Source organism: Burkholderia sp. 9779_493 (genome assembly GCF_015712215.1).
GTDB lineage: Bacteria > Pseudomonadota > Gammaproteobacteria > Burkholderiales > Burkholderiaceae > Burkholderia > Burkholderia cenocepacia.
The window spans coordinates 57,672-112,522 of record NZ_JACCQA010000004.1; the positions used below are offsets into that span (position 1 = coordinate 57,672).

Sequence of the window (54,851 nt, forward strand, 5' to 3'; positions counted from 1 at the left end):
TGCCGGGCGCGGTGCGGCGCTTCCTGCGTGCATGGCGGCCGACGCTCGGCCTCGTGATGGAAACCGAGGTGTGGCCGACGCTGATCGACGAGTGTCGCCGCGCGGACGTGCCGCTGGTGTTGACCAATGCGCGGATGTCCGCGCGTTCGTTCCGGCGCGCGGCGAAGTTCGGCGCGGCGACGCGCGACGTGTTCGGCGGCTTCTCGCGCGTGCTCGCGCAGAGCCCGGCCGATGCGGAGCGGCTGACGTCGCTCGGCGCCCGCAACGTGACCGTGCTCGGCAACCTGAAGTTCGACATGACGACGCCGCCGGAACTCGCGGCACGCGGCCATGCGTGGCGCGACGCGATCGGCGCGCGGCCGGTGTGGGTCGCCGCCAGCACGCGCGAGAACGAAGAAGCGCTGGTGTTGCAGGCGTTCGCGGAAATGCGTACGCCCGGCGCGCTGCTGGTGCTCGTGCCGCGTCATCCGCAGCGCTTCGCCGAGGTCGAGGCGCTCGTCGCGCGCAGCGGGCTCAAGTGCGTGCGGCGCTCGGTGTGGGCGGCCGATGCGGCCGCGCTCGCAGCGGGCCGGCCGGCGGCCGACCCGCTGCCGGACGACGTCACGGTGTTGCTCGGCGATTCGATGGGCGAGCTCGGTGCGTACTACGCGGCGGCCGACATCGCGTTCATCGGCGGCAGCCTGCTGCCGCTCGGCGGGCAGAACCTGATCGAAGCGTGCGCGGTCGGCGTGCCGGTGCTGATCGGGCCGCACGTGTTCAACTTCACGCAGGCGACCGCCGATGCGGTCGCGGCCGGTGCGGCGATGCAGGTCGAGGATCCGCTCGATCTCGCACACGTGCTCGACGCGCTGTTCGCCGACAACGCGCGGCGCATCGCGATGGGCGCGGCCGGCGCGGCCTTCGCATCGCGTCACCGCGGCGCGACCGCGCGCACGGTCGACGTGCTCGCCGCGCTGTTGCCGCCTGCCGCAACCGGCGCGCGCGCGCTGCCGGACGTGCAGGACGCTCCGGACGACGACGCATAGACGGCGCGGGCGGCGCGATGCCGCCCGGACTCGCGTGGCGGCGTCGCTGGGCGCCGCCGCGCCGCTCACACCGTCAGCAAACCCTTCTTCTCGATGAACGCGATCACGTCCGCGACGCCGTCGAGCGCCTTCAGGTTCGTCATCACGTAAGGCCGCTCGCCGCGCATCTTCCGCGTGTCGGACGCCATCACGTCGAGGTTCGCGCCGACCAGCGGCGCGAGGTCGGTCTTGTTGATCACGAGCAGGTCGGACTTCGTGATGCCGGGGCCGCCCTTGCGTGGAATCTTCTCGCCGCCGGCGACGTCGATCACGTAGATCGTCAAGTCCGACAGCTCGGGGCTGAAGGTCGCCGCGAGATTGTCGCCGCCGGACTCGATGAACACGATGTCGGCATCGGGAAAGCGCGCGAGCATCCGGTCGACGGCTTCGAGGTTGATCGATGCATCTTCCCGGATCGCCGTGTGCGGGCAGCCGCCCGTCTCGACGCCCATGATGCGTTCCTCGGGCAGTGCGCCCGCGACCGTCAGCAGTCGCTGGTCTTCCTTCGTATAGATGTCGTTCGTGATCGCGACGAGGTCGTAGCGGTCGCGCATCGCCTTGCACAGCATTTCGAGCAGCGTGGTCTTGCCGGAGCCGACGGGGCCGCCGATGCCGACGCGCAGCGGCGGCAGTTTCTTCGTGCGGCGGGCGGGGGAGGGAGCGGGTGCGTTCATGGTCGGGCGAAGAGGTTCAGGAGCGGAACAACCGCGAATACTGGGTTTCGTGCCGCGCGGACAGGATGCCGAGCTGCGGTGCGAACGTGTTGACGGCGTCGGGCGGTGTCGCGAGCGCGCGGCGCACGGCCGCGTCGATCGCGCCGCGCAGCGCGACGATGATGCGTTGCCCGGCGAGCTGGCCGAGCGGTACGGCCTTCAGCGCGGCGGACGTCTGGTTCTCGACCCAGCCGAACGCATACGCGGCGAGCGTCGCGTCGGCGCTGGCATCGTGTGCGGCGGCCGCGTACGCGAATGCGGTCGGCAGCGCGATCGGCGACAGCGACGCGAGCGTCGCGCGGCGTGCGGCGTCGCCCCATTCGAGCGACGCGCACAGCTGCGCGAGCGACCAGCCCATCTGTTCGGTTTCGCGGCGCAGCTCGGCCGATTCCCGGCTCGCGACGAACCACGCGTTTTCGGCGGTGAGCGCGCGCGTGTCGTGGGTCTGCCAGCGCGCGAGCTGGTGTGCGAGGAACGGCAGTTCGCCGTGCGCGAGCACATCGGTCAGGCCGCTGGCAATCCAGTCGCGCGCGGAATCGGCATCGCGGATCAGGTTCGCGTCGAGCGCGGCTTCGAGGCCCTGCGAATAGCTGTATGCGCCGATCGGCAGCGCCGGCGACGCGAGGTGCAGCAGCGCGACGAGTTCAGTGGTGGTCATGACCGTGGTGACCGTGCGTGCAGCCGGGACCATGCTGATGATCGTGATCGTGATCGTGATCGTGATCGTGATCGTGCGAATGCGCATGCCCGTGATGTTCGCCGAACACCTGCTGCGCGAGCGCGTAATCCTCGGCGAACGTCGCGTCGTGCCCGTGCTTGTGGCCGCCGCCGTACGCACCGGCTTCCGGCTGGAACGGCGCGCGTGCCTCTTCGACCCGCGTGCCGAGCCGGCGCAGCATGTCCGCGAGCACCGGATCGGCTTCGAGCTTCAGGTAGCCGTCGCCGATCTCGACCGGCGTGTGACGGTTGCCGAGATGGTACGCGGCGCGCATCAGCGTGAGCGGGTCGGTCGCGCGCACGAGCAGCACGGTTTCGGGCGCCGCGGCGATGCGCACGAGCGCGCCGTCGTCGGCGACGAGCACGTCGCCGTCGCGCAGCACGGTGCCGCGCGGCAGCAGGACCGCGACGTCCTCGCCGGTATCGAGCGTCGCCGCGAGGCGGCTCTTGCAGCGGGCGTCATAGGCGAGCGTGAGCGTCGGCGCGCGCGCGACGAGCGACGCGGCGAGTTTCACGTTCGGGGCAATACGTTTGTCGAGGGTGCGCATGAAACCGAGGATCTCGAATCAGAACAGGAAATAGCGCTGCGCCATCGGCAGCACAGTCGCCGGCTCGCAGGTGAGCAACTGGCCGTCGGCGATCACGTCGTAGGTTTCCGGGTCGACGCTGATCGACGGACGCCAGGCGTTGTGAATCATGTCGGCCTTCGTCACGTTGCGGCAGTTGCGCACCGGCACGATCCGCTTCGCGAGGCCATAGCGCTCCGCGATGCCCGCATCGGCCGCCATCTGCGACACGAAGGTCAGCGACGTGCGCGCGAGCGCCCCGCCGCGCGTCGCGAACATCTCGCGATAGTGAACCGGCTGCGGCGTCGGGATCGACGCGTTCGGGTCGCCCATCTGCGCGAGCGCGATCATGCCGCCCTTGAGGATCATCGACGGCTTGATCCCGAAGAACGCGGGTTCCCACAGCACGAGGTCTGCCCATTTGCCCGGTTCGATCGAACCGACTTCGTGCGCGATGCCGTGCGTGAGCGCCGGGTTGATCGTGTACTTCGCGACGTAGCGCTTCGCGCGGAAGTTGTCGTTGCGCGCGGTGTCCTCCGGCAGCGCACCGCGCTGCACCTTCATCTTGTGCGCGGTCTGCCAGGTGCGGATGATCACTTCGCCGACGCGGCCCATCGCCTGCGAATCGGACGACAGCATCGACAGCGCGCCGAGATCGTGCAGGATGTCCTCGGCCGCGATCGTCTCGCGACGAATGCGCGATTCGGCGAATGCGAGATCCTCGGCGATCGACGGATCGAGGTGATGGCACACCATCAGCATGTCGAGATGCTCGTCGAGCGTGTTGATCGTGTACGGGCGCGTCGGATTGGTCGACGACGGCAGCACGTTCATCTCGCCGCACACCTTCAGGATGTCGGGCGCATGGCCGCCGCCCGCACCTTCGGTGTGGTACGTGTGGATCGTGCGGCCCTTGAACGCGGCGACCGTCGATTCGACGAACCCGGCCTCGTTCAGCGTGTCGGTGTGGATCGCGACCTGCGTGTCGGTGTCGTCGGCCACCGACAGGCAGTTGTCGATCGCGGCGGGCGTCGTGCCCCAGTCCTCGTGCAGTTTCAAACCGATCGCGCCGGCCGCGATCTGCTCGACGAGCGGCTGCGGCAGGCTCGCGTTGCCCTTGCCGAGAAAGCCGAGATTGATCGGCCAGCCGTCGGCGGCCTGCAGCATCCGCTCCATGTGCCACGGGCCCGGCGTGCAGGTCGTCGCGTTGGTGCCGGTGGCCGGCCCCGTGCCGCCGCCGAGCATCGTCGTGACGCCAGACGCGAGCGCCTCGTCGATCTGCTGCGGGCTGATGAAGTGAATGTGCGTGTCGATGCCGCCCGCGGTCACGATCAGCCCTTCGCCGGCGATGACTTCGGTCGCGGCGCCGATCGCGATCGTCACGCCCGGCTGGATGTCGGGGTTGCCGGCCTTGCCGATCGCGGCGATGCGGCCGTGCTTGATCGCGATGTCGGCCTTCACGATGCCCCAGTGATCGAGGATCACCGCGTTCGTGATGACGGTGTCGGGCACGTCGGCGGCCACGCGCTGCGACTGGCCCATCCCGTCGCGGATCACTTTTCCGCCGCCGAATTTCACTTCCTCGCCGTACGTGGTGAAGTCGCGTTCGATCTCGATCAGCAGTTCGGTATCGGCGAGCCGGACGCGGTCGCCCGTCGTCGGCCCGAACATTTCCGCGTACGCGCGGCGGCTCAAGCGTAGTGTCATGTTGCTGTTCCTGAAGAGCGGGGCGCGGCTTACAGCGGCCCCATCACCTTGCCCTGAAAACCGTAGACGGCGCGCTCGCCCGCGAGCGCGACGAGCTCGACGGTGCGCGTCTGGCCGGGCTCGAAGCGTACGGCCGTGCCGGCCGCGATGTTGAGCCGGAAGCCGCGCGCGGCCGCGCGGTCGAACGACAACGCGTCGTTGACTTCGAAGAAGTGATAGTGCGAGCCGACCTGCACCGGGCGATCGCCGGTGTTCGCGACGACGAGCGAGCGCGTCGCACGGCCCGCATTCAGTTCGTGTTCGCCGTCGTCGGTGAGGATTTCGCCGGGGATCATGCGGGGCCTCACGGAATCGGGTGGTGGACGGTCACGAGCTTCGTGCCGTCGGGGAAGGTCGCTTCGACCTGGATGTCGGGAATCATTTCCGGCACGCCGTCCATCACGTCGTCGCGCGTGAGCAGCGTCGTGCCGTAGTGCATCACCTCGGCCACCGTCCTGCCGTCGCGCGCGGCTTCCATCAGCGCCGCGGTGATGAAGGCGACCGCCTCCGGATAGTTGAGCTTCAGGCCGCGCGCACGGCGGCGTTCGGCGAGCAGCGCCGCCGTGAAGATCAGCAGCTTGTCCTTTTCGCGGGGAGTCAGTTTCATGAAGGCAGACGTTCAGGAAAACGTAATTTTTATCGGTGCGCACGCAACGGGCGGGCGCGCGGTTCATCGTAGCACCGCGCTGTTTTGCGTGCGTCGTGTATCGCTTATGTAAGGAGCAAGGTGCGTGCCATGTGCATCGCACGCGGTGCGATGCGCGTTCGTGGTGCGCGATGCATGGAGAGGGTGCGGCGCGTGTCGCGCGTTGCGCCGAAACGGTGCGTGATGCGCGCGTTCAGGTTTGCCAGAGACGCAGCGGCCGCGCGTCGACGCCGTGCACGACCGGCCGCAACTGCAGCCAGCAGTCGGTGAAGTGGCGCTGCAGCGCTTCCATCGACGTCGCGAGCGCACGCACGAGCACGACGCCGGGCGTCACGCAGGTGGCGCCCGCGCGCAGCGTGTCGTCGAACGGCATGCGCGCGGCGAGCGCTTCGGCGAGCGTGGCGTCGCACGCGGCGCCGGCGGCCCACAGCGTGCCGTAGACGGGAAAGCCGGCGAGGCCCTGCAGCGCGCCGCGCAGCGGGTCGCGCGCGTCGAGCAGCGCGCGCTCGGTCCACAGCGGCCGGCCGTCGGCATCGACGAGCGCCGAGGTCGACGCGATGCGTCCCGCCGACCAGGTTTCGCCGGCCGCCTGCCGGCCGAGCTGCGTCGCGTCCCAGCCGATCGCGCTCGCGCCTGCGCCGAGCGTCACCGTGAAGTCGAGCGCCGCGTGCGCCGCGTCGAAGAACAGGTTGTTCTGCGGTAGCCAGTCGAGCTTCGCATGCGCGCCGACCGCGATGCCGATACGCTGTGTCGCGTCGAGGCCGTTCGACTTGTACCACTTGGTCGCGCCGGGCGTCGTCAGCACCGCGTGCGTGCCGTCGCCGAGCGCGATGTCGATGTCGAGCCGGTCGCCGCCCGCGACGCCGCCCGGCGGATGCACGATCACCGCGTGGCAGATCGCGTCGCTTTCCGGGTACAGCGGCCGCTGCACGCGCAGCGGGCCGTCGTGCAGCCGGTGCGCGAGCATCGTGCGCGCACCATGCCGCTCGAAGCCGAGTTCGAGGCGGCCGCGCCACGACTTGGCGACGGCGGGGCGGGACAGCGAGGCGTGGGAGTCAGGGGCGGACATCTTTGAACGTGGGGGGCTCGAGCAGGGATGCTACAAGAACATTAACCAAGGCGCGCGCTACTGCTGCGCATTCGAATAGCGTTGAGATGGGTCCGTGAGCGGTTGCATGTTGTCTCCGGTTACCGTCGCAACCCGAGCTCATGCAGCAGTGCGTCGACTTGTCCGAACGCATCCTGCTGCCATTGGTCCGGCGTTCGATCTCCGAGTATGCGTGTGTCCTCGACGAAGCGTCGCACTGAAGTAGGGCCGAAGCCATCTGGCGTGTCGAACTTTTCCGCAATGTAGCGGAATCCGGTGGCGCCGCTGTCGAAATCGAGCAACGGACGGCAGGCCTGCGCAAGGCCGTCGATGCCGTTGGTGTAGTTTCGAATGCAGAAATATACGTCGTACGCGTCCTTCTGCTTGAGTCGACCATTCAGTGCATAGCCTTTCATCGCAAGCAGCGCCGGAATCGAGCAAACGGCAACTTCGACCGTATTCATGCCGCCGTTCGGCATTGGTCCCGAGATTGCCGTCATCTGGTAGAAGCGAGTCGCGAGATCTGCACCGTCTGCGCGTTGGACCGCGAAGTTGCCGAGCAGCGGTGGAATGCGCTTTTCGATTTCGGCATGTCGAGGCATCAGAAAATCGACGATGACGTCGATCGACGGACCACCGTCAGTTGTTGTCACGTTCCGTACAAGCTGAAAGCGCCGCAGCGTTTCGCGTTGCTCGTAGCCGTTGCCCATCAGCGCGTCGATTAGGGCGACATACGCGGTGTCCGCGAGTGCTTCCGCATCCAGACTCAGATCAATGTCGATCGTGCCCACGTGATGCATTTCATCGTTATCGAGCAGCAGCCAGGGCACGGCTCCGCCAATCACCGCAAATTTCCCTTTGAAACTGCCAAGAATCTGACCGATTTCGATCAGCACGGATTTGACCGCGGCAGTCGTTCGATCATCATAATGCGCCGCAGATTGCGGCTCCTGCGGGGTCATTGCGGCCATGTCATCGTCGCTTCACGTAAATGGTGGGCGGCTTCTTCGCCACGCTCGCCAGTGAGGGTAAGGTCGAGATAGGTCTGAACGGGGCTTGTGCAAATGGCGCCGGTAGCCGGCTCGATCGTGTCAGCAAGCAGCCCTTCATCCTTGACGAGCGTGATGACGACGTTTTCGCCGCGCGGCACGGGCTTTAGTTTCAGCGCGGCCGTCAGCCGGCCGAGGCCGGCCTGCGTTGCATAGAAGTACTGGATGGACGAGCGAGCGTAGGGCGCGATCCAGTTTGCGGCTGAGAACGATGCAAACGCTGCTGCACCAGGTATTTCCTTGTTGACCATACCGAGCGTTTCGCGCGCGTCATTTTCGAGTGCGGCACCATGCAGTGTCGTGTAGAGCGCGTGACGCTCGCCTGCCGGCGCTTCGTAGCTGTCGCGCCATGCATCGATCACGGCATCAGGTCGCGACAGATAGATTCCATCACGCGTCGTCGCAGCCCATTCTCGATTGATCAGGGCCGTGCGCACGTTGCTGACTTGCCCGATGCTCACACCGGTGACATCGGCCAGTTCCGCGACTTTCCAGGCACGGTGCGGGTCGCGCAGCATCGCCCGAAGTATCTGTGCCGCCTTTGGCTTGAAAAGGGATTTGAGTTCACGACGTTCGATGACGGGGCGTTCGGTCATCTGACGCTCGATGAACACGCCGCCAAAGGCGATCTGCGCGTTTCCTTCCATGTCCAGGTACCCGACCTGATATTGCTGGCACAGCGCACGCGTACCTGGTGAAAAATAAGGGGCGATGAGGATCGGCACTGCGTCTAGTGCGCCGTATGCCGCATGTTCACGGATTTGCAGCAGTGCGTTGTTGACGTAGCGGGGTTGTCCGTTCGGTAATATTTCACAGAGCAGCTGATAGGGCGTACCGTCCGCCCGGACGTGGGCGACGAGATCGACCGGGCGACTGCTCGTCGGCAGGTCCGAGCGGATGTTGTCGATGACGACGATCGGCACACGCGACAGCACCTGTTCCAGCACGCTGCGCGCCTGGATTTCGATCCTGTTCATTGATTGGATGGATTTCAACATTCGCTGAAGAATAGCATTTCAGTGAAATCGGTCAAGTTTTCACTGGAATCCGAAGCTTCAGCGGTTGTTGAAATGGCCTATTTTAATGAAATCGTTATCGTCTCTCGACATTCGTCTAAGCCTTCACTACACCGCGATCAGCTCCCGCACGCCGTTCGTCTCCATGTCCTGTGCCTCCCCGCCCGCGACGATCTCGCCACGGCTCATCACCCAGTAGCGATCGGCGATCGATTGCGCGAAATCGTAATACTGTTCGACGAGCAGCACGGTCATCCGCGATTCGTCGACGAGCTGGCGCAGCGTGCGGCCGATGTCCTGGATGATCGACGGCTGGATGCCTTCGGTCGGCTCGTCGAGGATCAGCAACTGCGGCTCGCTCATCAGCGCGCGGCCGATCGCGAGCTGCTGCTGCTGGCCGCCCGACAGGTCGCCGCCGCGCCGTGCGCGCATGTCCTTGAGCACCGGGAACAGGTCGTAGATGCGATCGGGCACTTTCGACGGCGCCTTGCGGCTCGCCGCGCCGACGAGCAGGTTTTCCTCGACGGTGAGCCGCGGAAAGATGTCGCGGCCCTGCGGCACGTACGCGAGCCCCGCCGCGACGCGCGCATACGGCGGCAGTGCGCCGAGCGCGGTGCCGCGCCACGACACGCTGCCGCTTTTCGCGGCGACGACGCCCATCAGGCAGCGCAGCAGCGTGCTCTTGCCGACGCCGTTGCGGCCGAGCAGCACGGTGAGCTTGCCGTCGTCGGCGACGAGGTTCACGTTGCGCAGGATATGGCTGCCGCCGTAGTACTGGTTCAGCGCTTCGATTTTCAGCATCGCATCATCGTCCGAGGTAAGACTCGATCACCGCGTCGTCGCGTTTGACCTGGTCGAGCGTGCCGTGCGCGAGCACCGCGCCTTCGGCCATCACCGTCACGCGTCCCGTGTCGCCCGCGAGCGCCGCGACGAATTCCATGTCGTGCTCGACGACCATCATCGAGCAGGTGCCGCGCAGCGTGTTCAGCAGCTCGGCGAGTTCCATCGTCTCGTGGTCGGTCATCCCGGCCGCCGGCTCGTCGAGCAGCAGCAGCGCGGGGCGCTGCATCAGCAGCATGCCGATTTCGAGCCGCTGCTTCTGGCCGTGCGACAGTTCGCCGGCCGCGCGATACGCATGGCTTTCGAGGCCGATCAGTGCGAGCGTCTCCTCGATCTTCGCCTGCGCGGTGCGGTCGAGCCGCGCGCGCAGCGACGCGAGCCAGCCCTTGTCGGTCTGCATTGCGAGTTCGAGGTTTTCCCATACCGGATGCTGTTCGAACACGGTCGGCTTCTGGAACTTGCGGCCGATGCCCGCCCGCGCGATCTCGGGTTCGTTCATCCGCGCGAGGTCGATCGTCTGGCCCAGAAACACCTTGCCCGCATCGGGCCGCGTCTTGCCGGTGATGACGTCCATCATCGTCGTCTTGCCCGCGCCGTTCGGGCCGATCACGCAGCGCAGCTCGCCCGCGTCGATCGAGAGCGACAGCTTCTTCAGCGCACGAAACCCGTCGAAGCTCACCTCGATGTCCTCGAGATAGAGAATCGTGCCGTGCGACGTATCGATGCCGGGCGGCACGACGCGCCCCATCGACGCGCTGCCGCTGACGGTCAGCTCGTCCTCGGGGGGCGGCGTGAACTGGTAGAGCGCCGTTCCATTCATGCGCGTTTCCCCTTCGCGAGCACGGTTTCGACGAGGCCCATGATCCCGCGCGGCAGCAAGAGCGGCACGAGCACGAAGATCAGACCGAGGAAGAACAGCCAGTATTCGGCGAAGTACGCGGTGAAGACGCTCTTCGCGCCGTTTACCGCGAACGCGCCGACGATCGGCCCGATCAGCGTGCCGCGTCCGCCCACCGCGACCCAGATCGCCATTTCGATCGAGTTGCCGGGCGACATCTCGCCGGGATTGATGATGCCGACCTGCGGCACGTACAGCGCGCCGGCGATGCCGCACAGCACGGCCGACACGGTCCACACGAACAGCTTGTACGCGAGCGGGCTGTAGCCGAGGAACATCAGCCGCGTCTCGCCGTCGCGCACCGCGGTCACCACGCGCCCGAGCTTGCTCGTGACGATCGCGCGCGCGGCGATGAACGCGAGCACGAGGGTCGCGAACGTCAGCAGCAACAGCACCGTGCGCGTGCCCGGCGACGTGATCGCGAAGCCGGCGATGCGCTTGAAGTCGGTGAAGCCGTTGTTGCCGCCGAAGCCCGTCTCGTTGCGATAGAACAGCAGCATCGCGGCGAACGTCAGCGCCTGCGTGATGATCGACAGGTACACGCCCTTCACGCGCGAGCGGAACGTGAAGAAGCCGAACACCCACGCGAGCACGGCCGGCACCAGCACGACCAGCGCGAGCGCCCACGCGAGATGTTGCGTGCCGCTCCAGTACCACGGCAACTGGTGCCAGTCGAGGAACACCATGAAGTCGGGCAGGTCGCTGCCGTACTTGCCGTCGCGGCCGATCTCGCGCATCAGGTACATGCCGATCGCATAGCCGCCGAGCGCGAAGAACAGGCCGTGGCCGAGGCTCAGGATGCCGCAGTAGCCCCACACGAGGTCGAGCGCGAGCGCGGCGATCGCGTAGCACATCAGCTTGCCCGCGAGCGTCATCGCGTACGCGGACAGGTGGAACGCGCTGGCTTCGGGCGCGACGAGTGCGGCGAGCGGCACGCCGATGCCGATCGCCACGCACAGCGCGACGAGCGCGAGCCATGCGCGGCGCGACAGCAGCGCGGGGCGGAGCGGCAGGCCGAGCGCGAAGCCGTCCGCCGCGCGTCCGGCGGCAGCGGGCTTCGACGTGTCGGCGACCGGGTTCGATATCGAATCGGTGAATGAAGTCACGTCAAGCCTCCGCGCTGCGGCCCTTCGGGGCGAACATGCCCTGCGGGCGTTTCTGGATGAACAGCACGATCATCACGAGCACCGCGATCTTCGCGAGCACGGCACCCCAGAACGGTTCGATCGCCTTGCTCGCGAGGCCGAGTCCGAAGCCGCCGAGCACGGTGCCGGCGATCTGCCCGACACCGCCGAGCACGACGGCCATGAACGAGTCGATGATGTAGTTCTGGCCGAGATCGGGGCCCACGTTGCCGATCTGCGACAGCGCGCAGCCGCCGAGGCCGGCGATGCCCGCCCCGAACGCGAACGCATACGCGTCGACCCGCGCGGTCTTCACGCCGACGCAGGCGGCCATCCGGCGGTTCTGCGTGACCGCGCGCACGAACAGGCCGAGCCGCGTCTTCGTCAGCACGGCCCACGCGACGACCACCACCGCGAGCGCGAACGCGAGGATCGCGAGCCGGTTGTACGGCAGGATCAGGTTCTGCATCACCGTCACGCCGCCACTCATCCACGACGGGTTCACGACCTGCACGTTCTGCGCGCCGAACAGCATGCGCGTCGCCTGGATCAGGATCAGGCTCACGCCGAAGGTCGCGAGCAGCGTTTCGAGCGGGCGGCCGTACAGGTGCCGCAGCACGAGCCGTTCGAGCACGATGCCGACGAGCGCGGCCACCGCGAACGACACCGGCACGGCGACGAGCGGATACCAGTCGAATGCGCCGGGCGCGTAGCGCTGGATCAGCGTCTGCACGACATAGGTTGCGTACGCACCGATCATCAGGAATTCGCCGTGCGCCATGTTGATCACGCCGATCAGCCCGTACGTGATCGCGAGGCCGAGCGCGGCGAGCAGCAGCACGCTGCCGAGCGACAGGCCGGCGAACACCGTGCCGACGATTTCGCCGCGGCGCTGCAGCGCGTGCAACGTATCGAGACCGTGTTGCGCGGCGTCGCGCACGCGCGCGTCGGGCTCTGCGTAGCTGCCGTCCGCGTTTTTCGCGACGAGCGGGCGCAGTTGTTCGATCATGTCGAGATCGCTGCGCGCGGCTACCACCTGCACGGCTTCGAGGCGCTTCGCCGGATCGGGATCGTGCAGCGCGGCGATCGCCCACAGCGCATCGAGGCGGCGTTTCAGCGCCGGATCGGTTTCCTTCGCGCGGGCGCGGTCGATCATCGGCTTGAGCGCCGGGTCGGGCGACTTCAGCAGCGCGTCGATCGCGTCGCGGCGCGCGGCGATGTCCGGCGACGCGAGCGCGAGACCCGACAGTGCGCCGGCGATCTTCGTGCGCAGCAGGTTGTTCAGCATCACCGGCTGCGCGTCGCCGGCCGGCGTCGCGGCTTGCGTGAGCGCGTCGTGTGCGGAGTCGCCGGCCTGGATCAGCAGGCGGCCGTCGCCGGTCGCGAGCGCATCGCCGCTCGACAGTGCGTTGAGCACCGCAACGGCGCGCGGATCGGTGTCGGCGGCGAGCCGTTCGATCGCGGCCGTCTTCGCGTCGAAGTCGTCGCCGGCGAGCGCGGCGGTATCGGCCGCCGTCAGCGCGAACGCGGCGTGCGGCAGCAGGCCCGCGAGGGCGGCGCATGCCGCGATCGCGCGGGCGGCTCGGCGAAAGCGTGTTGGCATCGGGAAATCCTGTCGGGCGTGGGAAGCGGAGTGGGGCGGCGCTGCGCCGTTGCCGACGGTCCGTCACGGCAAGCGTGGCCGGCGCATCGGCAGCGGGCGGGCGGCACGTCGCACACGAAGCGCGACGCGCCGCTCGACGTCAGGCCAGCGCGGCGCGCTGCCGGCGCAGGAACGCCGGAATCGAGCTGACGACGTCCGGCTTGCCCTGGTTGCCCGCGATGAACGGGCTCCACGGTTGCGCGCGCACGGCCGTCTTCGTCTTCCACACGACGTTGAACTGCCCGTCGCCACGGATCTCGCCGATCATCACCGGCTTGTGCAGGTGATGGTTGCCGTCCATCGCGAGCGTGAAGCCCGACGGCGCGGCGACCGTCTGGCCGATCATCGCGACGCGCACCTTGTCGACGTCGGTGCTCTTCGCCTTCTCGACGGCCTGCTTCCACATATGGATGCCGACGTAGGTCGCTTCCATCGGATCGTTGGTCACGCGCTTCGCGCCGCCCGGCAGGTTGTTCGCCTTCACCCATGCGGCGAACTGGTCCTTGAATTTCGTGTTGGTCGGGTTCTTCACCGACATGAAGTAGTTCCACGCGGCGAGGTGGCCGACCAGCGGCTTCGTATCGATCCCGCGCAGCTCTTCCTCGCCGACCGAGAACGCGACCACCGGCACGTCGGTCGCCTTGATCCCCTGGTTGCCCAGCTCCTTGTAGAACGGCACGTTCGAGTCGCCGTTGATCGTCGAGACCACGGTCGTCTTGCCGCCCTGCGCGAAGGTCTTGATGTTCGCGACGATGGTCTGGTAATCGCTGTGGCCGAACGGCGTGTAGACCTCCTGAATGTCGGCGTCCTTCACGCCCTTCGATTTCAGGAACGCGCGCAGGATCTTGTTGGTCGTGCGCGGATACACGTAGTCGGTGCCGAGCAGGAAGAAGCGCTTCGCGCCGCCGCCTTCCGCGCTCATCAGGTACTCGACGGCGGGAATCGCCTGCTGGTTCGGCGCGGCGCCCGTGTAGAACACGTTGCGCGACATTTCCTCGCCTTCATACTGCACCGGGTAGTAGAGCAGCCCGTTCAGCTCCTCGAACACCGGCAGCACCGACTTGCGCGACACCGACGTCCAGCAGCCGAACACGCACGCGACCTTGTCCTGCGTGAGCAGCTGGCGCGCCTTTTCGGCGAACAGCGGCCAGTTCGACGCCGGGTCGACCACCACCGGTTCGAGCTTGCGGCCCATCACGCCGCCGCTCTTGTTGATGTCGGCGATCGTCATCAGCGCGGTGTCCTTCAGCGACGTCTCCGAGATCGCCATCGTGCCCGACAGCGAATGCAGGATGCCGACCTTGATCGGGCCGGTGCCCGCATCGGCCGCGTGCGCGAACGGGCTCTTGCCCGCCAGCGCGAGCGCGCCGGCCATCGAACCGAACTTCAACAGACTGCGACGTTTCATCGGGATCCCCTTGTCGTGTTGGATGTGCGTGCGCCGTGGCGGCGCCGGCCATCGTGTAACGCAAGGCATGTGCCAGTCGCGCGGATGCACGTCCGGCGTGCCTGCGCGGGGCATCGGCGGGCATCGGGGCGGTGCGGATGACGCGTCGTGCAGCATGCGCGGTCCGTTGCGGTGCAGACGCGCGGGCGCAAATGGTGCACGGCGGTGCCGCGGCGCCGCGACGCGGGAAACGACGGAACGGCGCGCGGAAAAGAGAAACGGGCGCGCAATGCGCGCCCGTTCGGCGGATCGGTGCGGCCGGCGGCGGGGGCCGGGCGGCGCGGCCGCGCGTGATGCGCGTGATGCGCGTGATGCGCGGCCGGAAGGATCGGTCAGTAGCGCGGCACGGACGGATCGACGTCGCGCGACCACGCGTCGATCCCGCCTTGCAGGTTGTACAGCTTGGTGAAGCCGCGCGATTCGAGGAACATCGCGACTTGCGCGCTGCGCATCCCGTGATGGCACACGCAGACGATTTCCGCTTCGTCGTCGAGCTCTTCGCTGCGCGCGGGAATCTGCTGCATCGGAATCGACACGCTGCCGGCGATCTGCGCGGTCGCGATTTCCCACGGCTCGCGCACGTCGAGCACGACCGGCGCGGGGCGCGCCGTGTCGCCGAGCCATTCCGCGAGCATCGCGGGCGTCAGGATCTGCATGGAGGCTCCGCCGCTCAGAACTTGAAGCGCGACGGCTCGATCGCGTTGACGAGGTGGTCGATGTACGTTTCAAACACGTCGGCCACGCGGTACTGCTTGTCGTCGATGCGCGTGATGATCTGCGCCTTCATCACCGGACGGCCGCCGACGAACGCCGACAGGCGGCCGCCGACCTTGAGCTGTTCGAGCATTTCCTGCGGCACGACCGGCAGGCCGCCCGCGACGCAGATCACGTCGTACGGCGCCTTCGCGGCCCAGCCGCGCGAACCGTCGCCGAGCACGACTTCGGCGTTGGTCACGCCGTCGTTGCGCAGGTTGTCTTCCGCGAATTTCGCGATCGCCGGATCGATCTCGACGGCCGTCACGTGCTGCGCGCGATGCGCGAACAGCGCGGCGAGGTAACCCGAGCCCGCGCCGATCACCAGCACGTTCTCGTGCTTCTTGACGCCCAGCTCCTGCAGCACGCGCGCTTCGACGCGCGGGAACAGCATCTTGCTGGCGCCGCCGGGCAGCGGCAGTTCGAGATCGGCGAATGCGAGATCGCGGTATTGGGCCGGAACGTAGTTTTCACGCTTGACGATCGACAGCAGGCCCAGGACATCCAGATCCAGCACGTCCCACGGACGGATCTGCTGTTCGATCATGTTGAAACGCGCGTTTTCGATATTCATGGTGTGGTCACGCAGCCAGGTCGGCCATCAGCGGGGATAGAGAAACTTCGTGATTGTACCAAAGGGCACGGCCGCGAAGCCTTCAGGCGGCCTGCAACAGACCTTTACCCCTTGCTCTTCTTGATCTGCGCCTCGAACGCGAGGTCGAGCTTGCTCGCCTTGCGCGGTTTTTTGGGGCCGAATTCGTCGACGAACTTGACGAATTCGTCGAGCGGCAGCGGCTCGCAGCGCTTCTCGGCGGTGCCGCCCGAGCGGTCGACGAGATAGAACAGGCCGCCCGCCATCGCGACGGCCGCGAATTGCGGGTTGCCGGAGCGGGTCTTCAGGCGTTCGACCGCGTGGGTCGCTTTGGTGGTGCGCATCTTGGGGGCTGGCGAAGCGGGTGTAAGCCTCACACTGTATCAAACCGGCCGCCTGCTTGCGGCCGGCGGCCCGCCCGTGGCCGGCGCGAACCGGCCCTAAACCGTGCGCGAGTAGCGCTGCCGCGGCGTCTGGCCGAGGTACGCATCGAACGCCATCGCGATGTTGCGTACGACCATCCGGCCGGCCGGGTGGATCGTCAGGCGGTCGCGCGCGATCGTCAGCAGCCCGTCGCGCTCGAACGGGCGCAGCGCGTCGAGCTCGCGTGCGAAATGATCGGCGAAGCGGATGCCGTGCGCGGCCTCCACATGCGAGAACGGCAGTTCCAGGTTGCACATCAGTTGCGTGATCACGTCGCGGCGCAGCCGGTCGTCCGGCGTGAGCCGCACGCCGCGCGCGATCGGCAGCCGGCCCGCGTCGAGCGCGGCGCCGTACGCGGGCAGGTCCTTCGCGTTCTGCGCGTAGACGTCGCCGACCTTGCCGATCGACGACACGCCGAAGCCGATCAGGTCGGTATCCGCACGCGTGCTGTAGCCCTGGAAATTGCGCTGCAGCGTGCCGTTGCGCTGCGCGCGCACCAGCTCGTCGGACGGCCGCGCGAAGTGGTCCATCCCGATGTACACGTAGCCGGCCGACGTCAGCATGTCGATCGCGAGGCCGAGCAGCGCGATGCGCGTTTCGGGCGGCGGCAGCGTCGTGTCGTCGATCTGCCGCTGCATCTTGAACAGGTGCGGCATGTGCGCGTAGCCGAACACCGACAGCCGATCGGGCGCGAGTTCGATGATCGTCTCGAGCGTGCGCGCGAACACCGCGACCGTCTGGTGCGGCAGCCCGTAGATCAGGTCGACGCTGACCGAATGAAAGCCCGTCGCGCGCGCGGCGCCGAGCAGGTCGGCGGTCATCGCGAGCGGCTGGATGCGGTTGATCGCCTGCTGCACGACCGGGTCGAAATCCTGCACGCCGAGGCTCAACCGGTTGAAGCCGATCGTGCGCAGGTGCACGAGCGTGGCCGGCGTGACCGTGCGCGGGTCGATCTCGATCGAGAACTCGGCGTCGGTATCCGGCGCGAGCGAGAAATGCTCGCGCGTGGCCGCCATCAGCTCGGCCGTTTCGTCGTCGGACAGGAAGGTCGGCGTGCCGCCGCCCCAGTGCAGTTGCGTGACGGGGCGGGACGGATCGAACAGCGCGGCCTGCAGCGCCATTTCGCGCTTGAGCTGGTCGAGATACGGGCGCGCGCGGCGGCGGTTGTTGGTCGCGATCTTGTTGCAGCCGCAGTAGAAGCACGCGGTGTTGCAGAACGGGATGTGGAAGTACAGCGACAGGTCGCTCGACGATGCGCCGGGGTCGCGCGCCGCGCGACCGTAGTCGGCCGGGTCGAAATCGTCGCGGAACTGCAGCGCGGTGGGGTACGACGTATAGCGCGGCCCGTTCGCGCCGTATTTCGCGACTAAATCGGGACGGAACATCGTGTCGGCAGAACCAGAACGCATGGCGGTCTCGCGCTTTTTGGGATGCTTCCGAGTATATGAACGCGCGATCGGGCTGCATTGTGTAATAACGTCGCAGCGGGCGATGGCACAATGCGGGGTGGGGCTGCCGGACGCCGCGTCCGGTTGCCGCACCGTTTTTCGTTGTTCGTCGAGAGAGCCGAGTGTCCGTCGAAATGCCTGTCCGCCTGGCGCCCGCCGAAGTCCCGCCGCCGCATGCGTGCCGCGAGGGCTGCGGCGCGTGCTGCATCGCGCCGTCGATTTCCAGCCCGATTCCGGGCATGCCCGACGGCAAGCCGGCCGGCGTGCGCTGCGTGCAGCTCGGCGACGACTTGCGCTGCATGATCTTCGGCCGGCCCGAGCGCCCCGCGTGCTGTTCCGGGCTGCAGCCGTCCGCCGACATGTGCGGCGCGTCGCGCGACGACGCGCTCGCGTGGCTCACGCGCCTCGAGGCCGCGACGCGGCCGGCGCATCCAGGAGAGAGTTCAGCATGACCGTTGCTCGCGCGCCCGGCCGGCGCCGTTTTCTCGCTGCCGCCATCGGCGCCGTCGGCGTGTGCGTATCGCTTGCCGCCTGCGCGTCGACGTTCCCGTTCATTCCCGATCACTACACGTTCTCGCGCGGCGACGTGCAGAAGGCCGTCGCGCGCAAGTTTCCTTACCAGAAGACGGTCGCGCAGGTGGTCGACGTGTCGCTCGCGAACCCGGCCGTCAACCTGCTGCCCGACCAGAACCGCGTCGCCGTGCAGCTCGACGCCCATTTCGCGAGCCCGTTCCTGCGCGGGCCCGTCAGCGGCAAGTTCACCGTCTCGGGCCAGCTCGCGTACGACGCGCCGAGCCGCTCGGTCGTGCTGAAGGCGCCGGCCGTCGACAACCTCGTGCTCGACGGCGATGCGCAGATGTACGCGCAGCAGGTCGGCGCAGCCGCCGGCCTGCTGGCGACGCAGCTGCTGACCAACTATCCGATCTACACGTTCAAGCCCGAACAGCTGCAATTTGCCGGGGTGAACTACGAACCCGGTACAATTACGATTCTTACAAACGGCATACGCGTGGCGATCGTCGAAAAGTGACGACGGCGCGCGCACGGCCGGGCGGGCCGCGCGCGCAAGAGTGGCCTTTTCTTTCGACCATTTCGGAGTTGGGCCACGGATGGACTGGATCCTGATCTGCAAGGCATTGATCCTCGGCGTCGTCGAGGGGCTGACGGAATTCCTGCCGGTGTCGAGCACCGGTCATCTGATCGTCGCGGGCAGCTTCCTGAATTTCAACGATTCGCACGCGAAGACGTTCGACGTCGTGATCCAGTTCGGCGCGATCCTCGCGGTCTGCTGGGAATACCGGCAGCGGATCGTGTCCGTCGTGTCGGGGCTGCCGAGCCGGCCGGATGCGCAGCGCTTCACGCTGAACGTCGTGATCGCGACGATTCCCGCGATCGCGCTCGGTCTCCTGTTCGAGAAGAAGATCAAGGCCGTGCTGTTCTCGCCGGTGCCCGTCGCGTTCGCGCTCGTCGTGGGCGGCGCGATCATCCTGTGGGCCGAGGCGCGGCAGCGCGAACGCAGCGAGCCGCCGCGCGTGCTGTCGGTCGATGCGCTGACGCCGCTCGACGCGTTCAAGGTCGGGATCGCGCAGTGCTTCGCGCTGGTGCCCGGCATGTCGCGCTCGGGCTCGACGATCATCGGCGGGATGTTGTTCGGGCTCGACCGCCGCGTGGCCACCGAATTCTCGTTCTTTCTCGCGATCCCGATCATCTTCGGGGCGACGCTGTACGAAACCGTCAAGGACTGGCAGGCGTTCACCGTCGATTCGCTCGGGCTGTTCGCGCTCGGGCTCGTCGCCGCGTTCGTCAGCGCGTTCGTGTGCGTGCGCTGGTTGCTGCGCTACGTCGCGACGCACGATTTCACGGTATTTGCGTGGTACCGGATCGCGTTCGGGTTGTTCGTGCTGCTGGTCGGTTACAGCGGCTGGCTGAACTGGGCGTGATGCCGAGCATGGGCCGACGCGCGGGCCCATGAAAAAGCCCGACCGGCGCGAGATGCCGGTCGGGCTTTTTTATTTTGCGCGGGGCGAAGCCGCTCAGTCGGCGCGCTTGCGGAACACCAGGTCCCACACGCCGTGGCCGAGCCGCAGTCCGCGCCGTTCGAACTTCGTCACCGGGCGGTAGTCGGGGCGCGGCGCGTAATCGGCGGCGGTGTTTTCGAGCGTCGGTTCCGCGCCGAGTACTTCAAGCATCTGCTCCGCGTAGTTCTGCCAGTCGGTCGCGCAGTGCAGGTACGCGCCGGGTTTCAGGCGCGATGCGAGATGCGCGACGAGCGGCGGCTGGATCAGCCGGCGCTTGTGGTGACGCGCCTTGTGCCACGGATCCGGGAAGAAGATGTGCACGCCGTCGAGGCTTGCCGGCGCGATCATGTGCTCGAGCACCTCGACCGCGTCGTGCTGGATGATGCGGATGTTCGACAGATCCTGCTCGCCGATCAGCTTCAGCAGCGCGCCGACGCCCGGCTCGTGCACCTCGACGCCGAGGAAGTCGTCGCCCGGGCGGTGCGCGGCGATTTCCGCGGTCGACGCGCCCATCCCGAAACCGATCTCGAGGATACGCGGTGCGCTACGGCCGAAGATCGCGTCCCAGTCGGGCATCTCCGGCGCATACGGGACCACGAAGCGCGGGCCGAATTCGTCGAGCGCGCGGCGCTGGCCGGTCGATACGCGGCCGGCACGCGTCACGAAGCTGCGGATGCGGCGGTGGTGCAGCGGGTTGACTTCGTCGGCGCCTTCGGTGGCTTGGTCGGCTTCGTCGGGAATGGCGTCGTCGTGCGGCGGCAGGCCGGCTTCGTTCGGATCGTCGTGCATCATCGGTACAGAGAAAGGCTCGGTTCGGGCGAGGACCCGTTGCGCAGCAGTGCTGCCGGGCGATTCGGCGCGTGGTACAAAAAAGCCGCCTTCGACGAGGCGGCTCATGCGCAGGCTGTTGTGCAGCCGGAAAGTGGAGCGGGCGATGGGAATCGAACCCACGTCATCAGCTTGGGAAGCTGAGGTAATGGCCATTATACGACGCCCGCAGAACGCGTGATTGTACAGGGTTTGGCGTGGGGATGGCAAGCGGGGCGGTTTTGGGCGCGGCATCGCTGGATCACCTGACGGTGGCAGTGCTGGTCGCGACCCGAGCTTGGCCCGCAGCGACACTGTGCCGGGCAGCCGTTTTCCTTCGCCGAAGCGAACAGGTGCTTATCTCGAGCATGTCCCCGAAAGTAGAGGCTGCGGGTTGCCGGAGGGGTTAAGCGGCAATGGCGCGACCATTCTCTACCAGGCCGAGTTCGTCCAGGCGGATGGCCATCGCTGTCGGTGACATACCAAATAACTCGCTGAGCGGCTTGAAACAGTTGCCCGGGCCGAACGCCTTTGCCGTTGCCACCGCACGGGCGAATTCCAGTGAACCCGTCGATGACCGGAGAAGGTCCTGCATCTCGCGGCAACCAACCAAATAGAAGGCAGTCGTGTCGTCGAGGTGCAGAGTCGAGGTGTGGAAACGTGCTTCGAAAGCTTGTCGAACCAGCTTTTCGGGAGCAAGGAAACACGCCGCAAAATGATTCGCTTCGCGCTCGCGTTTGTCAGATGACGACCATTCTCCTGTCAGAGGGCGGTCGCGGTGCAATGACATGCCCGGATGCAGGACCATATGACCGAGTTCGTGTGCAGCAGTAAAGCGCTGCACTTCATACGTTAGGTTGCCGGCGATTTTGATGATGTTGTTCGCCGGGTCGACGAGGCCGGCCACTTGGTATCGGTCCTTGCCAACGCCGTGAATGCCCAGCGAACCCTCAGCAATCTCATATTCATAGCCGTGGACGTAAGCGGCATGGTCCGGCCGAAACAATTGCAGGAAGTGCGGCACGGTGTTGTGAGTCATGCCAGCGCGTTGCCAGATTTCGTATTGAAAGCGCTTCACCTCTTTGGCAATCGCCTTCTTGTCGATCTCTTCCATGCGGGATCCTCCCCAAGCTATGTGGGAAAGAATAGGCACAATTTATGGTGCGTGCAAGCTGGGTTTGTACTACATGTTGTGTGCGCTGCAACGAGCATCGCTCAAGATGGAGGGTGGTGGCGGTTGCAAGCGAGGCGCTTTTGGCCGCTGGCAAACGGTTTCGCGTTCTCCGATGGCGCCTCATCCGGCTGGCCGGCTCCGCGAACGGATGATCGGCCGAAACGTGGGGCGGTACCATGACGCCCAAGCCGAACGAAGCGCGCCGGGAGGGGCCTGCACGCTAACCGCTGGCGAAAATAGACGAGTCGGTGTCGGAAGCATGCAAGCCCGGCTAAAGCTTTCGAACTAACGTGACAGACCTCTCACACGATCGTCAGTCTGGAGCCGACATGTCCGATTTCATCACCGTTCTGCGCAAAACCTGCCCGACGCCTGTCCTCGATGCGACCAAGTGGAAGCGCATTGGCGGCGATCCGCATACCGTCAACCTCAACGCGTACGTCTCGAAGGACGGCAGCAAGATCATGGGCACCTGGATCAGCACGCCGGGCAAGTTCGAGGTGAACTACGAAAAATGGGAGTACTGCCACTTCCTCGATGGTTACTGCATCATCACGCCGGAAGGCGAGGAGCCGCAGCACCTGAAAACCGGTGACGTATTCGTGATCGAACCCGGCATGAAAGGGACGTGGGAAGTGGTGGAGACGGTGCGCAAGTACTTCGTCTTCGCCTGAGCGGGCTGGTCGATCCAAGCATACCGTCGTCGCTCGACATCCTTCCGGTTCACGGAGCCGGGAGGGCAAGCGGCGGATGCCGGTTCAATCGGACTCGATCCGGTTCGAAAAATGGCGCGCCGAGCATGGTCACCCGCTCGGCGGCTCTCGCTATCCGACCGTACCCGGTGCTGAATTCAACGCGCGGTTGTCCGGCGGCGACACGATGACGCTCGCCGGTCGTGCACGCGGTCGCGCAAACCCCTAAGATGCAGCGATCCGCCCACCGTTTCCGCTGCAGCGCACGAATCTCCCGCCTGCGCCGGACGCCCCACCGGAACCCCGACCATGCGCATCACCGCCGTCCACGAACGCGCGATTCCCGTATCCCGCTATGCCGATCCGGCGATCCCGTCCGGCGGCCTGACCACGAGCGTCGTCGCGGTCGTCACCGACGTCGTGCGCGACGGCCACCCGGTGATGGGCTACGGCTACGCGTCGATCGGCCGCTTCGCGCAGAGCGGCCTGATCCGCGAACGCTTCGCGCCGCGCCTGCTGGCCGCCGCCGATACGCTCGCCGACGAAGCAGGCACGAACCTCGACCCGTTCGGCGCGTGGCGCGCGATGATGGCCGGCGAGAAGCCGGGCGGGCACGGCGAACGCTGCGTTGCGGTCGGCACGCTCGACATGGCGATCTGGGACGCCGCCGCGAAGATCGCCGACCTGCCGCTGCATCGCTTTCTCGCCGAGCGCCTCCAACGCGCGGCGGCGCCGCGCGTGCGCGTGTACGCGGGTGGCGGCTACCGCTACCCGCATGACGACCTCGCGCGCCTGTCGGACGAGATGCACCGGATCGTCGATCTCGGCTACACGCACGCGAAGATCAAGATCGGCGGTGCGGATTTCGATCAGGACCGGCGCCGCATCGAAGTCGCTGCCGCGCAGTTGGCAGGCCCTTCGCATCTCGCGGTCGACGCGATGAACACGTACGACGCGACGACCGTCGACCGGGCCGTCGACATGCTCGCGCCGTTCGGCCTCTGGTGGTTCGAGGACATCTGCGACCCGCTCGACCTGCCGCTCCAGGCAGACGTCGCCACGCGATACGCACCGCCGATCGCAGCAGGCGAAGCGCTGTTTTCGCTCGCGGAAGCGAAGCTGCTCGACCGCTACGGCGGCCTGCGTGCCGACCGCGACGTGCTGGTGTTCGATCCCGTGCACAGCTACGGGCTGCCGGGCTATCTGCAGATCGTCGATCACTTCGTGTCGCGCGGCTGGCGGCGTGACGCGTTCTGGCCGCATGGGGGCCATCTGTTCTCGTTGCACGTCGTCGCGGCGCTCGGGCTCGGCGGCGCGGAAGTCAGCCCGTTCGCGTTCCAGCCGTTCAGCGGACTGGCCGATGGCGAAATCGTCGACGCGGGATACGCGCGCGTGCCGCAGGCACCGGGTATCGGATTCGAGCTGCATGCCCACGCGCACGACGCGTTCCGCGCGATATCGCTATCGGGCTATCGGGCCGCTGACACCTAAAGCGCGTCGATCGCGAAACGCACCGCGAAGCCGAGCATCATCACCGCGACGAAGCCATCGAGCACGCGCCACGCGAGCGTACGGGCGAACCACGCACGGCACGCGCGTGCGCCATAGGCGAGCATCAGGAACCACGCCAGCGAAGCAGTCATCGCGCCGATCGCAAACGGTGCGCGGGCAGACGGCGCGTGGCTCACGATCACGGTCCCGAGCAGCAGGACCGTATCGATCCATGCATACGGATTGAGCAGCGAAACCGCGGCGGTCGCGAGCAGCGTGCGCGACCGCATGGGTTCGCTAGCGACGCATGAGCCATCTACATGCTCAGGCTCCCGTCCGACGATCGCCGAGCGCAGCGCGAGCAGGCCGTAGCCGGCGAGATACGCGATACCGGCCCACAGCGCGGCTGCCACCACGGCGGCATGGCGCGACAGCAATGCCGACAGCCCGTGCGCGCCGAGCACGATCAGCAATGCGTCGCTGCCTGCGCAGACGAGGGCGATGGAGAGCAGGTGAGGGCTCGAAAGCGAGCGCTTGATGACGAAGGCGTCCTTGGGACCGACCGACGTGAACAGGCCTGCGCCGAGCAGCAGGCCTTCGAGGAAGGCAGAGGTGTCGAGCACGAGCGGGCCGACAACCTCTTAAGCTGAACCGGTGATGGTTACGATGGAGCCACGTTAAGGGGCGCTGGGGGGCGTTGTCAATGCCCGGCCGGCCGCCCATTCCGGCCGCTGCCCGAGCGTGTCGAACAGCCGGACGATTTCACCCTTCACCTTCTGCACCGCGTTGCTGACGAGCGCCGTGTCGTGCCAGCACAGCGACAGGTCGCGCGCGAACAGCCGGTGCGCGACCGTCGACAGCTTCAGCTTGCGCTCCTCGATCTCGACGTGCGCGGCCGTCCACGGCAGGATCGTCACGCCGAGTTGCGCCATCACGGCCGCGAACAGCAGCCCGGTCGAACTTGCCTCGAAGCTGATCTCATACGACAGGCCGGCCTCGCGCATCGCCCAGTCGACGCGGTTGCGGATCGTGTTCGGCGCGCTCGGCAGCACGAGCGGCATTCGCGCGATCGCGTCGAGCGGCACGGGGTCGTCCGGCACCGGGAATTCGGGCCACGTGATCAGGTACAGCGTTTCCGTCAGCAGCCGGTGGATCGCGATCCCGCGCGTACCGACCGCATCGACGACGATCGCGAGATCGAGCCGCGCGCGCTCGAGCAACGTGTCGAGATCGGCGCTCGGCGCTTCGATCAGCTCCAGCATGATGCCGGGAAAGCGGTCGCGCACCGCGCGGGCGAGCGGAATGGCCAGCACGCGCGCGGTGCTCGACGGCATGCCGACGGTCACGCGGCCCTGCGGCGTATCGGCGTCGCGGCGCAGCAGCTCGCGCGTGCCGTCGGCCTGGCGCAGCAGTTCGAGCGCGTGCTGGTACAGCGTGCGGCCGGCGGCGGTCGGCGCGACGCCGCGCACGCTCCGTTCGAGCAGCTGCATCCCGAGATCCTGCTCGAGATTGCGCATCTGCTGGCTCACCGCCGGCTGCGCGACGTGCAGCGCCTCGCTCGCATGCGTGACGTTGCCGCATTCGACGACCTTCACGAAATAGCGCAACTGTCTCAAGTCCATCGCCGCCGTCTCCCCGATTCACGCGCGTTTCGAGCCATAAGCCAATCCGATCGAACAAGATGAATATCATATTTTTCAGCGATCGATGGTGTTTCTATACTCGTCTCACAAAAGAGCCCGACTGCCGGCCATCCCGGACCGGACGCGGCGACGGAGCCGGCCCCCGCCGGCAAGGAGACGAAGATGTTCAAGGCGATCGACGCGCCGGCGGCCGGCGCGAAGCCGCGGCGCACGCCGCTCACGCGCGAGCAGGTCAAGGGCTTCTGGGCCGTGTACGCGGGCTGGGTGCTCGACGGCGTGGATTCGGTGATCTACGCGCTCGTGCTGATTCCCGCGCTGACCGAATTGCTGCCGGCCTCCGGCATCGCGGCGACGCCCGCGAACCTCGGGATGTACGGCTCGATCCTGTTCGCGCTATTCCTGATCGGCTGGGGGCTGTCGTTCATCTGGGGGCCGCTCGCCGACCGCTTCGGCCGCGTGCGCACGCTCGCCGCGAGCATCCTGATCTATTCGGTGTTCACCGGCGCGGCCGCGTTCGTGCACGACGTGTGGGCGCTGGCCGCGTGCCGCTTGATCGCCGGGATCGGCGTCGGCGGCGAATGGGCGCTCGCCGGCACCTACGTCGCCGAGAGCTGGCCGGAAGACCGCCGCAAGATGGGCGCCGGCTACCTGCAGACGGGCTACTACTTCGGCTTCTTCATCGCGGCCTGCCTGAACTACACGATCGGCGCGACCTACGGCTGGCGCGCGATGTTCCTGTGCGGGCTGGCGCCCGCGCTGCTCGCGGTGTTCACGGTGATGCGCGTGAAGGAGCCGGGGCAGTGGCGCCGGCACGATGCGCGCGACGGCGACGTGGCCGACACGCGGCGCGCGCATCCGCTGCGCGAGATCTTCGCGCCGGCGTTCCTGCGCCGCACGCTGACGAGCGCGAGCCTCGTCGGCGTCGCGATCGTCGGGCTGTGGGCCGGCTCCGTCTACGAGGCGAGCGCGGTCACCACGCTGGCGGCGCGCGCGGGCATCGATCACGTCGGCGCATTGCGGCTTGCGTCGATCGGCGCGGCGATCCTGTCGTGCGCGACGATCGCCGGCTGCCTGGCGGCGCCGTGGCTGTCGGAACGGCTCGGCCGGCGTACCGCGCTCGGCGTGTATTTCGCGGGGATGGCCGGCTCGATCGTGTTCGCGTTCGGCTGGGCGTTCTACCAGCCGAACGGGCTCGCCGCATTCATGGTGTCGCTCGCGTTCCTCGGCTTCTTCGGCGGCAACTTCGCGATCTTCTCGCTGTGGCTGCCCGAGCAATATCCGACGCGCGTGCGGGCCACCGCGTTCGCGTTCAACGCGTCGGTCGGCCGCTTCATCGGCGCGGGCGTGAACTTCCTGCTCGGCGCGGCGATACACGGTTACGGATCGCTCGGCGTGCCGGTCGCGTGGACCGCGGCCGTGTTCGGGCTCGGCATCCTGATCCTGCCGTTCGCGGTCGAAACGCGGCATCAGACGCTGCCCGAATGAACGGCGCGGCAGTCGTTCGCAAACAACACACATCTCGTCATCCCTATCAGGAGTCCGGAATGCAGGCATTAACAGGAATCAGGGTCGTTGATCTGAGTCGCGCGCTGTCGGGGCCGTTCTGCTCGATGGTGCTCGCCGATCTCGGCGCCGACGTGATCAAGGTCGAGTCGGGGCCGCACGGCGACATGAGCCGCGCGTGGGGGCCGTTCGATCGCGGCGTGAGCACGTACTACCTGTCCTGCAACCGCAACAAGCGCGGCATCTGCGTGGACTTCCGGCAGCCGGCCGGCCTCGACGTCGTGCGGCGGCTGATCGCGCAGGCCGACGTCGTGATCGAGAATTTCAAGGCCGGCACGATGGACGCGATGGGGCTCGGCTACGAAGCGCTGAGCGCGCGCGACCCGCGGCTCGTGATGGGCAGTGTCACCGCGTTCGGCCCGCGCGGCCCGCTGCGCGACTGGCCGGGCTTCGACCAGATCGCGCAGGGCTATGCGGGGCTGATGAGCGTCACCGGCTTCCCGGACGGCGAGCCGACCCGCACGGGCACCGCGATCGGCGATCTCAGCTCGGGGATGTGGGTCGCGACCGGCGTGATGGCCGCGCTGTTCGAGCGCGAGCGTACCGGGCGCGGCCAGCATGTCGGCACGTCGCTGCTCGAAAGCCTCGTTGCGTTGCTGAGCGTGCACGGACAACGCTACCTGAGCCTCGGCGACGTGCCGCGCCGCACCGGCAATGCGCATGCGGTGATCGCGCCGTATGGCGTGTTCGAGACGGCCGACGGCCCGCTCAATCTCGCGCCGATCACGACCGACATGTGGTTGCGGCTGTGCCAGTTGCTGGACCTGCCCGAGCTGCCGAACGATCCGCGCTTCGCGACCAACGACGCGCGCGTCGCGCATCGCGATGAACTCAAGGCGCTGCTCGAAAACCGGCTGCGCACGCGCGGCAAGCGCGACTGGACGCAGCGGTTCGTCGAGGCCGGGCTGCCGGCCGGGCCGATCCATACGCTCGACGAAGTGTTCGACGATCCGCAGCTCGCGCATTGCGGGCTGGTCGAGCCGGTCGCGCATCCGACGCTCGGTACGCTGCGCCAGGTCGTCACGCCGCTCGGCGGGATGGGCGACGCCGTGCCGGCGCCGCGCACGCGCCATGCGCCGCCGCTGCTCGGCGAGCATACGGTCGACGTGCTGCGCGAAGCCGGCTACGGCGACGAGGCGATCGACGCACTGCTGGCCGCGCGCGCGATCTTCCAGGCGGATGCGGTGGCGGAGGCCGTGCAATGACCGACATGACGAAACACGACGCGGCGTCGACCGTGACGGTGGACCTGATCGATGAGCGGATCGCGCGCGTGCGGTTCGCGAATCCGGCGCGACGGCATGCGCTCGACGCACCGTTGCTCGATGCGCTCGTCGCGCACCTCGATGCGCTGGCCGCACGCCGTCCGCCGCCCGTCGTGATCCTGTCGAACGACGGCAGCGGCGACGTGTGGAGCGCGGGGCACGACCTGCGCGAGCTGGCCGACGACCGCGATCCGCTCGCGTACGGCAAGCCGCTCGAACGCGCGCTGCGGCGCGTGCGGACCTATCCCGGCGCGGTGATCGCGGCGGTGGCGGGATCGGCATGGGGCGGGGCGGTCGATCTGGTGATGAGCTGCGATCTCGTCGTGGCGGCGCGCGACGCACGCTTCGCGATGACGCCGGCGAACATCGGCCTGCCGTATTCGACGAGCGGCCTGCTGCGCTTCTACGACAACCTGCCGATCCACGTGCTGAAGGAGATGTTCTTCTGCGCGCAGCCGCTCGATGCGGAACGCGCCGCGCATCACGGGCTCGTGAACCGGCTGGCAGACGCCGGCGGGGTCGACGACGCGGCACTCGACGTCGCGCGCACGATCGCCGCGAAGGCGCCGCTCGCGGTGCACGCGGTGAAGGAGCAGTTGCGCGTGCTGCAGGATGCGCGGCCGTTGCCGGCCGATGCGTTCGAACGGATCGCCGAGTTGCGCCGGCACGCGTGCGAAGGCGCGGATTTCGACGAAGGGCTGCGTGCGTTCGCGGAACGCCGCGCGCCGGCGTTTCGCGGGATTTAGGCGGACCGGCGGGGTTTCGGTGTGACGATGGCGGCACGCGTTATGCGCCGCCGAGTATGCGCACGCCGGGGGCGATCAGCGGTCGCGCCTGAACGCGCGCGTATCGATCACGCACCGCGTCGACGCATTCGCAGTTCGATTGCGCGGGCGGCCCGCCTGTACCGCGCGCTACGCGCGCACCACCGTCACGCCCGCGGCCTCGATCGGCTTCGTCAGAGCGGCGTCGGTTTCCTGTTCGACGACGACCGTCTGCGCGAGCGTGATGTCACCGATCACGAACTGCGACGCCGCACGCAGTTTCGACTGCGACGCGAGCACCACCGTCTCGGCCGCGCGTTCGGCCAGCGCGCGCTTGATCGCCGCTTCCTCGAAATCGCCGGTGCTCAGGCCGGCGACCGGATGCACGCCCGTGACGCCCATGAAGTACAGGTCCGCATGGATGCGCGCGATGCCTTCCATCGCCGCCGCGCCGACCGCGACGATCGAGTGCTTGTAGAGCCGCCCGCCGATCAGGATCACGTCGATCGACGGATGCGCGGCCAGCGCAACCGCGACGCTCGGGCTGTGCGTGACGATCGTCGCGCGCAGGTCGGCCGGCAACTGGCTGACGAGCAGCGCGGAGGTCGTGCCGCCGTCGACGATCGCCACCTGCCCGGGCGCGATCATCTGCGCGGCCCGCCGTGCGATGCGCCGCTTCTCCTTGGTTTCGAGCGCCTCGCGCTGCGCGAACGGCGCGATGGCCGGCGACGCCGGCAGCGCGCCGCCATGCACGCGCTGCAGCAGTCCTTCGGCCGCGAGTTCGCGCAGGTCGCGGCGCACCGTGTCTTCGGATACACCGAATTGCACGCTCAGCTCGGCGGCCAGTACCTGGCCGTCGCGTGCGAGCGCATCGAGGATCGCTTTCTTGCGTTGCGTCGTCAGCATCGTGATTGCACGAAAATTCTTGAAATTGCACGAATCTGCACGTTACCATGGGCGCCGTCCTTTGTCGAACCGGAGGCTGCAATGGCTGCAACGCGGGAGCGGGTGCGCATCGTCGATACGACGGTGCTGTCCGACGACTGGTATGTGCTGCGGAAGGTGACGTTCGATTTCCTGCGCCGCGACGGAACGTGGCAGCGCCTGAGCCGCGAGACCTACGATCGCGGCAACGGCGCGACGATCCTGCTGCGTCATGCCGAGACGGGCGACGTGCTGCTGACACGGCAGTTCCGGATGCCGGCGTTCGTGAGCGGGCACGACGGCATGCTGCTCGAAGCGGCCGCCGGGCTGCTCGACGACGCCACGCCCGAAGCGCGCATCCGCGCGGAAGCCGAGGAAGAGACCGGCTACCGCGTGCGCGGCGTGCGCAAGGTGTTCGAGGCGTTCATGAGCCCGGGTTCCGTGACGGAGAAGCTGCATTTCTTCGTCGGCGAATACGATGCGTCGCTGCGCACCGGCGCGGGCGGCGGCGTCGCGGCAGAGGGCGAGGATCTGGAGGTCGTCGAGATGCCGCTGCAGGCGGCGCTGGACGCGGTCGAGCGCGGCGAGATCGTCGATGCGAAGACGATCATGCTGCTCCAGTACGTCGCGCTGCGGGAAACCGCTGGGGCACGCGCCGCATGACGCCGCAACTCGTGCTGGTCGCCGGCCCTTATCGCAGCGGCACGGACGGCGACCCCGCGCGCATCGCCGCGAACCTGCACCGGCTGGAAGCGGCAGCGCTCGCCGTGTATCGCCGCGGGCACGTGCCGATGATCGGCGAATGGCTGTCGTTGCCGCTCGCGGCCGCGGCCGGGTCGACGCAGGTCGGCGACGCGATCGGCGAAACGTTCCTGTATCCGGCCGCGCACCGGTTGCTGCGCCGCTGCGATGCGGTGCTGCGCATCGACGGCGCGTCGCGCGGCGCGGATGCGGACGTGGCGCTGGCGCGGCAACTCGGCAAGCCGGTCTATTTCTCGGTCGACGAGATGCCGGTCGCGCAGGACGATGCGGCTGACTGAGCAAGCGTGGGCGCCGGGTCGCGGCATCGCCGGTGCGATGCTTGCGGACGGCCGGCGGTCGCATTGCCGGTAGCCGTACGCGCACGGCGTCACGCGATTGCTGGGTCGATGCTGCGCGACGCGCGAACCGGCGTATGATCGCGACGCCACTCGCGCAACGTTCGACGCCACCGCTTCTCCATCATGCCGTTTTCCGATCCCGCCGATTCCGCCGCCGCCGCGTCGCTTCCCGCCGCTCTCGTCGCGTCCGCCGTCGACGCGCTCGCGCGCGCCGACGCCTTGCTCGTCACGGCCGGCGCGGGCATCGGCGTCGATTCCGGGCTGCCCGATTTTCGCGGTACGGACGGTTTCTGGCGTGCGTATCCGGCACTGCGCCACGAGCGTTTCGAGTTCCACGAGATCGCGTCGCCGCACGCGTTTCGTGCGCGTGCGCCGCTCGCATGGGGGTTCTACGGGCACCGTCTCGCGCTCTACCGCGCGACGGTGCCGCACGCGGGCTTCGCGATCCTGCGTCGCTGGATCGACGCGATGCCGAACGGCGGCTTCGTGCTGACGAGCAACGTCGACGGCCAGTTCCAGAAAGCCGGCTTCGATCCGGCGCGCATCGTCGAGATCCACGGTTCGATTCATGCGATGCAGTGCCTGCGACCGTGCACGGACGACACGTGGAGCGCGGCGCCGTTCGTGCCGGTGGTCGACGAAGCGACGTGCCGCCTGGTGGGCGACATGCCGCGCTGCCCGCACTGCGGCGGGCTCGCGCGGCCGAATATCCTGATGTTCGGCGACACCGGCTGGCTCGGTGCGCGCTACGACGCGCAGGAGCGCGCGCTGGAAGACTGGATCGCGCAGGCGGGGCGTGTCGCCGTGGTCGAGATCGGCGCGGGCACCGCGATTCCGACTGTGCGCCTGCTGAGCGAACGGCTCGGTGCCGACGTGATCCGCATCAACGCGCGCGAAGCGCATGCGCGCCGCGCGGACGTGATCGGGCTGAAGGGCGGTGCGCTGGCGACGCTGAACGCGCTCGATCGCGCGTGGCGCGGCGGCTGAGCACCGCGCCTCGTATCGATCGGCCGACGTCGCGCGATTGCGGCCGCGCGACGAGCGCCTGCACGAGCGCCGGCGCGCTGCCTGCCGGTTCGGGCCGCCGGCATTGCCGGTGCGGCGCGATTCCGCATACAGTTCAGCGTAGGCCGCGTCCGCCGCGCGGCGCCGTCAGTGAGGAGTGCCCTTGTTCTATTCGATCGTCGCGATCTTCGTCGGCGCCGGGCTCGGCGCGTTGCTGCGCTGGTGCCTGAGCCTCACGCTCAACGCGTTCTTTCCCGCGGTGCCGCTCGGCACGCTCGCGGCGAACCTGCTCGGCGGCTACGTGATCGGCGTGGCTGCGGTCGTATTCACGGTTCGCGTCGGGTTGCCGCCGGAGTGGCGGCTGTTCGTGATCACGGGCTTTCTCGGCGGTCTCACGACGTTCTCGACCTATTCGGTCGAAGTGATGACGCACGCGCTCGAGGGCGAATTAGGATGGGCGTTGGCGGTGGCTGCCCTACACTTGACTGGATCGTTCGCGCTGACGGCGCTCGGCATGTGGACCGCGCGCGCGTGGCTGGCTGCGGCCTGAGCGGGGCCGCCATCGGAGGGAGCGATGGACAGGGTCTTGTTGCGCTTCTATGTGCACGAGCAGCACCGGCTGCACTGGAAGCCGCTGTGGGAATGGCTGCTGGAAGAGGCGAACCGGATGGGCGTCGCGGGCGGTTCCGCGTTTCGCGCGATGGCCGGTTTCGGCCAGCATCGCGTGCTGCACGAGGATCGCTTCTTCGAGCTGCAGGGTTCGCTGGCGGTCGAGGTGGAATTCATCGTCACCGAGGACGAAGCGCAGCAGCTGCTCCAGCGGCTGTCGCGCGAGAAAGTGCGGGTGTGCTACGCGATGATGCCCGCGCAGTTCGGCGTGATCGACACGCTCGGCGCACCGCCGGCGCAGGGGCCGGCGGCGTAGGGCGCCGCGCCGATCAGATGCCGAACATCGTCAGCGACACGGCGGCGCGCGTGACAATCATCAGCAGCACCTGCACGATCACGAACAGCAGGATCGGCGACAGGTCGATGCCGCCGAGATTCGGGATCACGCGGCGCAGCGGGTTCAGGAACGGCGCGGTGAGCTGGTAGAGGATCGGCATCGCCGGCGAGCGCGGGTTGAGCCACGACAGCAGCGCCATCAGGATCGTCATCCAGATCACGAGGTTGAGCGCCCACTTCACGACGGTGAGCAGCGCGACCACGACGAGCGTCGCGATCACGGCGGCCGGATCGAAGCCGGCCATCACGACCATCAGCACGACGTAGACGAGCGCGGTGAGCAGCGCGGCGACGACGCTGGCCCAGTCGATGCCGCGTACGCCCGCGATCACGCGGCGCAGCGGCAGCACGAGCCAGTTGGTCGCCTGCAGCACGGCTTGCGTGACGGGGTTGTACGGCGGCACGCGGACGGCCTGCATCCAGACGCGCAGGATCAGCGCGGCGCCGAATAGCGTGAAGACGGTATTGAGCAGAAAACGGGCGATCTCGCCGAACATCGTTGGCATCCTTTTTATACAGTCAGTAGCGTGCGGCCGCCAACGCCGGTTGGCGGCGCATCGGCCGACACCTTATCACGCCTCGTCGCGCGACGGGGAGGGGCGCGCGGCCACCCGTGCGAGCGAGGTTTCGACGGCTTCGGCCAGCGCCGGCAACGACGCCGGCGGCGTCGCGCGCTTCGCCGCGAGCGCGACCGCGCGGCGCGTCAGCAGCGCATACAGCGCCGCGTGATCGCCGCCGCGCGCCTCGAGCAGCGCGAGCTGGCGCTCGACGATGCCCGTGTCGCCGCGCGACACCGGGCCCGACAGCGCATTCGCGAGCCCCTTGTCGCGCGCGGTCTCGATCGTGCCGGCGAGCATCGGCAACAGCGCACGCAGCGCGGCGTCCTCGTCGAACCCGAGGCCGCGCCACAGCTCGACCGCTTCCGACAGCCCGCACAGCGCGAAGCTCGCCGCGTAGTGCGCGGCCGCGTGATACAGCATCCGGCCGCCGGCCGGGATCGACAGCGGATGGCAGCCGAGTGCGGCGGCAAGTCGCATCAGCGCCGCGTGCAGCGCGCCGTCCGCTTCGATCGTGACCGAGCAGCCGTCGATGCGCGCGAGGTCGGCGTCGGTGCCGCCGAACAGATAGAGCGGATGAAAGCCGCCGGTGGCCGCGCCTTGCTGCTTCGCCGGATCGAGCAGCGCGACCGCCGACGCGCCGCTGCAATGGACGAGCGCCTGACTGGCGGCGCGCGATGCGTCGAAGCGCAGTGCGGCGGCGCTCGACGCGAGATGATCGTCGGGCGTCGTCAGGAAGATCAGGTCGGCGGCGTCGACCACCTGCTGCGCGGTGTCGACCGCGCGGCAGCCGTCGATGCGCGCGGCGAGGCCGGCGGCCGACGCGGGCGTGCGGCTCGCGATCGCGACGACCGGGAAGCCGGCCTGCGCGAAGCGCTGCGCGACACAGCGCGCGAGGCGGCCGGCGCCGATGAAGCCGAGGCGGGGTGGGTCCGGAAGGGGCATGGCAGCGGATGTAAGCAAAAACGAAGCAACCGCCAGTATCGCAGGAATGACGGCGGTGTCGTGGAAGGCCGGTTGCGGAGCGGTCGCATGTATGAATTACCGGTAGGCGCGGCGATCTGTACGCAGGCCGACGGCCGGTATCGCAGCGGCGTCAGCATCATGGAATCCGACCCCGAAATGCCACGCGCCTGCCTCCCGCTTGAAACGTCGGCATCTTGTCTCGAATTTGTAATCGTTCATTACGCATGCCGGCCGGTTGCACGCGCCGGATCCGGTAAGACTGACCGGCCGTCGTGTTGCGACCCGACTCCTCGGACGGAATCGCGCGACCCGCAAGGGTCATCGCCCGCACCGGGCGCCGCGCCGCGCGGCGGCTCCGGCCGCGTGCAATTGCAATTTGCAACAAATGCACGATACGCGCGGGGCGGGTTTTCGCTACATTGCTTGCATGCGACGTGCATGCCCGCCGTTGCCGACAGGAGCGCCTAAAATACCGCTCCAGCAGGAGAATCGAAGTGAAAAAGCTCATTCCGTTCATCGCCGCCGCCGCGCTGGGCCTGGGTGCCGCAAGCGCCGCGCAGGCTCACGTGTCGATCGGGGTCGGCATCGGTATCCCGGTCGCACCCGCGTATCCCGTCTATGCACCGCCGCCGCCCGTGTACTACGCGCCGCCGCCTCCGCCCGTGTACTACGCGCCCGCGCCGGCCTACTATGCGCCGCCGCCCGCCGTGGTCGTCGGCGGTTACTACGGTCGCCCGTACTGGCGCCATGGTTATGGCGGCTGGGGCCATCACGGCTACTGGCGTCGCTGATTCGTCCCGCGCGGCCTGACCGCGCGTGGCAAAACGGCGCAACGTCCCGCGAGGGGCGCTGCGCCGTTTTTCTTTGGGGGCTGCGATACCGTGCCCGGCTCGCGCAGGGCGGCCGCGATTACACCGCGTGCACGATCAGGTCGCGGTAGCCGCCGACGATCACGCTGTACGAGAAGTACGCGAACAGCAGCGCGGACGCGATGTGGCAGGCCCGCATCAGCCCGGCGCCCGCGCGCTTGCGGCCCTGGCTCGCGAGCGTGCACATGAACAGCGTCCATGCGAGGCCGCCGAGGAAGAAGCCCGACAGGAACACCGACGCGGTCGCCGGGGTGGTCGCACCGGCTTTCGCGATCAGCGCGCCGCCGACCGCCGCGAACCACAGGATCGCGCTCGGCGACGACATCGCGAGCAGCATCCCGCGCAGAAAGCTGCGCCGCGCGCTCGCCCGCGGCTGGGGGGCGTCGTCTGCTTCGTCGCCAGCTGCCTTGACCGGCGTCAGCGCTTCACGCGCCATCTTCCACGTGAGGAACAGCAGCACCGCGCCGCCGCCGATCCACACGATCCAGCGCACGGGTTCGAACTGCAGCAGCACGGCCATTCCCGCGAGCGCGAGCGCCGCATAGACGAGATCGCCGACGCACGACCCGAGGCCGAGCCAGAAGCCCGGCCGGAAGCCGTGCGATAGCGTGAGCGACAGCATCGCGACGTTCACGAGGCCGATGTCGAGACACAACGATAGCGACAGAAAGAATCCGTCGGACAGCATGGACGCGGGCGGAAAGCTCATCTTCTGGGTGCTTGCGGCGATTGCGATGCGCGAGCCGGCGGGCGCCGGCCGCCTGGCGTCAGAGGCCGATCTCCTGCCACAGCCGGTCGACACGCGCCTTCACGGCCGCGTCCATCTCGATCGGGCGACCCCATTCGCGGCTGGTTTCGCCCGGCCACTTGTTGGTCGCGTCGAGCCCCATCTTCGAGCCGAGTCCGGCCACCGGCGACGCGAAGTCGAGATAATCGATCGGCGTGCTGTCGACCATCACAGTGTCGCGCACGGGGTCGACGCGCGTCGTGATCGCCCAGATCACTTCCTTCCAGTCGCGGATGTTCACGTCCTCGTCGACGACCACGATGAACTTCGTATACATGAACTGCCGCAGGAAGCTCCACACGCCGAACATCACGCGCTTGGCATGGCCCGCGTAGCTCTTCTTCATCTGGACGATGGCCATCCGGTAGCTGCAGCCTTCGGGCGGCAGGTAGAAGTCGGTGATTTCCGTGAACTGCTTCTGCAGCAGCGGCACGAACACCTCGTTGAGCGCGACGCCGAGCACCGCGGGTTCGTCGGGCGGCTTGCCCGTGTAGGTCGAATGGTAGATCGCGTCGCGGCGCATCGTGATGCGCTCGACGGTGAACACCGGAAACCACTCCTGCTCGTTGTAATAGCCGGTGTGGTCGCCGTACGGCCCTTCGAGCGCGTGCTCGTACGCGGCCGCCGCGTTGCCGGCCGGGCGCGGCGGCGCGCCGGCCGGAGCGGGGGCAGGGGCGCCGTCCTGCGGATGAATGAAGCCTTCGAGCACGATCTCCGCGCGCGCGGGCACCTGCAGCGTGTCGACGCCGGGCGTCAGGCACTTCGCGAGCTCCGTGCGACTGCCGCGCAGCAGGCCGGCGAACTGATACTCGGACAGCGAATCGGGCACCGGCGTCACCGCGCCGAGCGTGGTGGCCGGATCGGCGCCGAGCACGACCGCGACCGGATACGGCTTGCCCGGATTCTGCAGCGCGAACTCGCGGAAATCGAGCGCGCCGCCGCGGTGCGCGAGCCAGCGCATGATCAGCTTGTTGCGGCCGATCAACTGCTGGCGGTAGATGCCGAGGTTCTGGCGCGACTTGTTCGGCCCGCGCGTGACCGTCAGGCCCCACGTGACGAGCGGCCCCGCATCGCCGGGCCAGCAGGTCTGGATCGGCAGCTTGTTCAGGTCGACGTCCGCGCCTTCCCAGACGATCTCCTGGCACGGCGGCGACGACACCGACTTCGGCGCCATGTCCCACACGGCCTTCGCTAGCGACAGCAGCTTGCCGGCATCCTTCAGGCTCTTCGGCGGATCGGGCTCCTTCAGCGCGGACAGCAGGCGCCCGAGGTCGCGCAGCGAGCCGAGCGCGGCATCGTCGCCCGCATCGACGCCCATCCCGAGCGCGACGCGGCGCGGCGTGCCGAACAGGTTGCCGAGCACCGGGAATGCATTGCCGGGCGGCGCGTTGAACAGCAGTGCGGGGCCGCCGGCGCGCAGCACGCGGTCGCACAGCTCGGTCATTTCGAGCACGGGCGACACGGGCTGCGTGACGCGCCGCAGTTCGCCGAGCGCCTCGAGGCGCTGAATGAAATCGCGTAAGTCTTTGTATTTCATGAAGAAGGTCCGGGCCGCCCGTATGCACGGGCAGCGATGGGCGGGCGCAGCGGCCGGCTGCGACCCCGAATCGACCGACGATTTTACCCGGGCAGCCGCACGACCGCCCGGCGGAGAAAAAAGTCGACCGCGCGCAAACCCCCTACGGCACGGGGCTTGCGTTCTGAAGAGGGGTTTTAAATTACTTTTTGTTATAATTTCGAGGTTTTATAGTGTTGACGATCTATAAAACCCTGCTAGAATCCGCTCACATTGGTTGCAGGGTAAAAGGCTTCGAGCCGCCAATCACCGATCTTTGACGCAGCGCGTCACCGTCCGCCGAATCCTGCACGGCGTCTTCGACGGCCTTTGTCGTAGTCCCAGCCAGCGCCACCAGACGCTGGTTTTTTGCGTGGGTGCCACCGCGTATGCCCGCCTCGCCAGTGTGCGAAGGCGCCGGCCCTCTTACACCGTGGCCTCGAACGGTACTTATACCGTTTCCCCGATGCTTGCGCGTCCCAACCAAGGCGCGCGGCGTCGTGATTCCGCGGCGCGTTTTCTGTCTCGCCATCGAGCTGAGCGAGCCGCACGAGTCATGTTCATGGGAGATGATCTGAATGAACGCTTGGTTATCGTGGCGTCCCACTGAGCAGCATGCGCAAATCGTGCGCAACTTGCTGCGTCGCGGGACGCGTGTCAGTCACCATCTATTCAGCGTTGTCGGCTGTCTTGCTGTCGCGGTTGCGCTTGCGCTGTGGCTGCTGCCAACCGTCCGCGGCACGCTCGCCGCGAAGCTGATGCCGGTCGTATCCGCGGCCGTGCAGGCCGGTCCGGCCCGTCTGCTGTCCGGCCATCCGCTGCCGAACTTCGCGCCTGCCGGTGCGCAGCCGCAGCAGGACGATGCGCCCGAAACGGATGCGCTTGCGGTCGGCCTCGATGTCGCACCGGAAGCCACCGCGCAAGGCGTCCAGGGTGATGCGTCCGATCCGGCCCGCAACGGTCCGTCGCCGGTCGCACTGGCCAAGCTGATTCCGATCCAGCGCGTGGCGGCCGATGCCCGCGACGATCGCGCGCTCGCGTCGAACCGGGAACAGGCGCTCGTCGCCACGTATTTGTCGCGCCGTTACCGCGTCGCCCAGGAGCCGCTCGGCCAGCTCGTCAAGGCGGCGTTCCAGACCGGTCGTGACGTCGGCCTCGATCCGCTGCTGCTGCTATCCGTGATGGCGATCGAGTCGGGCTTCAACCCGTACGCCGAAAGCGGTGTCGGCGCGAAGGGCCTGATGCAGGTGATGTCGAAGGTCCATTCCGACAAGTTCGAGTATTTCGGCGGCACCGACACCGCACTGCAACCGCTCGCAAACCTGCAGGTCGGCGCACTCGTGCTGAAGGACTGCATCGCGCGCGGCGGCTCGCTCGCGAACGGCCTGCGCCTGTACAACGGCTCGACGAATCCCGACGACAACGGCTACGGTTCGAAGGTGATGGCCGAGCGCGGCCGCCTGCGCGACGTCGCGCGTGGCCGCAGCGTGCCGATCAACGCACCGCAGGCGCCCGCGCAACCCGCGAAGCCGATTGTCACCGCCGCAGCCGTGACGGCCGCGGCAGGCGGCGCGAAGCGCGTGCATGCGACGCTCGACGGCGCGACGACGGTCAAGGCAGCGCCGAAGGAAGCGGCCCCGCAGGACGACGCGAGCGTCGATACCGCGAAGCAGTCGCACGGCGATCATTCGGAGCTCGGCGCGTAACGTCGCGTTCCGTGCGGCTCCGACTGGCGCAGATGAAGAAAAGGCACCCGATTCGGGTGCCTTTTTCTTTTGCGGTGCGGGAAGCGGCCGGCGTGCTCGCCGCGGCGTCAATGCTCGCCGAACAGCGTCGCGAGCCGGTCGACGGCCTCTTCGAGCCGCGAGTAGGCCGTCGCATAGGACAGGCGGATATAGTCGCGCGGGGCATGGACGCCGAAGTCCATGCCCGGCACCAGCACCACGCCTGCGTCGTGCAGCATCGCCTGCGTGAGCGCGGCGCTGTCGCCGGCCGCCGGGTGGGCGACGCCGCCGCAATGCGCATACACATAGAACGCGCCGTCCGGCATCACCGGCACCGTGAAGCCGAGCCGCTCGAGCGCCGGTGCGATGAAATCGCGGCGGCGCTTGAATTCGAGCCGGCGCGTTTCGTAGATGTCGAGCGTGGCCGGTTCGAAGCAGGCGAGCGCCGCGTGTTGCGCGAGGGCGGACGGGCAGATGAACAGGTTCTGCGACAGCTTCTCGAACGTGCCGACGAGGGCTGGCGGCACGACGAGCCACCCGAGCCGCCAGCCGGTCATGCTGAAATACTTCGAGAAGCTGTTCACGGTGATCACGTCGTCGCCGAACGACAGCGCCGACACGGGGGCGGCGTCGTAGCTGAGCCCCTGGTAGATCTCGTCGACGATCGTGAAGCCGCCGCGTGCGCGCACTGCTTCGACGATCCGCTTCAGTTCGTCCGGTTCGAGCGACGTGCCGGTCGGGTTCGACGGCGACGCGAGCAGCACGCCGCGCGTGCGGTCGTTCCAGTGCGTGCGGACGTCGTGCTCGGTGAGCTGGAAGCGCGCGTCCGGGCCGCTCGGCACGAGCACCGGACGGCCTTCGGCCGCCGCGACGAAGTGCCGGTTGCACGGGTATGACGGGTCGGGCATCAGCACTTCGTCGTCGCGGCCGACCAGCGCGAGGCACGCGAGCAGCAGCGCGGCCGATGCGCCGGCCGTCACGACGATCCGCTCGGGGCTGATCGTGAGGCCGTACGCGTGTGCATAGTGCGCGGCGATCGCCTCGCGCAGCGGCGCAATCCCGAGCGCGCTCGTGTATTGCGTGACGCCGCGGCGCAGCGCGGCCGCCGCGGCCTCGACCACCGGCTCCGGCGCGGTGAAATCGGGCTCGCCGATGCCCATGTGGATAACATCGCGCCCCAAGGACTCGAGCCGCTGTGCCTCCTTCATCAGTTCCATCACATGAAAGGGCTGGATCGCGTCGACGCGTGCGGCGAGCGTGACGAGCGAATCGGCGGTGGTATTCATCGGCGGGCAGGGCGGAGGGAGAAAGGAATGAAAAACGGGCGCTTGCGCGCCCGTGGACCAACCAACGGTATCAGCCGTTGCGACGCGCCTGCGTTTCGGCGGGGCGCAGCTTCGCGGCCAGCTTGTCGAGCACGCCGTTCACGTACTTGTAGCCGTCGGAGCCGCCGAACGTCTTCGCGAGTTCGACGGCTTCGTTGATGATCACGCGGTACGGCGTTTCGACGTGGTGCGTGAGCTCGAACGTCGCGATCAGCAGCACCGCGCGTTCGACCGGCGACAGCTGATCGATCGGACGGTCCAGCGACGGCGCCAGCGCTTCGACGAGCGTCGCATGCTCGCGGATCACGCCGTGCAGGATCGCTTCGAGCAGTTCCTTGTCAGCCTTGTCGTAACCGAGCGCGCCGCGCAGTTGCGCGTCGATCTCGCCGGAGGGCGCGTTCGACAGCAGCCACTGATACAGGCCCTGCGTCGCCAGCTCGCGCGATTGTCGGCGGGCGCTCTTCTTCATGCGCGCTCCTCTTCGTCGTCTTCGTCTTCCTCTTCGTCCTCGTCGTCGCCGAGCTGATCGAGCGCCATCGTCAGGTTGGCCATCTCGACGGCCACGCGTGCGGCGTCACGACCCTTTTCGGTCATGCGCGCGACGGCCTGCTCGTCGTTTTCGGTGGTCAGGACCGCGTTCGCGATCGGCAGGTTGAAGTCGAGGCCGATGCGGGTGATGCCCGCGCCGCTCTCGTTCGACACGAGTTCGAAATGGTAGGTCTCGCCGCGGATCACCGCGCCGAGCGCGATCAGCGCGTCGAACTGGCCGCTTTCGGCGAGCTTTTGCAGCGCGAGCGGGATTTCCAGCGCGCCGGGCACCGATACGAGCAGCACGTCTTCACCGGTGACGCCGAGGCGCTCCAGTTCTTCGACGCACGCGTCGGCGAGGCCGTTGCACACGGGTTCGTTGAAGCGCGATTGCACGATGCCGATACGCAGGCCGTCGCCTTCGAGATTCGGTTGGTATTGTCCGATTTCCATGATCTGGTCCGTGGTGTGGATGAACGGTTATAGGGCGAAAGCGCCGTGGCGGATTACGCGTGGGACGCCGGGCAGGACTTGGCTTCGCCGCCGGGCATCGGAATGAAGCCCGTGACTTCGAGGCCGTAGCCGGACATGCTGCCCAGCTTGCGCGGATTCGACAGCACCTGCATCTTGCCGACGCCGACATCGCGCAGGATCTGCGCGCCGATGCCGAACGTCTTGAAATCGACCGGCCGGCGCTTGAGCGCAGCGGCCTTTTCTTCCTCGTCGAACGCCTTGAAGACGTCGATCAGGTGTTCCTTCGTATCGCCGCAATTGAGCAGCACGATCACGCCGAGGTCGCGCTCCGCGATGTCGCGCATCGCGGCGTCGAGCGTCCACGAGTGGGTCGACACGCCCGTTTCGAGCAGGTCGAGCACCGACAGCGGCTCGTGCACGCGCACCGGCGTATCGACGTCGGGCGACGGGGCGCCGCGCACCAGCGCGATGTGTGGCGAGCCGCTCGGCTGGTCGCGGTACAGCACCGCGCGGAACGTGCCGTGCGCGGTCTGCATCGTGCGCTCGGCGATCCGCTCGATGATCGATTCGGTGCGGCTGCGGTACTGGATCAGGTCGGCGATCGTGCCGATCTTCAGGTTGTGTTCCTTCGCGAATTCGATCAGGTCCGGCAGGCGCGCCATCGTGCCGTCGTCCTTGATGATCTCGCAGATCACCGCGGCCGGCGTGAGGCCCGCGAGCGCGGTGAAGTCGCAGCCGGCCTCGGTGTGGCCGGCGCGCACGAGCACGCCGCCCGGCTGCGCCATGATCGGGAACACGTGGCCCGGCTGCACGATGTGCTCGGGGCGCACGTCGTGCGCGACCGCCGTGGCGATCGTGTGCGCCCGGTCGGCGGCCGAGATGCCGGTCGTCACGCCTTCGGCCGCTTCGATGCTGACCGTGAACGCGGTGCCGTACTGCGTGCCGTTGCGGTAGGTCATCAGCGGCAGGTGAAGCTGCTTGCAGCGTTCCTGCGTCAACGTCAGACAAACCAGGCCGCGGCCGTACTTGGCCATGAAGTTGATCGCTTCCGGTGTGACGAATTCGGCGGCGATCACGAGGTCGCCCTCGTTTTCGCGGTCTTCTTCGTCGACCAGGATCACCATCCGGCCGGCTTTCAGCTCGGCGATGATGTCGAGCGTGGAGGCGAGCGTCATAAGGGGGCGAGAAAGAGGAAAGTGCGTATTTTACGCCAGCCGGACGGCGTTTCGGCTGGCGCGGGCCGCGCGGGGCCCGCGCGTGCTCCGGAAAGCGCTGCGGCCGGCCTGCGCGCAGGCGCGGACGGTTGCGGGCCGGGCGTCACGCTTGCTCGTTGCGCCCGCCGAGGTAGTCCAGCTTGCCGAGCTCGACGCCGCTGTGGCGCAGGATGTCGTACGCGGTCGTCACGTGGAAGAAGAAGTTGGGCAGCACGAAGTTCAGCAGGTACGACTGGCCGGTGAACTCGATCGGGCCGACGCGCATCTTCAGCACGATCTGGCGCGTCTCGCTGCCGTCGATCTGTGCGGCGTCGAAGCTTTTCAGGTAGTCGATCGTCTTCTGGATGCGCGCGTGCAGCTCGTCGAAGCTCTGCTCGACGTCCGGGTAGCTCGGGATCTCGGCGCCGGCGAGCCGCGCGGCGCAGCCCTTCGCTGTGTCGGTCGCGATGTAGACCTGACGGGCGAGCGGCAGCATGTCCGGGTAGAGGCGTGCGCCGATGAATACCGACGGGTCGATCTGCTTTTCGGCCGCATGCGCCTGCGCCTTGCCGAGGATGTGCTGCAGGTTGGTGAGGCCGCGGATCAGGACGGGCAGCGAAGCCTGGTACATCGAGATGGACATGGGGACGAACTCCTGTGGGAAGATGCGCGGCCGCGATGCGGCGCGTCGTGCGTGGCGGCGTGGAAACCGCTGTCGACGCATCTTAGCGCGACGGCATGACCCGTGCGCGTCGTTGGCTGTTCGGCCAGGTGTCGGCTGGCCCGACGGCCATCGACCGAACGCGATTCCGATGCAAGCGTGTCGGATGGCCGGCGACGGAGTGGCGCGGCACGAAGTAGGGCCGGATTCCTGCTCGGCGCGGCCCGCTCGGCCGACGCCGACGATTGATGCGGCGGCCGGCCGCACCGTCGGCCGTCATTCCCTGTACAGGACGCGGCGGCGCTGCCCGGTCAGTCCTGATGCACGCCCTGCGACGCCGACAGCATCCGCTCCACATAGCGCGCGATCATGTCGACTTCGAGGTTGACCTTGTCGCCGGCCTTCACATGGCGCAGCGTCGTGACGTCGACCGTATGCGGAATCAGGTTGATCGAGAATTCGCAGCCGTCCGCGCGATCGTCGACCGCATTCACGGTCAGGCTCACGCCGTTCACCGTGATCGAGCCCTTGTACGCGAGATAGCGGCCGAGTTCGCGCGGCGCGACGATTCGCAGTTCGTGCGACTCGCCGACGGGCGCGAAGCGCGACACGGTACCGAGTCCGTCCACATGGCCCGATACGATATGCCCGCCAAGGCGGTCGTGCGCGCGCAGCGCCTTCTCGAGGTTCACCTCGCCGGGCTGCGCGAGGCCGACCGTCCGGTTCAGGCTTTCGCGCGACACGTCGACGTCGAACGTGGTGTCGGTCTTCTCGATCACCGTCATGCATGCGCCCTGGATCGCGATGCTGTCGCCGAGCGCGACATCGGCCAGGTCCAGCCCGCCGGCCTGCACGGTCAGGCGCACACCGGCGTCGGCCGACGTGCCGAGCGGGGCGATCGATTCGATGCGGCCGACGGCCGCGACAATTCCGGTAAACATCGTGACGATTCCGTTCAGTGAGAGGCGTCGGGCGGCACGACACGCGCGAGGATCCGCAGATCGTCGCCGATCCGCTCGATACCGTGGAACGACAACCGGGTACGTGCATCGAGACTGGCCGGCGCGGCGAGATCGAACATGCCGGCCGCGTCGGCGCCCAGCAGGCTCGGCGCCAGATACACCAGCAATTCGTCGACGCACCGTTCGCGCAGCAGCGAACCGTTCAGCTTGTGGCCGGCCTCGACGTGCAGTTCGTTGACGCCGCGCGCGCCGAGCGCCGCCAGCATCGCGGGCAGGTCGACCTTGCCGTGCGCATTCGCGAGCGGCACGATTTCCGCGCCGCGCGACTTCAGCACGTTCGCGCGTAGTTCGCCTGCGGCGTCGAGCCGGCCGCAGAAGATCAGCAGCGGCGCGCCTTCGAGCAGCCGCGCGTCGAGCGGCAGGTCGAGGCGGCTGTCCACCAGGATGCGTTGCGGCTGACGCGGCGTGTCGATACCGCGCACGGTCAGCAGCGGATTGTCCTCGCGCACGGTGCCGATGCCGGTGAGGATCGCGCACGCGCGGGCGCGCCACGCGTGGCCGTCGAGGCGCGCGGCCTCGCCGGTGATCCACTGGCTTTCGCCGGACGGCAGCGCGGTGCGGCCGTCGAGCGACGCGGCGGTCTTCATCCGCACCCACGGGCGGCCACGCGTCATCCGCGACACGAAGCCGATGTTCAGTTCGCCGGCCTCATGCGCGAGCAGCCCGCAGCGCACGTCGATGCCGGCGTCGCGCAGCATTCCGAGGCCGCGCCCCGACACCTGCGGGTTCGGGTCTTCCATCGCCGCGACCACCTTTGCGACGCGCGCGTCGATCAGCGCGTTCGCGCACGGCGGCGTGCGGCCGAAATGGCTGCACGGTTCGAGCGTCACGTAGACGGTCGAGCCCGCGACGTCGTAGCCGCGCGAGCGCGCGTCCTTCAGCGCCTGGACTTCCGCGTGGTCCTGGCCGGCCGGCTGCGTGAAGCCTTCGCCGATCACGTCGCCGTCCTTGACGATCACGCAGCCGACGCGCGGATTCGGCGCGGTCGTGTACATGCCGCGCGCGGCGAGCGCTAGCGCGCGCTGCATGTGGGCGAAATCGGTATCCGAGAACATGCGCGCGGCCCCGGGTCAGGCGGCGAGGGCCGCGAACGCGCGGCGCGCGGCCGCGAGCGTCGCGTCGATCACCGCGTCGTCGTGCGTGCTCGACACGAAGCCGGCTTCGTACGCGGACGGCGCGAAGTACACGCCCTCGTCGAGCATCAGGTGGAAGAAGCGGTTGAAGCGCGCGACGTCGCTCTTCGTGACTTCCGCGAAGCTGGTCGGCACGCGCTCGGCGAAGTACAGGCCGAACATCGCGCCGATCGAGTCGGCCGCGAACGGCACGCCGGCCGCGCGCGCTTCCGCCGCGAGGCCGTCGGCGAGCCGCTTCGTCTGCGCGGTGAGCGCGTCGTAGAATCCGGGTGCCTGGATCAGTTGCAGCGTCTTCAGGCCCGCGGCGACCGCGATCGGGTTGCCCGACAGCGTGCCGGCCTGGTAGACGCCGCCGAGCGGCGCGAGGTGGGCCATGATGTCGCGGCGGCCGCCGAACGCGGCGGCCGGCATCCCGCCGCCGATCACCTTGCCGAGGCAGGTGAGGTCGGCCGCGATGCCGTAGTACGCCTGCGCGCCGCCGAGCGCGACGCGGAATCCGCACATCACCTCGTCGAAGATCAGCACGGCGCCGTGCTTCGTGCACAGCGCGCGCAGTGCGTTCAGGAATTCGGGCGTGCCGCGCACGAGGTTCATGTTGCCGGCGACCGGCTCGACGATCACCGCGGCGATCTCGTCGCCGAACGCGCCGAAGGCTTCTTCCAGCGCGGCGACGTTGTTGTATTCGAGGACGGTCGTGTGTTTCGCGATGTCGGCGGGCACGCCGGCCGACGTCGGGTTGCCGAACGTCAGCAGGCCCGAGCCGGCCTTGACCAGCAGGCTGTCCGCGTGGCCGTGGTAGCAGCCTTCGAACTTGACGATGCGGCTGCGGCCCGTGAAGCCGCGCGCGAGACGCAGCGCGCTCATCGTCGCCTCGGTGCCGCTCGACACCATCCGCACCTGCTCGATCGACGGCACGAGCTTGCAGATTTCCTCCGCGATCTCGATCTCGGCTTCGGTCGGCGCGCCGAACGAGAAGCCGTCGGCGAGCACGTTCTGCACGGCCGACAGCACTTCCGGATGGACGTGGCCGACGATCATCGGGCCCCACGAGCCGATGTAGTCGATGTACTGCTTGCCGTCGGCGTCCCAGAAATACGGGCCTTGCGCGCGCGCGACGAAGCGCGGCGTGCCGCCGACCGAGCGGAAGGCGCGCACCGGCGAGTTGACGCCGCCGGGAATGGTCTTCTGGGCGCGTTCGAAGAGGATCTGATTGTTGGACATGGGCGAAACCTGCGAGAGAAGGGCGCGGAGGCCTGTGCACGGGCCGCGGCGCCTGGGCGGAACGATCGTCCGATTGTACCGGAGACACGCGCGGCAGGCCCGCGGGCCGGTCTGCGGCCTTTCGGCGCGCGGGGAGTCGGCCGCGCGAAAAAGGGCGCGCGGGATTCGACCCGGTTTTTGGCTATCGCGGCGGCTTGCGCTTGCCGGTCAACTCGGCCCAGCGCTTTTCGAGCGGACCTTCGACCATCGGCTTGATCGACGTGCCGGACGTCTGTGCATCCCAGGTCTGTACCGAATACGGGTGAACGCCCAGCGCGTCGCGCGCGATCACGACGTCCTGGTGCGCATCGACCAGCCAGTCGTACACGAAGTCGATGCACAGCCGGTAGCCGCGCTTCGTCGACGGATCGGGCACCTCGTACGGCGCGCGCGTCACGTAGCCGGAGCCGAATACACCCTTGGGCTCCTTAGCGACGCGGTGCAGGAACACGCGGTCGCCCGGCAGGATGCCGCGCGCGAAGCCGCAGCCCCACACGTCATGCACGGCCTCGCCGGCCTTCACGCGCGCGGCGACGTCGGGCAACTCGGGCCACGGCCATTTCTTGGGGCTCCAGATCAGCAGGAAAGCGGTCATCGGTTCGGTCGTACGTCGAATGGGTCAGACAAGAGAAACAAGCAGCAGCAAGCTTAATCGAATCCGCCCGCGCGTTCGTCCGGCAAACGGCAGGCGCGGACGTCGCCGCGCCCGCCGCCGGACGCGGCCCGAGGCAGGCAAAAAAGTTGCGCGTACAATCATGGGCCTGAACGCGCCGCTTGCGGCGCGGCTTCCCGTCTTCACCGCCACGCGCGCCCCGATGCGCGCGGGCTCCCATTCCGGATACCCATGTCCCACGTCGTCCGGCGCCGGCCCGATGCCCGGCTGATCCTGTTGCTCGGCGCGCTCGCGGCCTGCGGGCCGATCGCCACCGACATGTACCTGCCGAGCCTGCCGTCGATCGCCGGCAGCTTCTCCGTGAGCCCCGGCGCCGCGCAGCGCACGCTGACCAGTTTCATGGCGGGCTTCTCGATCGGCATGCTGCTGTACGGCCCGCTGTCCGACACGTGGGGCCGCCGTCCCGTGCTGCTCGGCGGGATCGCGCTGTTCACGCTCGCGAGCATCGGCTGCTTCGTGTCGGGTTCGATCGACATGCTGATCGTCGTGCGCTTTCTGCAGGCGCTCGGCGCCGGTGCCGCGTCGGTGCTCGCGCGGGCGATCGCGCGTGACGCGCACGAGCCGAGCGACGCGGCGAAGGTGTTGTCGATGGTCGCGATCGTCACCGCGGTCGGGCCGCTGCTCGCGCCGCTGATCGGCGGCCAGATCCTGCGCTTCTCCGGCTGGCGCGGCGTGTTCGTCGTGCTGGCCGTGTTCGGCGCGATCTGCGCGACGACCGCGTACTTGCGCGTGCCCGAAACCTGGCCGAAGGAGCGGCGCAAGAGCGCGGCCGTGCTCGCGTCGTTCGCGTCGTACGGGCGCATCCTGTCCGACCCCGTCGCATGGGGGCACATGCTGTGCGGCGGGATGGCGTTCGCGTCGATGTTCTCGTACATCACCGCGACGCCGTTCGTGTACATCGAGTATTTCCACGTGTCGCCGCAGCACTACGGGCTGCTGTTCGGCCTGAACGTCGTCGGGATCATGATCGGCAACTTCGCGAATACGCGCCTCGTCGGCCGCATCGGTTCGCTGCGCATCATCGCGGCCGCGTCGCTCGTGAGCTGCATCGCGTCGCTCGCGGTCGCGCTCGTCGCGCTGACGGGGTGGGGCGGGCTGTGGTCGATCGTCGTGTGCCTGTTCTTCGTCGTCGGCGTGGTCGGGATCCTGTCCGCGAACTGCACGACCGACCTGATGCACCGCTATCCGCACAACGCGGGCGCGTCGGCGGCCGTGTTCGGCGCGATGCAGCTCGCGCTCGGCGCGCTGGCGAGCGTCGCGATCGGCGCGCTCGCGGACGGCACGCCGTTCGCGATGGGCGTGACGATCGGCGTTTGCGGCGTGCTGTGCTTCGCCGGGCGCTATCTCGTGCTGCGCTGGCACGGCCGGCCGGCGAAAGCGGGCGCCTGAGCCGCATCGCCCGGCGGGCCGCACGATGAAAAACGCCACCGCGCGCGATGCGCCGGTGGCGTTGTTCGTCGGGACGCGTGAAGCGGCGGACGCCGCGCGATGCGTCAGTCCCGCGCGACGTCCTTCGCCGCCGGCGACGCGCCGTGGCTCAGCCAGTCGAGCACGTCGGCCGTTTCGTCGTCGCTGGCGCGCGCCTTCGCCTGGGCAACGGCCTCGGGCAGCTCGCCGTTCGTCGACGCGCGACGGATCGCGACGCCGACCGCGAGGATGTCGATCATCAGCAGATGCAGGATCCGCGAGATCATCGACAACTGCGACTCGCGCATCTCGATGTGGTCGGTCTCGAGCGCGACGGTCGCGCGCTTCGCGAGCGGCGTGTTGCTCGACGTGATCGCGATCACCTTCGCGCCGGCCTGCATCGCGACGTCGAGCACGCGCAGCAGCTCGGGCGCGCGGCCCGACTTCGACACCGCGACGATCACGTCGCCCTTGCCGAGCAGCGCGGCCGACGCGGCCTGCATGTACAGGTCGCCGTACGCGATCGTCGGAATCCCGAAGCGGAAGAACTTGTAGTGCGCGTCCTGCGCGACGATGTTCGAGTTGCCGAGCCCGTAGAACTCGATGCGCCGCGCGCCGTTCAGGATCTCGATCGCGTTCTCGACGTGCTCGAAATTCAGGTGCTCGCGCAGTTGCAGAATCGCGGACACCGTGTTGTCGAGCACCTTCGCGCCGAAGTCGGTGGCCGTGTCGCCGAGATGCACCTGGCTGTGGCTCATCGGGATCGTGCCGGTGAGCCCGGTGGCGAGCTTCAGCTTGAAGTCCGACAGCCCCTGGCAGCCGAGCGAGCGGCAGAAGCGGATCACGGTCGGCTGGCTCACGTCGGCCTTGCGCGCGATGTCGACGATCGGATCGTTGATGATCGAGCGCGGATGGTTCAGCGCGAGATCGGCCACGCGGCGCTCGGCCGGCGTCAGCGCGTCGCGCATCTGGCGGATCCGCTCGAACACGGCCGACGACGCGCCGCCGGAGCGGTTCGACAACTGCTCCGCGAGAATCGCCGACACGCCGAGGAACGCCGGGTATTCGGCGGTGATCAGGTAGGTCGGGATGTTCTCGAGATAGTGCGTGAAGCGGCCCTTCGCCTCGAAGCGCGCGCGGAACGACGAGCGCGTGAACAGCTCGCCCAGCTTCAGCGCGACGCCGCCGCCGATGTACACGCCGCCGAGCGCGCCGAGCGTCAGCGCGACGCTGCCCGCGAACGCGCCGAGAATTCCGCAGAAGCATTCGACCGTCTCGAGCGCGAGCGCGTCGCCCGCATGCGCGCGCTCGACGATCTCGACCGTGTCGACGGTCGCGGCGACGCGCTTCTTGTCGCGCGCGGCGAGCGCGCGATAGATGATCTCCATGCCGGGGCCCGCGCACACGCGTTCGAACGACACGTGCGGAAACTTCTTGCGCGCGTACTGCAGCACCAGATCCTCGCGCTCGTCCTGCGGTGCGAACGATGCGTGGCCGCCTTCGCTGCCGAGCGCGATCCAGCGGTCGTCGGCCGGAATCAGCCCCGACACGCCGAGCCCGGTGCCCGGCCCGAGCAGGCCGATCACGCTGTTCTGGCGGCGCGTGCCGCCGCCGATCTGCACGCGCTGCGCGTCGGTCAGGCCCGGCAGCGCCATCGCCAGCGCGGTGAAGTCGTTGACGACCAGCAGCGTGTCGAAGCCGAGCGCGCGGCGCGTCGCCTCGATCGAGAAGCTCCAGTCGTGGTTGGTCATCGTGACCTGATCGCCGTCGACCGGATTGGCGATCGCGATCGCCGCGTGGTTCACGCGGCTGATCTTCACGTCCTTCAGGTATTTGCGGATCGCGTCGGTGAGCGTCGGATAGTCGGCGCCGGGATAGACGCGGATCTGCGTGATCTCGCCGGGGCCGGTTTCCAGCGCGAAGCGCGCGTTGGTGCCGCCGACGTCCGCGAGCAGGCGCGGGCCGTCGGCATGCTGACCCGCGACGACCGCCTTACTTTGCGCACCAGTAGACATCGAGCTGGGTCCCCTTGTCGTTGGCCAGTTGGGAAATCGCGTTCTTCTGCAGCGACGCGGCCGCGGCGTCGAGCACGTCGCGTTTGCGGGCGCCCGCGATCAGCAGGAACAGCCGGTCGACGCGCTTGAGCGCATCGAGCGAAAAGCTCACGCGGGCATGCGGCGCCGCGCCCGGATGCACGGCGACGAAGCGCTCGGGCGTCGTGATCGCGTGGTCCCATTCGGGTGCGTCGGCGAAGATCGACGCGGTGTGGCCGTCCTCGCCCATGCCGAGCACGGCGACGGTCGGCACGCGGTAGTCGGGGTTCGCGTTCAACGCGGCGACGTGCGCGTCGAGCGTGCTGCGCGTGTCGACGAGCGGCAGGAAGCGGGCAGGGGCCGCCGCGTGCTGCAGCAGCGTGTCGCGCACGAGTTGCGCATTGCTGGCCGCGTCGTCGTCCGGCACCCAGCGGTCGTCGACCAGCGTGACGTCGACGCCGGCCCAGTCGAGCGCCGCATGCGACAGCGTGTGCAGGAACGGGCGCGGGCTGGTGCCGCCGGACACCGCGAGCGTCGGGCGCGCGGGGCCGGCGAGCGCCGCGCGCAGCGCGTCGCCGACGGCGCGCGCGAGCGCTTCGCTTTGCGCTTCCTGGGTGTCGAAAGCGTGGATCTCGATCACATCTCCTCCGGACTGCTTTGTCTGTTCAAATCGTACGAATCGTGGGGCACGTTGCCGCGCACGGTGGCGTATGCGGCAACGGTCTGCATCAGTTTTCTTCTTCGAGCCAGCAGGTGTCGTGCTGCGCGAGCATCGCGCTCGACGCGGCCGGCCCCCACGTGCCCGCCGCGTACGGCTTCGGCGGCTTCAGCGTGCGCGCCCATTCGTTCAGGATCGGCTCGACCCACTGCCATGCGGCCTCCTGTTCGTCGCGCCGCACGAACAGGGCGAGCCGGCCGTTGATCACGTCGAGCAGCAGGCGCTGGTACGCCTCCATCTGCCCTTCCTTGAAGAACTGGTCGAACGCGAGGTCGAGGTGCACGCTCGCGAGGTTCATCCCTTCGCCCGGCTGCTTCGCGAGGCAGTACAGGCGGATCGTCTCGTTCGGCTGCAGCCGGATCACGAGACGGTTCGAACCGGGGCGCAGCGCGGTCGGGCCGAGCGCCGAATGCGGCACCGGGCGGAAGTTGACGACGATCTCCGCGACTCGGTCGGCCAGACGCTTGCCGGTGCGCAGGAAGAACGGCACGCCGGCCCAGCGCCAGTTCTCGATCTCGACCTTCAGCGCGACGAACGTTTCGGTCTGGCTGTCGGGCTTCACGCCCGGCTCGGTCGCGTAGGCCGGCACCTGCGCGCCCTTGATCACGCCCGCATGATACTGGCCGCGCACCGCGACCTTGCCGATGTCGCGCGGATCGACCGGCTTCAGCGCGCGCAGCACGCGCAGCTTCTCGTCACGCACCGAGTCGGAATCCATCGAGTGCGGCGGCTCCATCGCGACGATCGACAGCAGCTGCAGCAGGTGGTTCTGCACCATGTCGCGCAGCGCGCCCGTATTGTCGTAGAAATCGCCGCGCGCCTCGACGCCGAGCTCTTCCGCGATCGTGATCTGGATGCTCTCGACCCATTCGCGGCGCCACAGCGGCTCGAACAGCGCGTTGCCGAAGCGCAGCGCGAGCAGGTTCTGTACCGGCTCCTTGCCGAGGTAGTGGTCGATCCGGTAGATCTGGCCTTCCGCGAAGATCTCGCCGACCGCGTCGTTGATCGCGTTCGACGACTTCAGGTCGTAGCCGAGCGGTTTCTCGAGCACGATGCGCGAGCCTTCGTTCAGGCCGACCGACGCGAGCGCCTTGCAGATCGGCACGAACAGCGACGGGCCGGTCGCGAGATAGAACACGCGGATGCCGGGCAGCAATGCGATCGCGTCGCGCAGCACGACGTAGTCCTCCGCACGGCCGAGATCGAGCTTCACGTATTCGATGCGCTCGAGAAACGACTTCCATGCCGCGTCGTCGAACGCGTTGCCGGCCGCCTTCGCCGCATGCGGCTTCACGTGCGTATCGACCCATTCGAGATAGCCTGCCCGATCCGATTCGTGCCGCGCGACGGCCACGATCCGGCCGCCGTCCGCCAGCATGTTCGCGCGGTGCGCTTCGAACAGCGCGGGCAGGATCTTGCGCATCGACAAATCGCCGGTGCCGCCGAAAAGTACGAAGGTAAAGCTGGAATCGGTATGCATGTGTCTCCGCCGTGTTGGGGGTGCTGGGAAGCGATCCGTAGTGCGATAAAAATATTTTTGACACTGAATTGTAGTTTAACTACAATCCGCCGCAAGGGGTAGCACCTGGGTGAAGAAAAAAAGAAGTGCGGTCGATGAACTGCGCGAGCTTCGCCTTCGGGAACGCCTTGTGCCGAATGGTATCGGACATTGACGGAGCGCATCATCGCGCGCCGTCGCCCCCGGGCTCGCGCCGCGGCATCGCGGTGGGCCAGAAACACAAAGAGGAGACACGCCGTTGAATCTCGATTCACGCTTTCTGTAAGAGCCCGGCCGGTCATCGGCCCCGTACGCTGCATGCGTCCCGCGGCTCGATTTCCCCGTCGTTTATCAAGAAGCCGGTTCCCCGTCGGGGAACCTCACGAGTTGATTCAGTCTGGAGGAGATAAGTAATGAAAGTTCGCTCGATCATGGGCGCGCTCTGCGCCGCGGGTCTGATGGCTGGCGCCGTGGCGGCGCAGGCAGCCGAGAACGTAACCGTGCTGCACTGGTGGACCTCGGGCGGCGAGTCGAAGGCCGTCGGCGTGCTGAAGGACGACCTGCAGAAGCAGGGCTACGTGTGGAAGGACTTCGCGGTCGCGGGCGGCGCTGGCGCCGCGGCGATGACCGCGCTGAAGACCAAGGTGATCAGCGGCGATTCCCCGTCGGCCGCGCAGATCAAGGGCCCGCTGATCCAGGACTGGGCTGACCAGGGCGTGCTCGTCAACATCGATTCGGCCGCCGGCGACTGGAAGCAGAACCTGCCGCCGGAAATCGACAAGATCATCAAGTACAAGGGCCATACGGTCGCCGCGCCGTTCTCGGTGCACCGCGTCAACTGGCTGTACATCAACAAGGCCGCGCTCGACAAGGTCGGCGCGAAGGTGCCGACCACCTGGCCCGAATTCTTCGCGGTGGCCGACAAGCTGAAGGCCGCGGGCATCCAGCCGGTCGCGATGGGCGGCCAGCCGTGGCAGGACCTGACGCTGTGGGAAGACGTCGTGCTGTCGCAGGGCCCGGCGTTCTACAAGAAGGCGCTGGTCGACCTCGACCAGGCGACGCTGACGTCGCCGCAGATGCTGTCAGTGTTCGACACGGTGCGCAAGATCCAGGGCTACTTCGACACCGGCCGTAACGGCCGCGACTGGAACCTCGCGACCGCGATGGTCATCAACGGCAAGGCCGGCATGCAGTTCATGGGCGACTGGGCGAAGGGCGAGTTCGAGAACGCCGGCAAGAAGGCGGG

Annotated in this window: 57 protein-coding genes and 1 tRNA gene (2 of these 58 cut by a window edge); 18 read left to right on the plus strand and 40 right to left on the minus strand. The window is 68.0% G+C overall.

Annotation, left to right across the window (positions count from 1 at the left end):
* Positions 1-1,025 carry the 3' portion of a lipid IV(A) 3-deoxy-D-manno-octulosonic acid transferase gene (gene waaA, locus H0X95_RS04855; RefSeq protein WP_006496637.1) on the plus strand. The gene continues 337 nt to the left of window position 1, outside the view, so the window shows 1,025 of its 1,362 coding nt (coding positions 338-1,362); the start codon falls outside the window, past its left edge; it ends in the stop codon at positions 1,023-1,025.
* A gap of 65 nt (positions 1,026-1,090) precedes the next feature.
* Here the strand turns inward: waaA and ureG are convergent, their stop codons facing one another.
* The 18 genes from ureG to hemN form a co-directional block, all read right to left on the minus strand.
* Positions 1,091-1,738, minus strand: coding sequence for an urease accessory protein UreG (gene ureG / locus H0X95_RS04860; RefSeq protein WP_058901948.1), 648 nt, complete (start codon positions 1,736-1,738; stop codon positions 1,091-1,093).
* A 16-nt stretch (positions 1,739-1,754) separates the two neighbouring features.
* Positions 1,755-2,435, minus strand: coding sequence for an urease accessory protein UreF (locus H0X95_RS04865; RefSeq protein WP_196445914.1), 681 nt, complete (start codon positions 2,433-2,435; stop codon positions 1,755-1,757).
* Complete coding sequence (gene ureE, locus H0X95_RS04870) at positions 2,422-3,042, minus strand: urease accessory protein UreE (protein ID WP_196445915.1); 621 nt, start codon at positions 3,040-3,042, stop codon at positions 2,422-2,424. Before ureE ends, H0X95_RS04865 begins: the two co-directional genes overlap by 14 nt.
* An 18-nt stretch (positions 3,043-3,060) precedes the next feature.
* Entirely contained in the window at positions 3,061-4,767 is a 1,707-nt protein-coding gene (gene ureC / locus H0X95_RS04875; protein WP_006491061.1) for an urease subunit alpha, read from the minus strand.
* A 29-nt stretch (positions 4,768-4,796) separates the two neighbouring features.
* Positions 4,797-5,102, minus strand: a complete 306-nt coding sequence (locus tag H0X95_RS04880; protein ID WP_006491066.1) for an urease subunit beta — start codon at positions 5,100-5,102, stop codon at positions 4,797-4,799.
* An 8-nt stretch (positions 5,103-5,110) separates the two neighbouring features.
* The gene (locus H0X95_RS04885) at positions 5,111-5,413 is read right to left on the minus strand and encodes an urease subunit gamma (protein ID WP_006491064.1); all 303 of its coding nucleotides are present in this window, start codon (positions 5,411-5,413) and stop codon (positions 5,111-5,113) included.
* Between the two features lie 232 nt (positions 5,414-5,645).
* Entirely contained in the window at positions 5,646-6,521 is an 876-nt protein-coding gene (locus H0X95_RS04890; protein ID WP_196445916.1) for an urease accessory protein UreD, read from the minus strand.
* Between the two features lie 119 nt (positions 6,522-6,640).
* Positions 6,641-7,510 (minus strand): nucleotidyl transferase AbiEii/AbiGii toxin family protein, encoded by an 870-nt coding sequence (locus tag H0X95_RS04895; RefSeq protein WP_048986247.1) that lies wholly within the window; start codon positions 7,508-7,510, stop codon positions 6,641-6,643.
* Positions 7,498-8,565, minus strand: a complete 1,068-nt coding sequence (locus H0X95_RS04900; protein WP_196445917.1) for a hypothetical protein — start codon at positions 8,563-8,565, stop codon at positions 7,498-7,500. The genes H0X95_RS04895 and H0X95_RS04900 overlap by 13 nt, the downstream gene beginning before the upstream one ends.
* Before the next feature lie 147 nt (positions 8,566-8,712).
* Complete coding sequence (gene urtE / locus H0X95_RS04905; protein WP_006488540.1) at positions 8,713-9,405, minus strand: urea ABC transporter ATP-binding subunit UrtE; 693 nt, start codon at positions 9,403-9,405, stop codon at positions 8,713-8,715.
* 4 nt (positions 9,406-9,409) lie between these two features.
* Positions 9,410-10,264, minus strand: coding sequence for an urea ABC transporter ATP-binding protein UrtD (urtD, locus tag H0X95_RS04910; RefSeq protein ID WP_006488543.1), 855 nt, complete (start codon positions 10,262-10,264; stop codon positions 9,410-9,412).
* Positions 10,261-11,448 carry an urea ABC transporter permease subunit UrtC gene (urtC, locus tag H0X95_RS04915; protein WP_196445918.1) on the minus strand — a complete coding sequence of 396 codons (1,188 nt, stop codon included), beginning with the start codon at positions 11,446-11,448 and terminating at the stop codon, positions 10,261-10,263. Before urtC ends, urtD begins: the two co-directional genes overlap by 4 nt.
* A gap of 1 nt (position 11,449) precedes the next feature.
* Complete coding sequence (gene urtB, locus H0X95_RS04920) at positions 11,450-13,069, minus strand: urea ABC transporter permease subunit UrtB (RefSeq protein WP_124674528.1); 1,620 nt, start codon at positions 13,067-13,069, stop codon at positions 11,450-11,452.
* Positions 13,070-13,208: 139 nt separating this feature from the next.
* Positions 13,209-14,516 carry an urea ABC transporter substrate-binding protein gene (urtA, locus tag H0X95_RS04925; protein WP_006496630.1) on the minus strand — a complete coding sequence of 436 codons (1,308 nt, stop codon included), beginning with the start codon at positions 14,514-14,516 and terminating at the stop codon, positions 13,209-13,211.
* Between the two features lie 371 nt (positions 14,517-14,887).
* Positions 14,888-15,211 carry a rhodanese-like domain-containing protein gene (locus H0X95_RS04930; RefSeq protein WP_006488544.1) on the minus strand — a complete coding sequence of 108 codons (324 nt, stop codon included), beginning with the start codon at positions 15,209-15,211 and terminating at the stop codon, positions 14,888-14,890.
* Positions 15,212-15,225: 14 nt separating this feature from the next.
* Positions 15,226-15,882 (minus strand): protein-L-isoaspartate O-methyltransferase family protein, encoded by a 657-nt coding sequence (locus H0X95_RS04935; RefSeq protein WP_006488564.1) that lies wholly within the window; start codon positions 15,880-15,882, stop codon positions 15,226-15,228.
* Between the two features lie 104 nt (positions 15,883-15,986).
* Positions 15,987-16,244, minus strand: coding sequence for a hypothetical protein (locus H0X95_RS04940; protein WP_006488573.1), 258 nt, complete (start codon positions 16,242-16,244; stop codon positions 15,987-15,989).
* Positions 16,245-16,340: 96 nt separating this feature from the next.
* Positions 16,341-17,732 (minus strand): oxygen-independent coproporphyrinogen III oxidase, encoded by a 1,392-nt coding sequence (hemN, locus tag H0X95_RS04945; RefSeq protein WP_034200902.1) that lies wholly within the window; start codon positions 17,730-17,732, stop codon positions 16,341-16,343.
* A gap of 173 nt (positions 17,733-17,905) precedes the next feature.
* Between hemN and H0X95_RS04950 the strand changes: the two genes are divergently transcribed.
* The 3 genes from H0X95_RS04950 (at position 17,906) to H0X95_RS04960 (ending at position 19,711) form a co-directional block, all read left to right on the plus strand.
* On the plus strand, positions 17,906-18,223 hold the full coding sequence (locus H0X95_RS04950; protein ID WP_059721686.1) for a YkgJ family cysteine cluster protein: 318 nt from the start codon (positions 17,906-17,908) through the stop codon (positions 18,221-18,223).
* A complete protein-coding gene (locus H0X95_RS04955) occupies positions 18,220-18,801 on the plus strand; it encodes a DUF1439 domain-containing protein (protein WP_196445919.1) in 582 nt (193 codons plus the stop codon). The genes H0X95_RS04950 and H0X95_RS04955 overlap by 4 nt, the downstream gene beginning before the upstream one ends.
* Before the next feature lie 79 nt (positions 18,802-18,880).
* A complete protein-coding gene (locus H0X95_RS04960) occupies positions 18,881-19,711 on the plus strand; it encodes an undecaprenyl-diphosphate phosphatase (RefSeq protein ID WP_006488560.1) in 831 nt (276 codons plus the stop codon).
* Between the two features lie 93 nt (positions 19,712-19,804).
* Here H0X95_RS04960 and trmB read toward each other — a convergent pair whose 3' ends face one another.
* The 3 genes from trmB to H0X95_RS04975 all read right to left on the minus strand — a co-directional run bounded on the left by trmB (position 19,805) and on the right by H0X95_RS04975 (position 21,710).
* Positions 19,805-20,581: a tRNA (guanosine(46)-N7)-methyltransferase TrmB gene (gene trmB, locus H0X95_RS04965; RefSeq protein ID WP_196445920.1), complete on the minus strand. Its 777-nt coding sequence runs from the start codon at positions 20,579-20,581 to the stop codon at positions 19,805-19,807.
* 131 nt (positions 20,582-20,712) lie between these two features.
* Positions 20,713-20,787 (minus strand) — tRNA-Gly (locus H0X95_RS04970).
* Positions 20,788-21,002: 215 nt separating this feature from the next.
* Positions 21,003-21,710: an ImmA/IrrE family metallo-endopeptidase gene (locus H0X95_RS04975; RefSeq protein ID WP_048985395.1), complete on the minus strand. Its 708-nt coding sequence runs from the start codon at positions 21,708-21,710 to the stop codon at positions 21,003-21,005.
* 389 nt (positions 21,711-22,099) lie between these two features.
* Here H0X95_RS04975 and H0X95_RS04980 point away from each other — a divergent pair, with 389 nt between their 5' ends.
* Both H0X95_RS04980 and H0X95_RS04985 read left to right on the plus strand, forming a co-directional pair.
* On the plus strand, positions 22,100-22,444 hold the full coding sequence (locus tag H0X95_RS04980) for a cupin domain-containing protein (RefSeq protein ID WP_059721572.1): 345 nt from the start codon (positions 22,100-22,102) through the stop codon (positions 22,442-22,444).
* Between the two features lie 327 nt (positions 22,445-22,771).
* The gene (locus H0X95_RS04985) at positions 22,772-23,953 is read left to right on the plus strand and encodes an enolase C-terminal domain-like protein (RefSeq protein WP_196445921.1); all 1,182 of its coding nucleotides are present in this window, start codon (positions 22,772-22,774) and stop codon (positions 23,951-23,953) included.
* Here the strand turns inward: H0X95_RS04985 and H0X95_RS04990 are convergent.
* Positions 23,950-24,576, minus strand: a complete 627-nt coding sequence (locus H0X95_RS04990) for a LysE/ArgO family amino acid transporter (RefSeq protein WP_196433365.1) — start codon at positions 24,574-24,576, stop codon at positions 23,950-23,952. The genes H0X95_RS04985 and H0X95_RS04990 overlap by 4 nt on opposite strands.
* A gap of 54 nt (positions 24,577-24,630) precedes the next feature.
* Positions 24,631-25,575, minus strand: coding sequence for a LysR substrate-binding domain-containing protein (locus H0X95_RS04995; RefSeq protein WP_196445922.1), 945 nt, complete (start codon positions 25,573-25,575; stop codon positions 24,631-24,633).
* 183 nt (positions 25,576-25,758) lie between these two features.
* Between H0X95_RS04995 and H0X95_RS05000 the strand changes: the two genes are divergently transcribed.
* The 3 genes from H0X95_RS05000 to scpB are packed head-to-tail and all read left to right on the plus strand — an operon-like array spanning position 25,759 to position 29,170.
* The gene (locus tag H0X95_RS05000) at positions 25,759-27,081 is read left to right on the plus strand and encodes an MFS transporter (protein ID WP_006488552.1); all 1,323 of its coding nucleotides are present in this window, start codon (positions 25,759-25,761) and stop codon (positions 27,079-27,081) included.
* Positions 27,082-27,140: 59 nt separating this feature from the next.
* Positions 27,141-28,364: a CaiB/BaiF CoA transferase family protein gene (locus H0X95_RS05005; RefSeq protein WP_034200894.1), complete on the plus strand. Its 1,224-nt coding sequence runs from the start codon at positions 27,141-27,143 to the stop codon at positions 28,362-28,364.
* Entirely contained in the window at positions 28,361-29,170 is an 810-nt protein-coding gene (scpB, locus tag H0X95_RS05010) for a methylmalonyl-CoA decarboxylase (protein WP_196445923.1), read from the plus strand. Before H0X95_RS05005 ends, scpB begins: the two co-directional genes overlap by 4 nt.
* A 168-nt stretch (positions 29,171-29,338) precedes the next feature.
* On the opposite strand, the gene H0X95_RS05015 is transcribed toward scpB, so the two are convergent.
* Positions 29,339-30,094, minus strand: coding sequence for a DeoR/GlpR family DNA-binding transcription regulator (locus H0X95_RS05015; protein WP_059721567.1), 756 nt, complete (start codon positions 30,092-30,094; stop codon positions 29,339-29,341).
* Positions 30,095-30,175: 81 nt separating this feature from the next.
* Here H0X95_RS05015 and H0X95_RS05020 point away from each other — a divergent pair, with 81 nt between their 5' ends.
* The 5 genes from H0X95_RS05020 to H0X95_RS05040 all read left to right on the plus strand — a co-directional run bounded on the left by H0X95_RS05020 (position 30,176) and on the right by H0X95_RS05040 (position 33,142).
* The gene (locus H0X95_RS05020; RefSeq protein WP_006496610.1) at positions 30,176-30,775 is read left to right on the plus strand and encodes an NUDIX domain-containing protein; all 600 of its coding nucleotides are present in this window, start codon (positions 30,176-30,178) and stop codon (positions 30,773-30,775) included.
* Positions 30,772-31,152, plus strand: coding sequence for a hypothetical protein (locus tag H0X95_RS05025; RefSeq protein WP_059721566.1), 381 nt, complete (start codon positions 30,772-30,774; stop codon positions 31,150-31,152). Before H0X95_RS05020 ends, H0X95_RS05025 begins: the two co-directional genes overlap by 4 nt.
* Before the next feature lie 183 nt (positions 31,153-31,335).
* Complete coding sequence (locus tag H0X95_RS05030; protein ID WP_059721565.1) at positions 31,336-32,199, plus strand: SIR2 family NAD-dependent protein deacylase; 864 nt, start codon at positions 31,336-31,338, stop codon at positions 32,197-32,199.
* A 181-nt stretch (positions 32,200-32,380) separates the two neighbouring features.
* On the plus strand, positions 32,381-32,767 hold the full coding sequence (gene crcB / locus H0X95_RS05035; RefSeq protein ID WP_059721564.1) for a fluoride efflux transporter CrcB: 387 nt from the start codon (positions 32,381-32,383) through the stop codon (positions 32,765-32,767).
* 24 nt (positions 32,768-32,791) lie between these two features.
* Positions 32,792-33,142, plus strand: a complete 351-nt coding sequence (locus tag H0X95_RS05040) for a DUF190 domain-containing protein (RefSeq protein WP_043205441.1) — start codon at positions 32,792-32,794, stop codon at positions 33,140-33,142.
* A 13-nt stretch (positions 33,143-33,155) separates the two neighbouring features.
* Here H0X95_RS05040 and H0X95_RS05045 read toward each other — a convergent pair whose 3' ends face one another.
* Complete coding sequence (locus H0X95_RS05045) at positions 33,156-33,719, minus strand: YggT family protein (RefSeq protein WP_006488584.1); 564 nt, start codon at positions 33,717-33,719, stop codon at positions 33,156-33,158.
* Positions 33,720-33,794: 75 nt separating this feature from the next.
* Positions 33,795-34,724, minus strand: a complete 930-nt coding sequence (locus tag H0X95_RS05050; RefSeq protein ID WP_006488556.1) for a Rossmann-like and DUF2520 domain-containing protein — start codon at positions 34,722-34,724, stop codon at positions 33,795-33,797.
* 515 nt (positions 34,725-35,239) lie between these two features.
* On the opposite strand from H0X95_RS05050, the gene H0X95_RS05055 reads away from it, so the two are divergent.
* A complete protein-coding gene (locus H0X95_RS05055; protein ID WP_006488565.1) occupies positions 35,240-35,536 on the plus strand; it encodes a hypothetical protein in 297 nt (98 codons plus the stop codon).
* 118 nt (positions 35,537-35,654) lie between these two features.
* Here the strand turns inward: H0X95_RS05055 and H0X95_RS05060 are convergent, their stop codons facing one another.
* Complete coding sequence (locus tag H0X95_RS05060) at positions 35,655-36,323, minus strand: LysE family translocator (RefSeq protein ID WP_048985380.1); 669 nt, start codon at positions 36,321-36,323, stop codon at positions 35,655-35,657.
* A 58-nt stretch (positions 36,324-36,381) separates the two neighbouring features.
* Positions 36,382-37,938 carry a UbiD family decarboxylase gene (locus H0X95_RS05065; RefSeq protein ID WP_058901927.1) on the minus strand — a complete coding sequence of 519 codons (1,557 nt, stop codon included), beginning with the start codon at positions 37,936-37,938 and terminating at the stop codon, positions 36,382-36,384.
* A gap of 596 nt (positions 37,939-38,534) precedes the next feature.
* Between H0X95_RS05065 and H0X95_RS05070 the strand changes: the two genes are divergently transcribed.
* On the plus strand, positions 38,535-39,662 hold the full coding sequence (locus H0X95_RS05070) for a lytic transglycosylase domain-containing protein (RefSeq protein WP_006496604.1): 1,128 nt from the start codon (positions 38,535-38,537) through the stop codon (positions 39,660-39,662).
* Positions 39,663-39,769: 107 nt separating this feature from the next.
* Here H0X95_RS05070 and H0X95_RS05075 read toward each other — a convergent pair whose 3' ends face one another.
* The 9 genes from H0X95_RS05075 to H0X95_RS05115 all read right to left on the minus strand — a co-directional run bounded on the left by H0X95_RS05075 (position 39,770) and on the right by H0X95_RS05115 (position 47,871).
* A complete protein-coding gene (locus H0X95_RS05075) occupies positions 39,770-40,966 on the minus strand; it encodes a pyridoxal phosphate-dependent aminotransferase (protein WP_006484249.1) in 1,197 nt (398 codons plus the stop codon).
* Between the two features lie 70 nt (positions 40,967-41,036).
* On the minus strand, positions 41,037-41,474 hold the full coding sequence (gene nusB, locus H0X95_RS05080; RefSeq protein ID WP_006476662.1) for a transcription antitermination factor NusB: 438 nt from the start codon (positions 41,472-41,474) through the stop codon (positions 41,037-41,039).
* Positions 41,471-41,986 (minus strand): 6,7-dimethyl-8-ribityllumazine synthase, encoded by a 516-nt coding sequence (ribH, locus tag H0X95_RS05085; protein WP_006476661.1) that lies wholly within the window; start codon positions 41,984-41,986, stop codon positions 41,471-41,473. Before ribH ends, nusB begins: the two co-directional genes overlap by 4 nt.
* 53 nt (positions 41,987-42,039) lie before the next feature.
* Complete coding sequence (gene ribBA, locus H0X95_RS05090; protein WP_006496602.1) at positions 42,040-43,182, minus strand: bifunctional 3,4-dihydroxy-2-butanone-4-phosphate synthase/GTP cyclohydrolase II; 1,143 nt, start codon at positions 43,180-43,182, stop codon at positions 42,040-42,042.
* 142 nt (positions 43,183-43,324) lie between these two features.
* Positions 43,325-43,843 (minus strand): DUF1993 domain-containing protein, encoded by a 519-nt coding sequence (locus tag H0X95_RS05095; protein WP_059721563.1) that lies wholly within the window; start codon positions 43,841-43,843, stop codon positions 43,325-43,327.
* Between the two features lie 329 nt (positions 43,844-44,172).
* Positions 44,173-44,802 (minus strand): riboflavin synthase, encoded by a 630-nt coding sequence (locus tag H0X95_RS05100; protein ID WP_006484245.1) that lies wholly within the window; start codon positions 44,800-44,802, stop codon positions 44,173-44,175.
* A gap of 14 nt (positions 44,803-44,816) precedes the next feature.
* The gene (gene ribD, locus H0X95_RS05105) at positions 44,817-45,938 is read right to left on the minus strand and encodes a bifunctional diaminohydroxyphosphoribosylaminopyrimidine deaminase/5-amino-6-(5-phosphoribosylamino)uracil reductase RibD (RefSeq protein ID WP_196445924.1); all 1,122 of its coding nucleotides are present in this window, start codon (positions 45,936-45,938) and stop codon (positions 44,817-44,819) included.
* Positions 45,939-45,953: 15 nt separating this feature from the next.
* Positions 45,954-47,237 (minus strand): glutamate-1-semialdehyde 2,1-aminomutase, encoded by a 1,284-nt coding sequence (hemL, locus tag H0X95_RS05110; RefSeq protein ID WP_006496599.1) that lies wholly within the window; start codon positions 47,235-47,237, stop codon positions 45,954-45,956.
* A gap of 181 nt (positions 47,238-47,418) precedes the next feature.
* Positions 47,419-47,871 carry a hypothetical protein gene (locus H0X95_RS05115; protein WP_060266533.1) on the minus strand — a complete coding sequence of 151 codons (453 nt, stop codon included), beginning with the start codon at positions 47,869-47,871 and terminating at the stop codon, positions 47,419-47,421.
* Between the two features lie 249 nt (positions 47,872-48,120).
* Here H0X95_RS05115 and H0X95_RS05120 point away from each other — a divergent pair, with 249 nt between their 5' ends.
* Complete coding sequence (locus tag H0X95_RS05120) at positions 48,121-49,338, plus strand: Bcr/CflA family multidrug efflux MFS transporter (RefSeq protein ID WP_196445925.1); 1,218 nt, start codon at positions 48,121-48,123, stop codon at positions 49,336-49,338.
* A 104-nt stretch (positions 49,339-49,442) separates the two neighbouring features.
* Here H0X95_RS05120 and H0X95_RS05125 read toward each other — a convergent pair whose 3' ends face one another.
* The 3 genes from H0X95_RS05125 to zwf all read right to left on the minus strand — a co-directional run bounded on the left by H0X95_RS05125 (position 49,443) and on the right by zwf (position 53,587).
* Positions 49,443-51,371 carry a bifunctional transcriptional regulator/glucokinase gene (locus H0X95_RS05125; RefSeq protein ID WP_006484254.1) on the minus strand — a complete coding sequence of 643 codons (1,929 nt, stop codon included), beginning with the start codon at positions 51,369-51,371 and terminating at the stop codon, positions 49,443-49,445.
* Positions 51,349-52,029, minus strand: a complete 681-nt coding sequence (gene pgl, locus H0X95_RS05130) for a 6-phosphogluconolactonase (RefSeq protein ID WP_006496597.1) — start codon at positions 52,027-52,029, stop codon at positions 51,349-51,351. Before pgl ends, H0X95_RS05125 begins: the two co-directional genes overlap by 23 nt.
* 88 nt (positions 52,030-52,117) lie before the next feature.
* Entirely contained in the window at positions 52,118-53,587 is a 1,470-nt protein-coding gene (gene zwf / locus H0X95_RS05135) for a glucose-6-phosphate dehydrogenase (RefSeq protein WP_196445926.1), read from the minus strand.
* Between the two features lie 431 nt (positions 53,588-54,018).
* Between zwf and H0X95_RS05140 the strand changes: the two genes are divergently transcribed.
* Positions 54,019-54,851, plus strand: partial view of an ABC transporter substrate-binding protein gene (locus H0X95_RS05140; RefSeq protein ID WP_006491170.1) — the 5' portion only. It continues 415 nt past the right edge of the window; the window shows 833 of its 1,248 coding nt (coding positions 1-833); its start codon is at positions 54,019-54,021; its stop codon lies beyond the right edge, outside the window.

Excerpts from the sequence above, each read along its gene's own strand:
- ureG (WP_058901948.1), bottom strand. The coding sequence starts at position 1,738 with ATGAACGCACCCGCTCCCTCCCCCGCCCGCCGCACGAAGAAACTGCCG.
- H0X95_RS04865 (WP_196445914.1), bottom strand. The coding sequence starts at position 2,435 with ATGACCACCACTGAACTCGTCGCGCTGCTGCACCTCGCGTCGCCGGCG.
- ureE (WP_196445915.1), bottom strand. The coding sequence starts at position 3,042 with ATGCGCACCCTCGACAAACGTATTGCCCCGAACGTGAAACTCGCCGCG.
- ureC (WP_006491061.1), bottom strand. The coding sequence starts at position 4,767 with ATGACACTACGCTTGAGCCGCCGCGCGTACGCGGAAATGTTCGGGCCG.
- H0X95_RS04880 (WP_006491066.1), bottom strand. The coding sequence starts at position 5,102 with ATGATCCCCGGCGAAATCCTCACCGACGACGGCGAACACGAACTGAAT.
- H0X95_RS04885 (WP_006491064.1), bottom strand. The coding sequence starts at position 5,413 with ATGAAACTGACTCCCCGCGAAAAGGACAAGCTGCTGATCTTCACGGCG.
- H0X95_RS04890 (WP_196445916.1), bottom strand. The coding sequence starts at position 6,521 with ATGTCCGCCCCTGACTCCCACGCCTCGCTGTCCCGCCCCGCCGTCGCC.
- H0X95_RS04895 (WP_048986247.1), bottom strand. The coding sequence starts at position 7,510 with ATGGCCGCAATGACCCCGCAGGAGCCGCAATCTGCGGCGCATTATGAT.
- H0X95_RS04900 (WP_196445917.1), bottom strand. The coding sequence starts at position 8,565 with ATGAACAGGATCGAAATCCAGGCGCGCAGCGTGCTGGAACAGGTGCTG.
- urtE (WP_006488540.1), bottom strand. The coding sequence starts at position 9,405 with ATGCTGAAAATCGAAGCGCTGAACCAGTACTACGGCGGCAGCCATATC.
- urtD (WP_006488543.1), bottom strand. The coding sequence starts at position 10,264 with ATGAATGGAACGGCGCTCTACCAGTTCACGCCGCCCCCCGAGGACGAG.
- urtB (WP_124674528.1), bottom strand. The coding sequence starts at position 13,069 with ATGCCAACACGCTTTCGCCGAGCCGCCCGCGCGATCGCGGCATGCGCC.
- urtA (WP_006496630.1), bottom strand. The coding sequence starts at position 14,516 with ATGAAACGTCGCAGTCTGTTGAAGTTCGGTTCGATGGCCGGCGCGCTC.
- H0X95_RS04930 (WP_006488544.1), bottom strand. The coding sequence starts at position 15,211 with ATGCAGATCCTGACGCCCGCGATGCTCGCGGAATGGCTCGGCGACACG.
- H0X95_RS04935 (WP_006488564.1), bottom strand. The coding sequence starts at position 15,882 with ATGAATATCGAAAACGCGCGTTTCAACATGATCGAACAGCAGATCCGT.
- H0X95_RS04940 (WP_006488573.1), bottom strand. The coding sequence starts at position 16,244 with ATGCGCACCACCAAAGCGACCCACGCGGTCGAACGCCTGAAGACCCGC.
- hemN (WP_034200902.1), bottom strand. The coding sequence starts at position 17,732 with ATGCGTTCTGGTTCTGCCGACACGATGTTCCGTCCCGATTTAGTCGCG.
- H0X95_RS04950 (WP_059721686.1), top strand. The coding sequence starts at position 17,906 with ATGCCTGTCCGCCTGGCGCCCGCCGAAGTCCCGCCGCCGCATGCGTGC.
- H0X95_RS04955 (WP_196445919.1), top strand. The coding sequence starts at position 18,220 with ATGACCGTTGCTCGCGCGCCCGGCCGGCGCCGTTTTCTCGCTGCCGCC.
- H0X95_RS04960 (WP_006488560.1), top strand. The coding sequence starts at position 18,881 with ATGGACTGGATCCTGATCTGCAAGGCATTGATCCTCGGCGTCGTCGAG.
- trmB (WP_196445920.1), bottom strand. The coding sequence starts at position 20,581 with ATGATGCACGACGATCCGAACGAAGCCGGCCTGCCGCCGCACGACGAC.
- H0X95_RS04975 (WP_048985395.1), bottom strand. The coding sequence starts at position 21,710 with ATGGAAGAGATCGACAAGAAGGCGATTGCCAAAGAGGTGAAGCGCTTT.
- H0X95_RS04980 (WP_059721572.1), top strand. The coding sequence starts at position 22,100 with ATGTCCGATTTCATCACCGTTCTGCGCAAAACCTGCCCGACGCCTGTC.
- H0X95_RS04985 (WP_196445921.1), top strand. The coding sequence starts at position 22,772 with ATGCGCATCACCGCCGTCCACGAACGCGCGATTCCCGTATCCCGCTAT.
- H0X95_RS04995 (WP_196445922.1), bottom strand. The coding sequence starts at position 25,575 with ATGGACTTGAGACAGTTGCGCTATTTCGTGAAGGTCGTCGAATGCGGC.
- H0X95_RS05000 (WP_006488552.1), top strand. The coding sequence starts at position 25,759 with ATGTTCAAGGCGATCGACGCGCCGGCGGCCGGCGCGAAGCCGCGGCGC.
- H0X95_RS05005 (WP_034200894.1), top strand. The coding sequence starts at position 27,141 with ATGCAGGCATTAACAGGAATCAGGGTCGTTGATCTGAGTCGCGCGCTG.
- scpB (WP_196445923.1), top strand. The coding sequence starts at position 28,361 with ATGACCGACATGACGAAACACGACGCGGCGTCGACCGTGACGGTGGAC.
- H0X95_RS05015 (WP_059721567.1), bottom strand. The coding sequence starts at position 30,094 with ATGCTGACGACGCAACGCAAGAAAGCGATCCTCGATGCGCTCGCACGC.
- H0X95_RS05020 (WP_006496610.1), top strand. The coding sequence starts at position 30,176 with ATGGCTGCAACGCGGGAGCGGGTGCGCATCGTCGATACGACGGTGCTG.
- H0X95_RS05025 (WP_059721566.1), top strand. The coding sequence starts at position 30,772 with ATGACGCCGCAACTCGTGCTGGTCGCCGGCCCTTATCGCAGCGGCACG.
- H0X95_RS05030 (WP_059721565.1), top strand. The coding sequence starts at position 31,336 with ATGCCGTTTTCCGATCCCGCCGATTCCGCCGCCGCCGCGTCGCTTCCC.
- H0X95_RS05040 (WP_043205441.1), top strand. The coding sequence starts at position 32,792 with ATGGACAGGGTCTTGTTGCGCTTCTATGTGCACGAGCAGCACCGGCTG.
- H0X95_RS05045 (WP_006488584.1), bottom strand. The coding sequence starts at position 33,719 with ATGTTCGGCGAGATCGCCCGTTTTCTGCTCAATACCGTCTTCACGCTA.
- H0X95_RS05050 (WP_006488556.1), bottom strand. The coding sequence starts at position 34,724 with ATGCCCCTTCCGGACCCACCCCGCCTCGGCTTCATCGGCGCCGGCCGC.
- H0X95_RS05060 (WP_048985380.1), bottom strand. The coding sequence starts at position 36,323 with ATGAGCTTTCCGCCCGCGTCCATGCTGTCCGACGGATTCTTTCTGTCG.
- H0X95_RS05065 (WP_058901927.1), bottom strand. The coding sequence starts at position 37,938 with ATGAAATACAAAGACTTACGCGATTTCATTCAGCGCCTCGAGGCGCTC.
- H0X95_RS05070 (WP_006496604.1), top strand. The coding sequence starts at position 38,535 with ATGAACGCTTGGTTATCGTGGCGTCCCACTGAGCAGCATGCGCAAATC.
- H0X95_RS05075 (WP_006484249.1), bottom strand. The coding sequence starts at position 40,966 with ATGAATACCACCGCCGATTCGCTCGTCACGCTCGCCGCACGCGTCGAC.
- nusB (WP_006476662.1), bottom strand. The coding sequence starts at position 41,474 with ATGAAGAAGAGCGCCCGCCGACAATCGCGCGAGCTGGCGACGCAGGGC.
- ribH (WP_006476661.1), bottom strand. The coding sequence starts at position 41,986 with ATGGAAATCGGACAATACCAACCGAATCTCGAAGGCGACGGCCTGCGT.
- ribBA (WP_006496602.1), bottom strand. The coding sequence starts at position 43,182 with ATGACGCTCGCCTCCACGCTCGACATCATCGCCGAGCTGAAAGCCGGC.
- H0X95_RS05095 (WP_059721563.1), bottom strand. The coding sequence starts at position 43,843 with ATGTCCATCTCGATGTACCAGGCTTCGCTGCCCGTCCTGATCCGCGGC.
- H0X95_RS05100 (WP_006484245.1), bottom strand. The coding sequence starts at position 44,802 with ATGTTTACCGGAATTGTCGCGGCCGTCGGCCGCATCGAATCGATCGCC.
- ribD (WP_196445924.1), bottom strand. The coding sequence starts at position 45,938 with ATGTTCTCGGATACCGATTTCGCCCACATGCAGCGCGCGCTAGCGCTC.
- hemL (WP_006496599.1), bottom strand. The coding sequence starts at position 47,237 with ATGTCCAACAATCAGATCCTCTTCGAACGCGCCCAGAAGACCATTCCC.
- H0X95_RS05115 (WP_060266533.1), bottom strand. The coding sequence starts at position 47,871 with ATGACCGCTTTCCTGCTGATCTGGAGCCCCAAGAAATGGCCGTGGCCC.
- H0X95_RS05120 (WP_196445925.1), top strand. The coding sequence starts at position 48,121 with ATGTCCCACGTCGTCCGGCGCCGGCCCGATGCCCGGCTGATCCTGTTG.
- H0X95_RS05125 (WP_006484254.1), bottom strand. The coding sequence starts at position 51,371 with ATGTCTACTGGTGCGCAAAGTAAGGCGGTCGTCGCGGGTCAGCATGCC.
- zwf (WP_196445926.1), bottom strand. The coding sequence starts at position 53,587 with ATGCATACCGATTCCAGCTTTACCTTCGTACTTTTCGGCGGCACCGGC.